Here is a 44,215-nt window from a genome sequence, read left to right as displayed (position 1 = left end):
AGATTACTCATGTTATACCCCTGAAACTCAAGGGTTTGAATCACGCAGCCGAGATGACGGCAACCAAATTAATGGGTCCAGAACCTAGGGTCGGGACCCATTGATTTTCGTGCAGCGGCATGATTCACGGTTCGAAAAACGAGCGGTGAGCATGTCTGATCTTTTCTGGCTGACGGACGCGCAGATGGGGGTCTGTTCCGGCTGGGGGCAGAATGACACCTTAAGGCCGTTTAGCTAGGGCTGCTCTGTTTCCTTGATCAATCTGTAAGCTGTTGATCTTGCGATGCCGAGCTGTTTTGCGGCTTGTCCGGCGGTCATTCCGGCTTGGACGAGGTTTTGCAATGCCAAGACGGTTTCGGCTTCGAGGGGTGGTCGCCCTGGTTTTCGGCCCTGCGCTCTAGCGGCTTCGATGCCGTCTTTTGTGCGTTCTGAGATGAGGCGGCGCTCAAAATGAGCGATGGCTCCGAATACGTGGAAGATCAGTTCCCCGGCGGCGGATGTGGTATCGATCCGCTCTTCGAGGCTGATCAGTCCGATATCTTGTTCTTTCAGGTTTTCGACGGTTTCCAAGAGCTCTTTGAGTGAGCGTCCGAGCCTGTCTAATCGGATGATAGCTAAGCTGTCGCCAGGACGGGCATGGTCCATCAAGGCCGACAAGCCCGGGCGGTCGAACTGCTTGCCGGAAATCACATCCTCGAACACGCGAATGGCCCCGGCATCTTTGAGACGGATGACCTGGCTAGTCAGGTCTTGATCGGCGGTCGAGACTCTCGCATAGCCGAGGATATCGCCCACCCTAGCCATTCATCTCAATTTTCAGACGCGGGTTTGGTTCCTTATCAACGAACTCAGCTTTCACAGCAGCCAAGGCCTTTTGCTGCCCAGGGAAGCTAAGCATAGTGTTCGCCTTCTCAAAGCTGACCCACTCATAGGCGTCATGTTCGTCGTTCAACGTGACGGTGGTATCTGTGGGCACCGTGCTGACAAAGACGGGCACCAAAGTGATGCATTCTTTGTCTGCCTCGTAGAATTGCTCAAGGATGTCGGCAGACCAGATTTCCGACAGCTCGATGCCTGTTTCTTCGCGAACCTCGCGTATCGCGGTTTGCCAAGCTTTTTCTCCGGCCTCGATACCGCCCGCGATCTGACACCACAGACCTGCCAAGTACCCTGTACGGCGGAGAAGCAGCACCTTGGCCTCACAGTCAACGAGTTTGAGAATGAAAATCGAAACGCTGAAGCTTTTGACCGGGAGCATAGATATGTCTTTTAACTGTTCGTTTTTGAGGCAGGTTTCCGGGCAATTCGGACAACCGGTGTTTTGCCAACCAAACCTGTCTCACTATTCGTCTTTATATTATGCGCTGTATATTATGCGCAGTCTCAAAATGATCAACACCCTTTTGAGGACAACCCCATGCCAAGACGATCCATCCTGACCGAGCGCCAGCGTTCGGCGCTTTTCGATTTGCCCATCGACGACGCGTCGATGCTGCACCACTACACCCTCGCCGATGATGACCTTGAGCATATCAACGACCGAAGGCGATCAGAAAACAGGATCGGCTTTGCGTCGCAGCTTTGTGCATTGCGATATCCCGGACGGCTATTAACCTCAGACGAAGTTATCCCCGAGAAAGCTTTGCGCTTCATCGCGGCGCAGCTTGGCCTGACCGGTGACGATATCTTACCTTATGCCGCGCGGCGTCAGACTCGTCAGCAACATTTGCACACCATTCGCCAGATTTACGGCTTCAGGATGTTCTCGGGCCAGGGCGCACGGTGTCTCAAGGCTTGGCTTGAGAAAGAGGCCGAAACGGCCCGGTCCAACGACGACCTGGCGCGCAGTTTTGTCGAAGAGTGCCGCCGAACGCAGACGATCCTGCCAGGCGTCACGGTCATCGAGCGTTTGTGCGCCGACGCGCTTGTCGCGGCGGAGCGCAGAATAGAAACCCGGATTGCCGCCAGGCTTGATGACCAAACGAAGGAACGGCTGGACGCACTTCTGACCGAGATCATCGATGGCAAGGTCAGCCGGTTCGTCTGGTTGCGCCAGTTCGAGGTGGGTAACAACTCGGCGGGGGCGTCCCGGCTATTGGATCGGCTGGAATTCCTTCAGCGATTGGAACTGCCACATGATGTCCTAGACGGCATTCCACCTCACCGGATCACACACCTGCGCCGCCAAGGTGAAAGGTACTTCGCAGATGGCCTGCGCGACATTACGAGCGACCGGCGTTTGGCGATCCTCGCGGTATGCGCAATCGAATGGGCCGCCTCTATCACTGATGCGGTGATCGAGACCCATGATAGAATCGTCGGCAAAACATGGCGGGATGCCAAGAAACTATGCGATGCGCGGATCGCGGATGCCAGATCATCGCTGCAGGAGACATTACGTTCCTTCAAAGACCTTGGAGCTGCCCTGCTGGAAGCCAAGGTGGACGGTGCATCTCTCGATGATGCAACCGAGACCGCCTGTGGATGGACGCGTCTCGAAAGTATGGTGTCAACAGCCGCTGAGTTGGCCGATACAATGGCCGCCGATGCCCTGGCACATGTCATTCATGGATATCACCGGTCCCGGCGGTACGCGCCGCGCATGCTGCGTGCGCTAGATATCCAGAATGCCCCCGTGGCCGCACCATTGATAAAAGCGGCCAAGATCATCGCCGAAGATCAGGCCAGTGCGCCCCGCCAGACTGCATTCCTGCGTCGAAATTCGAAATGGCATCGTCACCTCAATGCCCAGGAGCCCGATGACAACCGGCTTTGGGAGGTCGCTGTGCTGTTCCAAATCCGAGAAGCGTTCCGGTCTGGTGACATCTGGCTCCCGCATTCCCGGCGTTATGCCGACTTAAAACAGGCGCTCGAGCCGATGGAGGCTGCCCAAACAACACCTCGCCTGACCATGCCGTTTGAGCCGGAAACCTGGCTGACCGACCGAAAGGCATGGCTGCACGAAGGACTAGCGAGGTTAGCTAACGCCGCGAGAACAGGCGCTATCCCGGGTGGTTCAATTGAAAATGGCATCCTCAAAATAGACCGGCTGACCGGGGCCGTGCCTGACGAGGCTGATGCCCTGGTACTCGATCTCTATGGCCGCCTGCCTGCAGTTCGGATCACCGATCTGCTGCAGGAAGTGGATGACGATATCGGATTTACCGAAGCCTTCACCCATTTGCGTACCGGCGTTCCCTGCAGGGATCGCATCGGGCTGCCGAACGTGCAGTTGGCCGAGGGGCTGAATCTTGGCCTTAGCAAGATCGCCGAGGCGACAAGTTCGCACGACTATTTCCAGCTCTCGCGTCTGTCGCGTTGGCATATCGAAAGCGACGCCATCAACCGCGCTCTCGCCTTGGTGATCGCTGCACAGTCGGAATTGCCGGTGGCGCAGTACTGGGGCAGTGACATCACCGCATCCAGCGACGGGCAATTCTTCCCGACGGCACGTCACGGAGAGGCGATGAATCTCATCAACGCCAAATATGGTTCCGAGCCAGGGCTGAAAGCATATACCCATGTCTCCGATCAGTTTGGGCCGTTCGCCACCCAGAACATCCCGGCGACCGTGAACGAGGCTCCCTATATCTTGGATGGTTTACTGATGAACGAGGTCGGTCGGAAAATCAAAGAACAGTACGCTGACACTGGCGGGTTTACGGATCACGTCTTCGCCGTCACCGCACTACTGTCGTATCGGTTTATTCCCCGTATACGTGATCTGCCTTCGAAGCGGCTCTATCTCTTCGATCCAGCCAATGCGCCAAGGGAATTGCGTGGCCAAGTCGGCGGCAAGGTCAGAGAAAAACTGATCGCCGAGAATTGGCCCGACATCTTCCGCGCTCTCGCCACGATGGCGGCAGGCGTCATGCCGCCAAGCCAACTCTTGCGGAAGTTCGCATCATACCCGCGTCAGCACGAACTCGCCCTGGCGCTCCGGGAAATCGGGCGCATAGAGCGCACGCTGTTCATCATCGACTGGTTGCTCGATGCCGATATGCAGCGACGTGCCAATGTTGGTCTGAATAAGGGGGAGGCGCACCACGCCTTGAAAAATGCCCTGCGTATTGGTCGTCAGGGCGAAATCCGCGATAGAACTGCCGAGGGTCAACACTACCGCATGGCAGGTCTCAACCTGCTGGCCGCTATCATCATCTATTGAAACACCAAGCACCTCGGCCACGCAGTCACCGCCCGAAAATGCGCAGGTCTCGATGGTTCACCAGAGCTTCTCTCCCATATCTCGCCGCTTGGATGGGCACATATCCTGCTCACGGGCGAATACAGGTGGTAAAATCGATGACATCCGACCTTAAGGTGTCATTCTGCCCCCAGCCGGAACAGACCCCACTCGCACCGTTTTCATCACCAATCATTTGGAAGCGAATTAGAAGTGCGTCCTCGGCACGGGAGGAGATCGGTAAAACCGGTGTTTTTTCAAACTCCAGCTCCAAGATCGAACCTCAGATACGGCGGTTTCTGGCAGAGAACGCGAGCGTAGTATTGAAGTGAAACTGATCCATGACGCGAAGTCGAAGGTCTACCATGATAGCATATGTCAAAATCTAGGAACCACCGGAAAGCTTCCGCATTTTCTGCTCTGGGCTTTTAACAACTAAGGAAGTTGGGTTGGCGAATTACTTCTTAGCGAACCCAATCAACAAAGGAGCACCTACTATAACAAGCACCATCCGGAACACGTGATGCGTAACCACGAAGGCGACATCTGCTCCGACGATCAGCGCCAGCACGGCCATCTCCGCCTGCCCGCCCGGTGCGAAAGCCAGTAGGGCCTCGCGTCCCGGTGCAAGGTCAAGGATAATCGCGAACTCGACCAACGCGAAGGTCAACGCGATCAGAACCAGGCAGAAGCCCACCCCGGCCACAAGGTCGCGCTGAACTTCGGCGCGCGTCACGCCCGAGTATTTTGCACCTACGGTCAGCCCGATGAAGAACTGCGCCAGCCAAACCGCCTCGGCAGGCGGGCGAAAGTGCAGAAACCCGGTCAGAGCCGCAATCGCGGCTGCGACCATCGGGCCGAGAATTGACGCTCCGAACAACCCGACCCGTTCCGCGATGCACCAGCCTGCGATGGCACAAACCAGCATGATCAGTAATTCCTGCAGCGGGATCGATGCGGCAGGCGCTCCGGGGGGGTTGCTGAGTTCGACATCCCAAATGATCTCGAGAATGAACGGCAGAGCTGTCACGATCAGCAGCACACGTGTTGCATGGATCAGAGACAGTGTCCGTACGTTTCCACCTGCCTCTTCACCAAAAACCAGCATGTCCTGAAGCCCGCCGGGCATCGCCGCGTAATATGCTGTCGACATGTCATATCCCCAGACCCGCCGGAAATAGGGCACGCCGATTACGCCGATCAATACCACGCTGACCGGGATCATCGCCAGTGTCGGCCACATCGACGGGAAACTTGCCAAAACCGTAGGTGTCAAGGTCGCACCGACCGCGACGCCCAAGATGGTCCGCATGGATTTCTTCACGGCCGCAATTTCACGCAACGGCATCCCGAAAGCAGCCGCTATAAGGCAGGCGAAGATAGGGCCTAGCAACCAGGGCAAGGGTAGATCTAGCAAGTGAAACCCGGCCACGCCAGCAAGACCAACTGCTAAGGTCAAAACGACCGTCATCGCTGGAGTTTCGCGGGGGCTTTCATGAACTTTCCGCCTTTCAAAACTGTGAACTCAGGGACACGAGACTGGCTTTCGCTATTTGGCCCCGATCACCACTTAACATCTAGCCTGTCGCAGAATGAAGTGCTTGAAGATCAGGCGACGTCATCAAAAAAGAGGGGTGAGGTCGTCCAGCGACTTTAGCGTCGCAATACCTTGTAACAGTGCGTAGAGGTCATCCGCATTTTCATGACCACCTATACAATCGAGGAATTTCTCTCGTTTCTGCGTCTCGGAAAATGGCTCGGTGATGCTGCCTCTTGGATTACGCCTAACCCGCTCGGCTTTCGAACCATCCACGAGTGTCGCGGTCAGGATATGCGGCAAAAAGTCTTCGGCTGCTTCCTCTTCAGCCGTGTAGTGGGTCATCTTGATACGGTCCAGCAGCGGTTCGCCTGCATGGCTCGCCACGCCTTCCGGAGTGAAATCCATGACACTCAACCGGCCCGCCCGCACCGCGCGTGCGATGCTATAGGACATGGAAAACCGGGCTTCCATTTCGTTTTTCGGATGCGTAAACGGCATGTTCCGATAGTTCGCGATACGTACCTTGACCGAGATGTCCGCGATGTTCTCGGGGTTGATAACCCCTTCGTCGCGCAGATCCAGCGCCATGTCGATGGCCATATGGCTTGAGCCGCAACAGGCGAACCGCTTTGGCATGACACCGGCGGTCTCGATATAGTGGGGCATGTCTGGCGTCATCTTGAGTTCGGCATATCCGCGCGGTTCTTTGCCACCAAACAGCTCCAAGAAGCCCTGCCCGCGCTCAATGATATCGGCGTGCCCGGACAGACCCGCCCGCGCCAGACGGGCGGCCTCGATAGCATTCTTTGCACTCATTCCCGCGTGGAACGGTTTGACGGGCGCTCCGAACTGGGCTTTGCTGCCCGAGGCGAAGCTGACAGCCAGCGACATCGCGTGAACGATTTTCGCGCGATCAAACCCCATCATCGAAGCCACGCCAGCCGCTGTTCCGATGGTGCCGATTGTCGACGTGCTGTGCCAGCCAGCGGTGTAGTGAGAGGGGACGACACCCGCACCGATCAGACCTTGCACCTGTAACGCGACCAGATAAGCCTCAACGACCTGTACGCCGGATGCGTTCAGCTCATCGCCGATTGCCAGCAATGCCGGAACCGAAACAGCAGAAGCGTGGCTGAGGGCGGGTCGGAAATTATCGTCGAAATCCAGTGCGTGAGCTGCCGTACCGTTGATCGCTGCGGCAATTGCAGCGTCTGACCGCCCGCCGCCAATGAGCCGCGCGGGGCCGTCCTGATTCGACCCCGACAAGTAAGCCTGTCGAACGCTGCGGGTCGCCGGGTCATTGCGCCCCAGATACATACATGCGACCGTGTCCGTGATCGCATCGGCTGCAAGCGCGCGTTGACGTTCTGTCGATTGGTATGAGATGCACCAATCCGCCATACGTTCCAGAACTGTGCTCATGTCAGTTGGGCATGCTGGTCGGGGCCAGCACGTTCTCGACGACCTCGGCAAACCAGGCCGCGCCGACGGGCAGAACGTCATCATTGAAATCGTAACGCGGATTGTGCAGTGGTACGGCCGTTTCACCAGGTTTGGTGGTACCGATCCGCGCAAAGCAACCCGGGCGCGCTTGTGCCAAAAAGGCAAAGTCCTCGCCACCCATCGCCGGTGGTCGCTTCATCATTACATTGTCGCCACCAACAACAGCGATGGCGGCGTCCATGCCAAAATCAGTCGGCGCATCTGCGTTGATCACCGGCGGATAGCCGCGTCGGTAATCGACAGCGACCTCGGCTCCCATCGTTGCCGCCGCGTTGCGAGCAACCTCGGAAATCAGCCTTTCGAATTCGTCCTGAACCTCGGGTGTCAGGCTGCGGGCAGTGCCTTGCAGTTCGGCCACTTCGGGGATCACATTGCCTGTTGTTCCGGCATGAAACTGCGTCACCGAGATCACGCCGTTCTCCAGCGGATCGATGCGGCGCGAGAGGATCGTCTGCAGCGACAAAGCAACCTGCGCGCCCGCGATCAGCGGATCGACGGTATGATGCGGACGAGCGGCATGCCCGCCCTTGCCCGTGACTGTGATGTAAAACCGGTCGGACGCCGCCATTGTCGGGCCTTTGACCACGCTCATCACGCCTTCGGGCAATAATGGGTCGTTGTGTTGGCCGAACACCATGTCGGCTGGGAATTTTTCGAACAGGCCTGCATCAAGCAGGCTTTTGGCGCCAGCCAGCCCCTCCTCGGCGGGTTGAAAGATCGCATGAACGGTGCCGGTGAACCGGCGCGTCTGCGACAGGTATTTCATCGCGCCCAGCAGCGTAGCGGTATGCCCATCATGGCCGCAGCCATGCATGACCCCCGGCTCGGTCGAAGCCCAGGGCGCGTCTCCCTGATCTTCCATCGGCAGCGCGTCCATGTCGGCGCGCAGGGCAACCGCACGGTTGCCTTCGCCCGCGCGCAGAGTCGCGACGATGCCGGTCTCGGTCAAACGTTCAAACGGGATGCCCCATTCCGTCAGGTGGCGGGCGACAAAATCCGAGGTTTCGAATTCCTTGTACCCCAGTTCGGGGTGGGCATGGAGATGTCGACGCCAGCCGGTCATTTCGTCGGCAAAGTCGGTAATTTCAGCGGGAATGGCCATAAGAAAACCTCGAGCGTTTGAAAAGGCTCTGCCCTCTGCCTGCGTTTGGCAGAGGGCAAATGCCCGTGTTGGGATCAATCGTCCTGAATGGCGGCCAGCGCCTTGTTCATCCGGGCTTTTCTGATCCGCATGATGATCATGACAACTGTGAGGATCAGGATCGTCAGCGAAATCGGGCGCTGGAAGATGATCCAGAGGCCGTCATTGGCAAGCAGCTGGGTCTGACGCACCGCACGCTCCATGCCGCCGCCCAGAAGCAGGGCGATCATGAAGGCCGGGATGTTGTAGTGATAGCGCCGGAACAGATAGCCGAGGACACCGAACAGAACCATGATCCACACGTCGAACAACGACGAGTGCAGCACATACGCCGACGAGACCGAGATCATCAGGATCAGCGAATAGGTGATCCGCGCAGGCACCGCCAGAATGATCCGTCCGATCATCGGGCTGAACCAGAAGCCCACGACGAAGTAGGCGACAATACAGAACAGACCGGCGCTGAACAGCGCATAGATCAGGTTTGCATCCTCGGTGAAGACCTGCGGCCCGACGGTGATGCCATGGATCAACATCGCACCAGCCAGCAGCGCCGCCTGTGTCGAGCCAGGAATCCCCAGCGTCAGCAGCGGGATAAGGTTCGCGCCCGAGGTGGCGTTGTTGGCGGCCTCTGACGCTGCAACGCCTTTGACCTCGCCATCGCCCCATTCGTCATCGGGCTTGGCCTGCCGTCTGGCCTCGCCGAAGGACAGGAACGACGCGACCGAGGCTCCGATGCCGGGGAACATGCCGACCGAGGCTCCGATGAACATGGACCGTATGATCGTCGGCAGAACCCGCAGATAATCCGCAAGGCCGAAGGTATCATCCGGTTTGCTGACTTCGTTCTTTTGGTTCTTTTGATCCTTGTGCGAGGTCGCGCCAAAATCCCGAACGTCGAAACGGTGGAACACTTCGCCAACCACAAAGATGCCGATCAGAGCTGGCACCAGCGGCAAGCCATCCATCAGCGGCAACTGATCGAATGTCATACGCAGGTTGCCCGAGATCGGGTCGAACCCAACCAAAGCGAGCGTAATGCCGAATAAGGTGCTGATGATACCTTTGATCATCGATTCACCAATGATCGACGAGATCACCACAAAGGCCAGAATATAGATTGTCACCAGCTCGGGCGGCCCGATTTTCACGGCGTAAACTGCAAGATAGGCCGCGCCAAAGATCAGCAGGCATTCCGAGAAGAAGTCGCCCGTTGCCGACGCCGCCGTGGCCGCGCGCAGCGCTTTGACCGGGTAGCCCTTCCGCGCCAGCGGATGACCTTCGATCATGGTCGCAGCGGCGGAAGGGGTTCCGGGAGTGTTGAAGAGAATTCCGGGGATCGAGCCGCCGAAATCCGATGATTTAGAGATCGTATACATCAGGATTAACGCGATCAGCGGATCCAGATAGAACGAAAAGGGCAAAAGCAGGGCAACGGCGGTTGTACCGCTAAGCCCGGGCACGGCGCCGACGAGAATACCCGCAACCGAGCCAATGATGGCAACAATCACCGCGCTGGGGCTGGTGATGAACGCCGACATACCTTCCAGGAATGGAGACATATTCTAGGTCCTCTTGATCGGTCTTCAGATGCGTTCAAAACGCGGCAAAGAAGTCTCGGCGCCATGTGGGCACCTTGTCGTTCAACCCGGTCGAAATCAGCGCGCCGTCGCCTTCGGTGATGCCTAGGAAAAAGAAGAACAGAAGGTAGGAAAACAGGGTGAAACACACGGCAATCGTTGCCTGCTTGCGACCGAACTCTCCGGTAAACAGGCTGACCGCGACAAAGCCCACGATGGTAGTGGCGATGATGTATTCGGCGGCCCAGAAGAGGATCGGATAGGCACAGCCCACCAGCCCAATCAGAACACCGCGCCTTGTCATGAAAGGAAAATAGGCATCCGGGTCCTCGCGCTCTTCCAGACTGGCACGTGCAGCAGGCGACAGGATAACGACGACCAAAAGGATGACCGACAGGACGATGATGGCCAGTGCAAAGGCAACGCCGCTGTCCTGCGCGATTCCGGCCAAGCCACCAACGGACAGCAAATCATACGCGCCCGCCAGAAAAACAACGATCATGAAGATCCCGAACAGGATCTCGCCGTCAAGCCACTTAGGCATCTCTCTCTCCCTATTTCCGTTGACCAGAGGCAGCGCACCGCCTCTGGTCCTGATCAAGATGCTCTTACAGCGAGCCTGCGACCGCGTCGGTCGTCGGGCGCCATGCGTCCATGAGCGTTTTCATGTGCTCATGAGTTTGCGGACTGTCCATGAACACGACATTCAGATTCGCGTTCTTGACTTTTTCCTGCGTCGCCGGGTCTTCGATGGCGAATTTGAACGCAGCCGTCAGTTCCTCGATCACCTCGTCCGGCGTGTCCTTCGGTGCCAGAACAAGATAGGGCGCTGGCATCGCAACGAACTCGGTGTTCTGTTCGGCGAAGGACAGCATGTCGGGGGCCAGACCATCACGTTCTTCAGCCATAACACCAATGGCGCTCATGGTGTCGAGGTTGGCCAGATAGTGGTGCGTACCCACCACGCCGAAGGCCACCTGATCGCCGATGATTGCGGCACGGGCCGGGGCGCCGCCTGCAAACGGTACGTCCTGCACCTTGTCCTGCAAATCGTTGGCCAGCAGCCAGCTGGTCATGGCGACATCGGTGATCGACCCCTTGCCAGTATGGGCCCAGCGAAGCTGCTCGCCCGCTGCATCGGCCTCCAGAATGGCTTGTTTCAGATCGGCAACTGAGTTCAGGTTGCGCGCCTTGGGCGCAACAACAGCCAGGTTCGCTACTGCGACGTGAGCGACCGGTTTGAAGTCGTTCAGAACGTCAACGCCGGTTTCCTTCACCATCGTCGCGATCATGGCCGAGCCCGAGATCATCACGACGGTCTGGCCATCCGGCTTTGCAGGTTTGGTGAATTTCAGACCAATCAACTGGCCCGCACCCGGACGGTTCGCCACGACGATGGGCTGGTTGTCCAACGCTTCGGTCAGCGCCGGAGCAAAAATACGTGACAATGTATCAAGCCCGCCGCCGGGTTTTGCGCCCACGACGATCGTGACCGGCCCGTTCGGGAAGTTGTCGGCGGCAGTTGCCGCACCGGCCATAGCCGCCAGCGCGATTGTCGCGCTTGCAACTACGCTTTTAAGTGTTCTGTACATGGTGTTCTCCCTTGATTGGTATGCGCAGAATTGAAGTTGAAGTAAGCATCTACAAAGCGGGTGAGCTTATGCTGAATGTCATCGAAGAAGATCTTGCCCGCCTCGGCACTGAACGGCACGTTTTCACCGTTGATTTTTGCGTCTTCGCTGATGTCCTCAGCATAAACGGGTAGGTTAATGTCGAGATCTTCGAACTTGCCCTGATGCAGGGAAACGAGAGGGATGCCGTTCATCTCGCCCTTGCCCTCACGATACACGTCCTGCTGCTGCGGGCAGTCATCGGCGAACAGATAGCGGCTGAGCGAGCCCATCGGTTCGGTCCCGTGGCCTTTGGCGCGTATACCGAATTCGGGCTGCGCGCGGCTCCACACGTCGTCATCGAACTTGCCCCAGACATTAACCGACGGAATGATGATGCCGTGCTTGGCACGCGCCAACCGAAGCTGATTGGCGATGATCCCGGAATTGCCGCCATGCCCGTTCAGGACGAGGATATTCCGAACGCCGTCCCGAATAAGTCCCTCCACGATCTCTGAGAATACGGCGGCAAATGTCTCGGCCGACAGGGCGATGCCTGCAGGGGCGTTCCGAAAATAGGTGGCATGGCCAAAGGGCAGCGTCGGCACGGCAATGCAACCTGTCGCCTCGGCCAGACGTTTCGCCAACTCATCGACCAATCGGTAATCCCCCATAGGTGTAAAACACCCGTGCGGCTCGGTCGAACCGACCGGGATCAGAAAGGGCTTGTCAGCGGCGACGGCTGCGCGCGCGTTCAGAATGGTGGTTGCTGCAAGATCAGTCATTGCGCTGTCTCCACTGTCACGGCGTGTTGCGCCACCAGATCGTCGGCACCGGACAAGGCGCCAAGCGTGGCCCCGGCCTTCATGACGGCACGGCGTTGGGTGCTTGTGTCTTCTTTTGTCGCCGCTGCTTTGGCGAGCTCTGCGGCCTGGGCGCGGGGGATACAGATCACCCCGCTATCGTCGGCCATGATCAGATCGCCGGCATGAACCACAACGCCGCCGCAGTTTACGGGCAGGTTCAGGCTGCCAGCCGGACCGGTCCGACGCGTGGTGATGGGCGAAACACCATAGGACCAGACCGGAAAGTCATGTTCGCGGATTTCGTCGGGATCGCAGATCGGGCCATCAACAATCGCACCCGCCGCGCCCGCCTGCACCAGCCCATAGGCAACATTGCCGCCAAGACAGGCCAGACGGGTATCCCCTGCCCGATCAATCACGACGATGTCGCCGGGGCGCACCCGCCCCGAAGCGTAATGCAACAGAGTCGAATCCGGCGTGGGCAACCGCAGCGTCACGGCTGTTCCCATGATGCGTTTGTCGGACTGACGCGGCGTGATGCGGTGATGATCAAGAAAGCCGGTCCAGGTCAGATGACCGACCGTTGCAACCGAAACACCGGACAGCATCGACAAGATTTCACCGTCGATCTGGTCCGGCATGGGGGCTATGTCGTAGTGTCCAGTCATTTGTTCGAACATTTCTATTATTTCGATGATCTGTAGATTTGTATCAGAAACATAATTATCGGTCAATAATTTCAAATTCGACTATTTTCTAATGCCCGATCGCATGTTAAACACTAGGAATGCGCACAGATATTTTGCCCACCTCCGCGACCTCAACCGCCAAAGAACCGATAACGAACCGAATTTATGATTCGATTCTCGAGGACATCCGGTCGGGAAAGCTTGAACCGGGGCAAAAGCTGAAAGTGCGCGAACTGACATCCGAGTATGGTGGCTCCACCGGTTCCTGCCGCGAAGTCCTGAACCGGCTTGCGGGCGAGCGATTCGTGCAAACCAAAGGCATGACCGGTTTCAGCGTCCGCGATCTGTCCTCCGAGGATCTGGTCGAAGTGCTCGACCTACGGGACCAGCTGGAATCGAAGGCCTTCGTTCAGGCGATCCAGCATGGGGATACCGAGTGGGAAGAACGCATGGTTCTGGCGTTTCACAGGCTGGAACGCGAGCGCGCGCGGGAAGGAACCTCGTTGATCGAGCGGGAGTATTTCCACCGGGAATTCCATCTGGCCCTGATCGGAGCCCATACCTCGGAATGGCATCAGTTCTTTATCCGAACACTCAGCCTGCATTCCGAGCGGTACCGCCGGATTCTGCTGCCCAAGAGGATATTCGAACCCGAATACGTCCAATTGGTTGATGAAGAACACGCGCAGATCATGGGTCTGGCGATGGAACGTCGCGCCGAAGAAGCGGCGGATTTGCTAACGAAACATCGCTCAAGATCACGGACCGATCTGCTTATCGCACTGGAAGGTCGGTAGTCGCGGACCTGAGTTACCCATACCCCGCACAAGGTAAAGCTAAAGCCATGACCCTGCCCCGTATCGCCCTGATCCATTTCCATCTGGAAAGCAATCGTGCCGCGCCGATAACTACGCGCGCGGATTTTGCCGCGCAACGTCTGGCCATTGGCGCAGACTTCGCTCGCGACCTCGCGGAACGACCTGCCCTCGCCTCGGCCGGGATCAGAGGGTTCAGGGAGGATTTTGGGCCGTTTGACCCCGTGCCGGTCTTTGCGGCATTCGCAGGCGCTGGCGGAATGATGGACGGCCCGTTCTTCGATGAATTGTTGCAAGCGGTGCGTGACCAGCTTCCGCCTGATGTGGATGGCGTCTATCTGGACGCGCACGGGGCCTGCGTCGCAACCAATAACGAAGACCCTGACGGGACGCTGATCTCCCTGATCCGCGAGATCATCGGACCGAGTGTGCCGCTGGTGGTGACGCTGGATCTACACGCCCATGTCAGCCCGGCCATGATCGAAGGGGCGGATTTTATCGCCGCATATCGAACCAATCCTCACGTGGATCAGTTCGAACGGGGACAGGAAGCCGCCGCTTCCATGAAGCGGCTGTTGACTGGAGAACAAACAGGCCGTGCCTTGGTCCGCCTGCCCTTTATCCCGCCGTCGACCACGCAGGATACGACAGGTGGACCATATGGGCGGCTGATGACAGAGGCGGTGGCGCAGGCGGTCGACCCGATCTGGAACGTGTCGTTATGCGCAGGCTTTTCCGTCGGGGATTCGTCGAAGGCCGGAGTAAATGTCACGGTCACGGCGGACACCTCATCAGTCGCGCTGAAAACCGCGCGCGCAATCGGTCAGGCGTTTTGGGAAGCGCGTCATGAGTTCCGGATCAACCTGACCTCGATCGACGATTCCGTTCGCCTGATGTCGGATAGGGGTACCGCTCGTATTTATGCAGACGTGGCCGACAACCCGGGAGGCGGAGGTCGCGGCAACACGCTGGCCATACTGCAGGCCATGCTCGACGCAGAGGTGGAAAACGCTCTTGTCGGAATGCTCTTTGATCCCGATCTCGCCGCTGAAGCTGCGGAATATGGCGAGGGCACAAGATTTCGGGCCCGTTTCAATCGTTCTGAATCCGATACTCAATCCGGCAACTTAACGGCGGATGTCGACGTCGTGAAACTGGCCGATGGCCCGGTGAATTGCCGACGCGGCCTTTATGCCGGCGGCCAGCAAGACCTTGGCCGATGCGCGCTTCTTCGATGCAAGGGCGTCATGATCATCGTTTCGAGCATTCGTCGCCAGCTTTGCGAGCCGGCCTTCTTAGAGCGGTTTGGCTTAGGCATCGCAAACTTCAACACCATCGTCGTCAAATCCCGCGGCCATTTCAGGGCTGGGTTCGACGAGTTTTTCACACCTGACCGTGTCATAGAAATCGACGGTCCGGGCCTGACTTCTCCCGAGTTGTCTCGCATAGACTTTAAGAAAACGCCGCGCCCTATCCATCCGATCGACCCTAGCGTAGACTGGGCGGTTGATACCGAAGGCTTTGTAGCAGGTGTTCAATAGAGCGCTTTTGAGCCCTTTAAGCAAGCCCCATATGATCTGCTTTTAATGCCGATCTGGGCTACTCTGAGGCCAGCGCGATAGTGTCACATGGGCTGCCGCAGTCGCGGATCACATCGAACAGATCATCAAGCTCGGGTTCCACCGTTGTCTCAACCGATCCGTCTCGCATGTTGAGTGTCACAAGGCGGTTGTGTGTCTGAACCGCCGAGACCACCTCGCCACTGTTGATCAGGTCGACAGCCTGTTCCCACGACGCGGTTGTCGCAGCTTGACCTGGATTGTCCGCGCAGGCCACCACGAGATTAAGTGCAGATAACATAAGGGTATGTTTCAGCATCTTTGAACGCTCCAAAGGACTCTGACATTTTCGAGACCCCAAACGCGAGTCTCAAAACTGCCTATGCGTACTTATCGATAGCTTAACCGCTAGAGGAGTTTCAATGCCCAAAAAATCCTAGGCTTCAGCCTCATTGCGCGCAAAACTCTTTTATGCTCACTACTTTGAGTCCGCTTCCACTTTACTACAGTACTTCTTAATCTATCACTCTCGAGTGATACAAACACGACAGAAGGTCTTCCGGCGACTATCCTACCGACGAAGCGCCTTATCACCAAATTGGCCCCGGCTATCAGGACGAATTCGGATTAAGAACCTCGGACGTCGCGGTAGCGGAGTGTAGCGTTTGCATTAGACCTTCCTCTACCACCAGAGCCGCTCCGCCCTGAGAGCGCAGGCTGAGCCAGGCGTCGTATTGCGACAGGAACACTTTACCATTCAGGTGTTCCAGGAAATGCGCGCGGTTCAGACGGTCCATTACCGGGCCTTTGACCTCGGACAAGTGAAGGCCGACACCCATATCGGATAGACGGCGACTGATCGCCTCAAGACTTTCAAGCGCGGAATAATCCACCTCGTTCACTGCCGAAAACATCAGGACCACATGATACACCCTACAGCCTTCGGTTACTCGGCGCAGGATATCCATTGAGTTATTTGTATGCTCAATTGCGTTGTACTTTCTCTCGGCCCTATCAATATTTTGCTGCTCTTCTGGGGTGATCAAACCATCTTCATTTGCTTCTTCAATAGCTTTCTCTAACCTCAGTCTTGCAAATTCTTCTAGTACATCCTGCGCAGCGTGATGGGCATCTTCCAAAATCTCGTTCATCGATCATACCTGAATTTTGTTTCTCAAAGACTATTATTTCTCTAAATCCAGAAGATAGGCTGTATATCCAAGTTCGGATGTCAGAAGGCATTGAGGAAGTGCTTCTGGTGTGAGGCGTTCAGCACAATCGTCTTGAGTCATTTTTCGTTTTAATTGCCCCTGCGCCACGGTTCGGCTTCCATTGCTCAAGGTCATGGTCAACTTGCTTTCAAGTGTTCGGTTGAAGGCTCGTAGTTCACTTGCCAAATCGTCAAAACAACCCCATGTGTCATCTGACGAAATACATTGGGACATTGCTGGCGATGCGCATCGGATAACCGAGCTCGTAACGTCGTCAGATTCTGAACGTAGTGTTTCTACGCAATTAGAAAATTCATCCTTGAACTTGTTGAGTTCACCTTCCTCCGCCTGAACCTGTAGTACTCCAAACGCAACTAACGCAAATGAATACGAATTAATGATGCTTGCTCGACAAATTGTGGCTGCAGCCCGCTTGGACCCGGCAAGCCAAACATGAACAAAAGTGACAAAAAACCTGATCCCAGCTTCTTGCAAACGACTGTTCGAAGCTGCGGAGGCCAAGTAGAACGTTTGCCTCCGCAGCTTCGAACAGGTGTTGGCATCAACTTTGTGGTTGCTGGCCATGAGCTAATGAGATTTGATCAAATGCGATTGGGAAAAGTGAATAGTGTTTTGACCCTATATCGAACTGTCTCTTGTAGCGACATCTTTCAATTTAGGGTCAGGATGCATTGATTTCGGCTGCGCTGCGTGATTCACGAGTTGGAAAACGGAGCGGTGACATAAGCGACCTTTTCTGGCTGAACGACGAGCAGATGGCCAAGTTGGCGCCCTTTTTCCCTAAGTCGCACGGCAAGCCAAGGGTCGACGACAGGAGGGTTCTGAGCGGGATTATCTTCATCAATCGCAATGGCTTGCGTTGGCGCGAGAAAGGCATTTTCGCTCGGATGATGGCCGGTTTGGCTGCGGAACACGGCGAGAAGCAGACCGTGATGATTGACGCGACATACCTGAAGGCACATCGAACGGCGACCAGTATGGCCGCCAAAAAAGGGCGCGCGGTCGCCTGATCGGTCGCACCAAGGGCGGTATGAACACCAAACTACATGCCATGTGCGACAGCCTGGGACGACCGATCGACCTGTTCGTCACCGCCGGACAGGTGAGCGATTATGTCGGCGCACGGGCACTGCTCAGTGGCCTGCCAAACGTCAAATGGCTACTCGGGGATCGCGGTTATGACGCTGACTGGTTCAGAGAAGCCTTGCAAGACAAGGGGATACGAGCCTGTATCCCCGGGCGAAAGCAACGAAAGACGCCGGTCAAATACGACAAGCGCCGCTACAAGCGGCGAAACCGCATTGAAATCATGTTTGGCATGCTCAAAGATTGGAGGCGTGTGGCGACCCGCTATGACCGATGCCCAAAGGTCTTCCTATCGGCCATCGCTCTCGCCGCTGTCGTCATCTATTGGTTATGAATCCTGACCCTACAACCAACCGATCAGAATCGTGGTAGTATATTTGTGAAGCGGACACTGTTTTTTGGGGCCTTTTTGATACTCGTAGCTGTCGCGGCCTTCTCGTGGAATGTGAACAGGCCCGACGAATTTCAATCAACACTGGGCGAATATTTCTCTGTTGGGGAAAATATCGACGCCATTGTTCATGAGTTGGAAAAGCATCACTTCAACTATACACAGTATGAGTACCGCAACGACCGGTTTCGGGATACAAGTGGAAACCCTACTGTGTCGCTCTTTTTCTACTATCCCAATGCCCCCAAAAACATGACTGAAAACTGTGAAGAAGTGCGCTGCTCTTTTCTAATCTCGTCAAAGCACGAAGATCGGTATCTTTGGGGGTTTATCAAAATTATTCATTCATATAGATATCTTTGGATATTTCGAGATCGTGAACTGACGAACCACTTAGAGAACAATACGTATTGGGTCCTTATTCAATAAAAAAAGAAAGTTAGCAAAATGTCGGAATGGTCGCTTCGAGTTGAAACGGATGAAGTCGAATTTGCTGGCACGGCAACTGGTTTTAATCACACTTCCATTGGCGTTTATGGTCCTGGTGGGACGAGGGGTGCTACCGTCGAGCTCGTAAGAGGTGGTGAAATAGGTGTCACTTTCCAATCTGCTGAAGAACGACTCGTAGATGCGAACCCTCAGACATTTATTTCTGGATTGACCCAAGGGGAAGCAGAGCAAATTCTTGCACAGGCGTCAGAAGCCGCTCAAGAACAATGGGTCCGCGGTGGTGGGTATGAACTACCATCCACAGGAGGTATTTTAGCAGGCTCTTTGGTGGCTCACGAAATTTAGAGGTCGATCAATACATCCACAACAGCAACGCATTCGGACGCCTTGTACATGACAACGCTATTGCGATAGCGAATGCCCGAGGATACGGAGTAACTACTCCGATAGCTGATGATGTTTTTGGCCTTCCCGCTCCTGGCTGGGAATACAATGAGCGATTTGGGTACCATCCAAATATCCCAGATGTGGGGCCTGAGTGCTTCGGCCCTGAAACCCCCATCGACATGTGGCCGCTCGATCCCGAGTTCACGCCTGATCCGGCCAATCCCAACAAAATCTTCGATCAGGACGCCGTGCGCGCCAAGATTTGGAAGAAACCGATTGCGATGATCCGCAAGGGCGACGTTGTTGTGTCCTTCGACAAGAACGACAACCTCATGCCGGGACGAGTCACCCGGACTTTCGAGAATGAGTCCAAAATTCTGCTCGATTATTTCGGCACGCGCGTGACCCCCGGCCACGTCTATTTCCGCCCTGACAGCAAGAAAACTGACAAATTCGAATGCCTGCTCGATATCCTGCGCGACGATGGCATGATCCAGAACGTCGAAGGCAAGAACATCCGCGCCGCGACCAACGTGCCTGTTGGCGATCCGCGCGACGGTTTTGTCTGGGCGATCACACAAGAGCGCAAAGACGGCATTCTCGTTGAGAAGGAGCGTGGGCGCATTCGCTTGGGCACGCGCTTCATTGTCGATGGTAAAACCTCGCAATGCGTGGCCGATGTGATCGAGGCCAAGGGCGGCATTATCGGTGACGACGAGCTGATCCGCTTTGATGACGCTGCCCCCGCGCCCCTTGTCTGGGAGCATGGCGCAACCCTCCCCAAGCCGGAAGATTTCGTTCTTCAAGCGTCTGGAACAACCGTTGCAGATATTTACAAGGCTGGCGAATGGGAGAGCCGCCGCCCTCATATGCCTGCACCAATGGTGATGGATGGTAGCCCTGTACAGCCGTTGTCAGCAACAGCGCTTTCGGCCATGCCACGCAATCAACCGCTGAATCTGCAACCTGCTGCTGTACCAACTCTCAAGCGTCCCGCGCGACCACAGATGAACCGCAAGCAGCGTAAGGCCATGGAAGCCAAGCAACGCAAAGCGGCCAAGATGCGCAATAGAGCGGCGGGATAGGTCATGAGCAAGGATGACGACAAGATATTGTCCTAGGAAGAGACCTTCCGGCTCTTCGGCGAACAAATGAAGGCGGAGATGGAACCGTTCAAATGGGCAAAGACGCCGACACACATCCCGCCGAAACGCCCAGTGAAGGTTTACACCATCGAGCTGTCAGACCCGACACTGCGCATTCTCGCGCGACCTAAACCGTTTAAAGATGCATTGAACTGAAAGCCTATGTTCGGACGTAGGCAGCTTCAATTCTGACCTGACTCTTGAACATCGGATCGTTGGTTTATAGCCAACGTTCGTTATTGCCGAAAACACTTAACTGGTGTGCCGCAAGTCCAGCAAGCATCTCTTATGATACGATTCTGCCCCCTATCGGAATCGACCCGTTCTAAGCGGTCGCTAAACATCTTGCCGCCGGTCACATCTGTCGTAAGCGGGCGGCAATGGTATCCCGCGTGTTTTCAGAGAGTTCGAACTGAACAGGTCGCTTGGTTTTGCTCTGGATCACGGACACTCTTTCGCGAACGCGATCATCCCTCACTAGGTCGGCTATCTTTACCGAACTGTCGACAAGCACGGCAAGACGCTTGATTTCATGCTTTCGCAGCGTCGAAACAAATCCGCCGCCACCAAATTCTTCGCCCGGATGCCACCGGTCAACGGCCTTCCGAGAAAGATTGTCATCGACAATAGCGAAGCTAACACGGCTGGCATCAAGGCCTTGAACAAGATGCTGAAAGGCTTTGGCTGCCCGGTCCCCATCGAAGTGGTCAAGCGGAAATACTTGAACAACATTGTGGAACAGGATCACCGTTTCATCAAAAGACGAACCCGGCCGAGGCTCGGCTTCAAGTCTTTTGCTTCGGCTTCAGCGACTCTGGCCGGCATCGAGGTCGCGCACATGATCCGTAAAGGCCAATTCACGACCGGACTTTGCCCCATTTAACAATTCAGAGAGCTGCTCGCATAAGAAAGGAGATCGGATACATTTCTCTGAACTGCGGTAAACTTCGCAACAGAACCATGCTCGGGTTCTGATGGAATGGACATCCCCTGATCCAAAGCTTGCGGCGGAACCTGGTTGTTCTTTGCATCATCATGCCTTTTCATTTTATGCGCAATATTATCTACTTTTGAGCATTACGTTAACAACTACATAAGGTCCTATATTGTTCTTGATAAGTATCCCTTATCATGTCTGATTGATTTCAACGGGAAATGGACGCAGAATGTGCCTCATGAACCCCCCTGCCCCATATCTCCCCGCCGCCGCCCCTGCCCTCTCGGACACAGATCAGGAGGCGCTCACTGATCTTTATGTGCGCGGCACACCGGAAAACACGTTGCGGGCCTATGAGCGCGATCTGCTTTATGTCACCGCCTGGAAGTCCGCGCGGTTCACAACGTCGCTGGACTGGCCGGAATCCGAGGCCACGGCACTCGCGTTCCTGCTCGACCATGCCCGCGATCTTAGCGACGCGCCTGAGGAGGACGTGGCGCGCCAGACAGCGGAAGCGCTGATTGCTCAGGGGCTGCGCAAGTCCCTCGCCTGCCCTGCCCCTTCTACGCTGGACCGGCGCATCGCCTCCTGGCTGGCCTTTCATCGAATGAAGAACCTGACCAGCCCTTTCGGTGCGCCGCAGGTGAAGCAAGCCCGTGCCAAGGCGCGTCGGGCAGCAGCCCGGGCCCCGGCCCCAAAATCGCAGCACCCGATTACCCGCGATGTGCTCAAGCAGTTGCTGACCACCTGTCGGGGGTCCCGGCGGGATTGCCGCGACCGGGCGATCCTGATGCTGGGCTGGGCTTCTGGTGGTAGGCGGCGCTCGGAGATCACCGGGTTGATGTTTGAAGACGTCTCGCTGAAGGAATTCGACGAGAAAAGCCTGGTCTGGATCTCACTGCTGGAGACCAAGACGACAGCAAAAGGTGAAACGCCGCGGCTGGTGCTGAAAGGCCGCGCAGCCCAGGCGCTGGTGCATTGGATCGAGGTTGGACAGATTAAGAACGGGCCATTGTTCAGACCAGTCTCAAAAGCGGATCGTGTGCTGAAACGCCGGCTTTCGCCGGACGCCATCTATCAGATCGTCAAACATCGCCTCCAGTTGGCAGGGTTGCCGGAGGACTTCGCCTCGCCGCACGGTTTGCGTTCTGGGTTCCTGACCCAAGCTGCACTGGACGGCGCCCCAATCCAGGCTGCCATGCGCCTCTCGCTGCACCGCTCGGTCGTACAAGCCCAGAAATATTATGACGATGTCGACATCGCTGAAAACCCGGCGACAGATCTGCTAGGGTGAAATTACACTCATTTGCTTCAGGTAGCCCCCCTACCCTTTCCCACTACCTGTCTTGTAACTCAAGCCGCTACTTTTTTGTGCCAACCGCTCGCTATGAAAGCTCAACTCGAGGCGGAGCATTCAGAAGAGTTCTGTGCGCATGCCTACTTTTTGCACGGCAGTACTTCGTCCGCTATAAAGGCCCGAAAACTGCTTCAACAAGGTTTACAGCTGTAAACCACTTTGCTCTGATGCAAAGCGTATGTAGTTTGAAGCTTTGCAGAACCCACAATATAAGCGAAAATCCTTGACTTAGGGCAGTGAATCACGGCTGTTTGTCTCAAGTGGCGCGAAAATGACCACATTCTTTAATTTGAGGCAACTACATGATTCCCGTGACACCACTTACGGCAGATCGACCATCGGCACTCGCCACGGAAATTTCCGAAAGATTGAACTCGGCTATCCGAGAGCATCTTCTTGCTGCCTTTGCACCTGACAACACCAAATCACTACGCACATTCGCAGCACCAGAAGCGGCCGAACTTTTGGGCGTTTCAGGTCAATTCATGCGCAAAGTCCACTCAGAAGGTACAATTCCTGAACCAAAAGACGTGCGAAGCGGTCGGCGTTACTATACCGCCCAAGAGCTTTGGGAGGCGCGCGAAACACTTGAGAAAACGTCGCGCAGACAAGGACGCTACATCCCTCGCCGGACGGAAGGAGAAAAACTTCAAGTATGGCAGTTGATGAACTTCAAAGGTGGCAGCAGCAAAAGCACTACAACGATTCATCTGGCTCATTTTTTTGCGCTTCGCGGGTACCGTGTGCTGGCCGTTGACCTAGACCCCCAAGGCTCGCTTACATCCATGTGCGGCATCAGCCCTGAAATCGAGTTCGATGGGCTAACAATATACGATGCCATTCGCTATGAAGACCCGGTTAAAATGGCAAATGTCGTTCTTCCGACATACTTCCCCGGATTGTCTGTGGCACCGTCACGGCTTGTTCTTTCTGAATTTGAAACGGAATCCGCCGTCCACTCAAACCCCGACCATCCGTTTTTCACTAGAATACGGAATGCCTTGGCCCAAGTGGAAGACGATTTTGACCTTGTTCTGATTGATAGCCCACCTCAACTCGGATTCTTGACCATCGCGGGGATGGCTGCCGCCAGTTCGTTGCTCGTGCCACTAACACCTTCCATGTTGGACGTATCTTCGACAGCTCAATTTCTTGAACTTGCTGGTGCTTATATGGCTGTCATTGAAGACGCCGGCGCCACTCTCGAATACGACAGCTTCAAGTTCCTGATAACGCGTGACGAACCTACGGACGTTCCGTCACAACAGCTTGCCTCGTTTATGCGAGCACTATTCCAGGACCGCGTTATGTCAGCAACAGCTCTGAAGAGCACTGCAATTAGCGACGCCACAATGCTCAAGCAGTCGATCTACGAGGTTGTACGTTCGGAAATGACACGCGCTACCTATGACCGGGCAAAGAACTCAATGGATGCGATCGGCTCTGAGGTAGAGCAAATGATCCACCAAGCATGGGGACGTAGCTAATGGCTAGAAAATCGCTTCAAGAAATGTCTGGTATTGCGAGCACGATTGCGCGTTCTGGAGTTAAGACTGCAGATAAGCCGGTAAAGGCAAGCGCCCCTGCCCTCGGCGCGCTTCAAGGATCTCTTGCCGCAATCAGAGAAATTGACCCGGCTCTTATAGACGATTGGGGGCCAATTGATCGGCTTGGTGAGTTTACAGCTGTAAACCCTGATGAAGATGACGACAGCTTCGAGAGCTTGAAGTCGAGTATCCAAGACGGTGGCCAACAAGTTCCCATTCTTGTCAGAAAATCGAAATCCGACGGTCGATACGAGGCAATTTATGGGAGGAGGAGGCTCAAAGCCTGCCGTGAACTCGGTATTAAAGTCCGTGCTAATGTTCAGGATATCGACGATGCTTCAGCGCTTCTCGCCAAGGGGCTTGAGAATGCTGCGAGGCGCAATCTTTCCTTCTACGAGAAAGCACGTTTCGCCGAGGCGATCCTGACTTCCGGTCATGACACTGCAACGGTGCGGCAAGTATTGAACGTATCAAAATCAGGGCTGTCTCACCTGACAAAAGTTACGCAACATGTTCCTGCAAAGATTGGTGACATGATCGGCGCAGCCCCAAAATCTGGCCGCCCAAAATGGACGGTGCTTGCAGAAAACTTCGCTGCAGGCAAGCTGACGGAAGATGAAGCGGCAAACCTGCTTGCAGCCATTGAGCCAACGATGTCGTCAGATGATCGGCTGGAAACGCTCCTTAAAGCAGCTGCCAAACGTGGTGCGCGACAAAAAGAAGGTGCCGCCGAAGTCAGCCCAATCGTAGGCGTTACAATCAAATCCACCAACGGATCACTAACCGTGTCGGTCAAAAGGACCGGGGCTAACGCTGGCTTCGCTAACTGGTTGGACAAAAACATGGCTGAAATCATCAAGCGCTCACACGCTGAGTTTACAGCTGTAAACGCCGAGAAAAAGAACTGAGGACGAGCAGAAAGGAGGAAGGCAAACAAACAAAACCCCCGAAACCGGAGCTTCGAGGGCTGCTGCGCAAAGCGCAATTCTTAGATTAGACACCTAGAATCTAGCAGCACCCGAATCGCCATACAAGAAAAAACGCTCTTGAGCGAACGGGTAATTTTTGTCTGCCGATAGATAAACATGAAAACACTAAGAGCATTGGCTCCAAATGGAGCAACCTTGTCGGGAACGGCAGGGCAGGGTGGTAGTACGCCTAAAAAATGGATACTTCTTCGAGCCGTTGAGGAAGCCAGAGAACCGCTTGGACTTAAATCCACGTCTCTCAATGTCCTGAGAACTATGATTTCCTTTATGAGCGGAGATCAGATTTCTTCGGATCAGGATGACCGTCACATCTGCTTCGCTTCCAACGCGGCAATCGCCAAACGAACCCACGTTAGTGTTCAAACTGTTGAGCGCCATATCTCGGCGTTAGTTGAGCTTGGGCTTATCCGTCGCGTCATGAGCGCAAACGGCAAACGTTGGGCGCGCCGGGACCGGCAGGGCAGGGTAGTTAACGCAACTGGGTTGTCCCTGATGCCATTGTCAGAAAGGCATGCCGAGTTAATCCAAGAAGCCCAGAGGCACGCTGATCGCGTACTCGAGTTCACTGTTCTCCGCGACAAGGTATCGGCCGCTCTGGCTCGCTTGAGAGAACTCGTGGTAGACGACACCGCAATCTCAGATTTGATGGCCACCGTGCGCAATGCTCTGCGTCGCAAACCAGATGCAAATGTACTAGGCGAAGTCCTGGCGGAAATCTCTGTGGAAATCTCCCAGATAACACAGGCAGATACAGAGAATTTGAGGGACAATGACCATGAAATTGAGGGGCACAAAGATGACTCTTTGAATCCGATAGTTAAGAAAGAAAACCATTCTCAGATTCAAGTTTCTCCAGATCAAATGGAGCGCAGCTTTCCACGCTTGTGCTCGGAACTTCGCTTTGCCCGGGACCAAGCACATTGTGACCGCCTTATGGACGATATCGCCGAATACCTACGACTTGGTCAGGCTTGGTATGCTATGAAATCGACACATGGCCCAGCTCTCCGTTTCATGGTTTTGGGATATATTTTCCAACGAGCGGAGAACATAAGATCCCACCAAGCCTATTTGATTTCTCTGACCTCCAAAATCGATCGGGGAGACATGCAGCCATTCGCTTTGCTGAAGCAACATTCAAAGAAACCACAGAAGTGAGGGCCGTACCTATGAAATCTCATCTCGCTCATGAGTTCAGAGCAACAGATATCGTTCATGCCATCGTCTATTGAGAATAGAGTGCCAATGTATTACATTGTACTACATCCCGGAAACAGGTGATTGCGATGAGTACCAGCCCATATTCAATCCGTCTCGATGAAGACTTGAGAAAGTCCCTGGAAAGAGAAGCTGCGATCGAAGATCGGCCACCAGCACAACTCGCGGTACGGGCAATCAGAGTGATGCTGGAATCCAAGGCAGCAAAACGTGCAGCTATTGATGCGGCTGTTGAAAAAGCAGATCTAGGAAAGTTCATCGCGGCAGACGAGATGAATGCCTGGATAGACAGCTGGGATACCGAGAATGAGCTCTCTGCTCCGGTCGCAAGCGGGCAATCCAATAGCCAATGAAAATTGTATTTCTCGAAGATACGGCCCGGGACATTCAATGGTTCCGGTATTACTACACGTCAGTTTTTCCAGAAGGCAGCGAAAAGGCACGAGCTCAGCTCAAAGCCATTCAGCTTACTCTTGCAGCCCACCCATATGCAGGTCACCCAAGTGACACACGCCAAGAAATACGGGAGCTTTCAGTGCCGCGAACTCCTTTTACGCTAATCTATCGTGTAATGCCCACTCAGATAGAAATTCTGCGTCTCTGGGATACCCGGCAGGGCGCGGATTACTGAAAAACTAGGAGTTTAAATAGTTGGCGTCAGACGGCAGGGTAGGGGGCAAACAACCGAACCTATTTTGTTGTTCGACCTCTAGCTCCCCACAGAGGGCGGAAAGCGGAAGTTCGCTGCACCCAACGAGCCTGGAGTTCCGCGCTGCCAAAGCAGTTATTTTGAAATGGAGCCAAAGACCGCTGGCTTGTGTGCTTCTTCGCTATCAAATGCGATAGAAGCGTTTTGATGAGCCATGGAACACGTCTTCTTGGATTGAGCTCGGAATGAGTTCCTGGTGCCGGGAAACAACCTCCTTGTAAGTTGAAGCGAGGCTATCGACCGGGAAATTTGATCCGAACATGCAGCGATCGGCGCCAAACTGGGACAAGCAGTTTGAAACGATAGGCGCGACACTTTCAGCGCTCCAGTTGTGATCGAACATTCCGAGGCCGGAGAGTTTGCAATAAACCTGCGGCAGGCTCGACAATGCTGTTAATTCATCTGCCCACTTTCGTAAACCTTGTGGTGTACGGTCGTGTGGTGAACCTGCGTGGCATAGGGCTATCCGGGTTTCCGGAGCTTGCGCAAGAACATCTGCAGCTTGATCCATTAGTTCGGGCAGGAGTTGGAGGTCAAAGGAAAGGCTGCGGGTGCCCAGTTGCTTTAGACCGGCCAAAAACGCCGGGTCTTTTAGCAGCGCGTTTGTGCCAGTTGAAGCGTCTTCACCCGGAGCGCGGCCAATGATCTGACGGACGCCGCGTACCGAAGGCAGCGTTAGAAGACGGTCGAGTTGTACGGCCAGATCATCCGAAGTCAGATCGCAGAATGCCACTTGTACCAACGGCCAGTCAGGGAACTGATCCGCCACGGATTGCACCCATTGAGCCTCGGCCCAGGGATCGGCAGCACCGACTTGAATGTGTACCGAAGCGCCGACGCCCATGGCCTCGGCATCTGCGCGAAATTCCGGCAACAAATAGTCCCTTTGGATAGAAGAGGGGTCGCCAAAAAAACGGATGATGCCTTTCTCCATGAGCCAGGGGTAGGTCACTGCAGAGAGATCCCACAGGTGGTGATGTGCATCTATCTTCATGGTGTTTCGATCCCCGTGGTGCGTGCCAGAATATCAACTCCTTGCCCATTCCAGAAGTGGAGCAGGTCGATGAAGATCCAGTTTTCGGCCAGTTTGTCACCAGCGCGGCGATAGATGTCGATAACCCTAAATTCGCCGGGTTTTTCAGTGGCAGGCATACCCATGAACCCTCCCGACGGAGTGGCCGTGAAGTTGGGCCAGCCAAAGAAGCCGCCATAATGCCCTTCGGCCAGGCGGCAGACATGTTTGGTCTTTGATCGGTCTTTGAAAGCCGCGCGGAACGGTCCAGAGTGTTGCTTGGCATAGCGTTCTATCGTGTAGGTCGCGCCGATCCCCTCGGGTCCCCACCAGATCATGTCCTGGTGCCAGGTTCGGGCCAATTCATCTTCAAGTGACACTCCGCTGTCCCATTGCCCAAGGTCTGAGATCATCGCATTGATGACCGCAAGTGTCTTGTTGCCTTCTTCACCGGGTTGTTCGTTCAATAGCAGGCCATCATGGGGCATTGGTCCGGGTTGAACCAAATGCGCCGCTGTTTGTGGCGGAAACGGGTTCTGTCCGGCTTGGACCATCAGGTGTGGTATGTCGAAGTACATCGCCGTTTCGACAATCTTGTCACCGGCGACTTTGTGGAACGCGCAATATCGCAGAAATGCCAACTTACCGGTTGGGCGAATACCCAACCACGGACGGTCGAACAGCCCCATCAAATGCCCCATAGATACGACCCAGACATCAGCCTCGTCACGTAGCGAATTTTGCCCCGCAAACAGGATATCTACACGGTTCTGCATGTTGGTAAGGCTGTATTTTAGCGGCTGCCAGAATCGCAGGGCAACCTGTTCGGCGCCATTGGTTTCGTGGAATGGATGAAAGCCGCGCCACTTCAGTTCTGGGGCGCAGAATTGGCTCATCACCTTGGGGGATTCTTGCTCTGTCGCGGAATCCAGGGCGGTGTGAAACGCGGATACCAGTTTTTTTTCTGTCTGAAAGTTCACGGTGTTTACCATTATAATCAGGGTTTTACGAGAGGCGCGAGGCCAGAGTGAGTCGGATATCAACAGCATTTTTGCATACGTATGCAAAAAAGTCTTGCCTGATTTGATATATGCGAATTACAGTTTTGCAAACGTATGCAAAATGATTCCTTTCAGGGGGCACCATGGCGGAAATTCAATTGCGGAACGTCGGCAAACGATGGGGCTCTTTCGTTGGGGTTCACAATTTCGACCTGACAATCGCGGATCGCGAGTTTCTGGTGCTGCTCGGGCCCTCGGGCTGCGGCAAGACCACCACGATGCGCATGATTGCCGGTCTCGAGGACGTGACCGAGGGCGAAATCCTGGTCGACGGCAAGGTGGTCAACGACCTTGAGCCCAAGGACCGCGACGTGGCGATGGTGTTCCAGAGCTACGCGCTTTATCCCAACATGAACGTCTATGAAAACATCCGTTTTCCGCTGAAAGTACGCGGTATCGATCCCTCGACGCATGACGACAAGGTGCGCCGTGCCAGCGCGATGGTCGAACTGGACGATTTCCTGCACCGAAAGCCTGCCGAGTTGTCGGGCGGTCAGCGACAGCGAGTGGCACTGGCCCGTGCTATTGTACGCGAGCCGAACGTGTTCCTGATGGATGAGCCGCTATCGAACCTGGACGCCAAGCTGCGGGTTTCGACGCGGGCACAGATCAAAAACCTCAGCCACGAACTGGCGGTGACGACCATCTATGTGACCCATGACCAGATCGAAGCCATGACGCTGGCTGACCGTGTTGTGGTGATGAAGCAGGGTGTGGTGCAGCAGGTTGGCAGCCCGACCGAAATCTATGACCGGCCAGCGAATACTTTCGTGGCCAGCTTTATCGGCTCGCCCGCGATGAATTTGATGGATGGCGAAGTTTCGAGTGGAGTGTTCCGTGCCGAGCATGTCGAAATTCTGGTCGATGCGCCGGACGGCCCCATGACGCTGGGGTTCAGGGCTGAGGATGCCAGCCTTGCCGAAGGAAAAGGCCAGATTACCGCGCCGATCTACACGCTGGAACTGCTGGGTGACGCGACCATGATCTCGGTCCGGGTCGGTGGTGCTCTGGTCTCGGTCAAAGCGGACAAAGCCTTCCGCGCCGAAATTGGCGAGCCGGTCTCGTTCTCGGTGCCAACAGAAATCTGTCACCTCTTTGAAGCTGAAAGCGGTGCGCGGATCGGGGAGCAACAACCCCACGAACAGCCCAAACGGGCTTAACACCGGTCCGGACGTCGACGACGGACCGATCCTGACAGGGAGAAACGCATGAAACTCAAGACGATCCTCATGGCAGGTGCCATGTCCCTCGCCGCAGCTGGCGCGTGGGCTGATTGCGCCTATGAAAACGACGTACCGCTGAAATCGCTTTCGGCCGGGTTCGAAGCCTGGAAAGCGGTGACTGATGCGATGGCCGAATGCGGCAATTTCAGCGCCTCGCTGGACCAGGAATTCCGTGAGAAACAGCCAGAGGCTTTCGCAGCCAACCCTGCGCTCTATCAGATCGGCGGTGTTGCCAACGAAACCATGATCCCGCTTTTGAACGCCGGGTCGCTGCGTCCGCTGGATGATTTGGTCGAGAAGTATGGTCAGGACCTGCTGCCGAACCAGTTGATCAAGGTGGACGGCAAGATCATGGCGATTGCCATGATGGTGAACGCACAACACCTGATGTACCGCAGTGACGTTCTGGCCGATCTCGGCATCGAAGAACCCAAGACCTATGGTGACGTTTTGGCCGCCGCTGCCACGATCAAGGAAGCGGGTGTCATGGATTATCCGATTGGTGGCACTTTCAAGACCGGTTGGAATCTCGCTCAGGAATTCGTCAACATGTACATGGGCGAAGGTGGGCAGTTCTTTGGCGATGGCAATCAGCCCTCGATCAACAACGAACAGGGCGTCAAAGCTCTTGAGACCATGAAAGCCATGACCGAGTTTATGGACCCGGAATATTTGGTGTCTGACTCGACTTATGTTCAGCAGCAATTCCAGCAGGGCAAGATCGCCATGGCGAACCTGTGGGCCAGCCGTGCCGCTGCCATGAATGACGAAACTGAAAGCCAAGTTGTCGGCAAAGTGACCATGGCATCAGCCCCGATGGGCGCAGCTGCCCCGTCGACCACCATTTGGTGGGACGGTGTCGTTTTGGCCGCAAACATGAGTGATGAAGAAGCGGATGCTGCTTTCCGCCTCGTTATGGAAGGCATGGATGGAGAGATGGTCAGCGCCAACAACGATGTCGCTGTCTGGCTGAGCCCTGCCTACAAGCCGGGTGATCTGGCGGCTGGAGCCGCGGCTTCGGCAGAGAATGGTGCCAAGGCGTATCCCGCATCCGCAGCGATGGGCGTTCTGCACAGCGCGCTGGGGAACGGTCTGGCTGACTATCTGACCGGCGCAAAAGACGCGACGACTACTCTGGCTGATATCGAAGCTGAGTATCTGACAGCAGCCAAAGAAGCTGGTTTGATCAGCAACTGATCCTCCCGGGGGAGGGCTCCGGCCCTCCTATCCCCTCTTTCCCTTGAGAACCATGAGAAAGGCAGAGCCATGAATTTCCGGACATTTGCCGCCTTTGTTGGCCCCTCTGTCTTTATGATGCTTCTCTTCATCGCGTTCCCTCTGGTCAGCGTGTTCAAGCAGAGTTTCTATGTCACACAGCCGATTTACGAGACGGTTGAGGTTGAAACCTGCACCCCGGGGTTCCTGACACAGACCTGTGTGACTGAAACGGTCTCACAGCCAAAACTGGATGAGGAAGGCAAGGTCATCACCCAAACCCAGTATGTGGGGTGGGAAAGCTATCGCAACGTATTGGAGCCGGAACGGGCCTGGCGCGCGATCAGTGATGGCAACTGGAACGTGCTGTCCACCATCAACTTTTGGAAAGCGCTTCGGTTTACCCTGACCTTCACGCTGATCACCTTGCCTTTGGTCATCGTCTGCGGGCTGGGGATTGCGGTTATGATCAACAACGCAGCACAGGCGATCCGAGGGCCGGTGATATTCATCTCGTTGCTGCCCTTTATCATAACCCCTGTGATCGGGGTGCTGTCGGTCAACTGGCTGTTCCGTGGTGACGGTATCCTGACTGCGTTGTTGGAATGGTGGCTGAACCGGGATATCGCCCTGTTTGCGCAGGCCTGGACCATTGAAATCCTGATGATGCTGTACCGCGTCTGGCATGTCGCGCCCTTTGCCGCCATCGTGTTTTATGCTGGTCTGCAAACGGTCAATCAGGACAGTCTGGAAAGCGCGGTGATCGACGGCGCGACCCGCTGGCAACGGATGAAGTTCATTGTCATCCCGCATCTGATGCCGCTGATCATATTCGTGTCGATGATCCACCTGATGGACAGCTACCGGGTGTTCGAAGAGATCGTCGGGTTCGCCAGCCAAGGCTACGTCATATCGCTGCAATGGCTGACGTATGACTTCCTGGTGCCTGATCAGGCGGGCAATCGTTCGATCAGCCGGGCTTCGGCCAGCGCCATGCTGACCATGATCGGTATCGCCATCCTGCTTATCTTCCCGCTGCGCCGGACATGGCGCGATCACAAAGGAGGTCACTGACATGTCCTCGCGCGCGCTTCGCCAACCGTTCAGCCTGCGGCTGACCTCGAACGTCTTCCTGGCCTTCTGGTGCCTTGTTGCCATCTTCCCGATCTTCTGGATCACGGTGATGAGCTTCAAATCCCCGGTCGATGCTTTTGACAGCAATGCCCTCAACGTGATCTTCGGGCCAACGACGCTGTCCAACGGCAACGGACTGTCGCTGCTGGATATCATCCTCGGTATAGCGGTGATCTGGGGCACTATTGCTTTGGTGTTCAAGAAGATGCCGGAAATGATCAAAACCTATTCCAGGGAAGGGCAGGAATGGTTTGGCTGGGTGATCGGTATTCTGGCCGCGGCAGTGGGCTTTCTGGTCGTGTTTTTCATAATCCTGCCCGCCATTCTGAGCGTCTTGAATCCAATCTTTGGTCCGCTGGGGCGTGACATACTGGGTCTGACGACCGAACACTACAAAACAGTCTGGATCGACCGCGGCTTCTCGAACAACTTCAAGAACTCGCTGATCGTGACTACTGGCGTTGTCATCCTGTCGCTTTCGGTCGGGACATTGGCGGGCTATGGGCTGGCGCGGTCGGGGTCAAATCTGGCCTTCTGGCTGCTGATCGTTGCGCTGATCTTCCGCGCGCTGCCGCCGTCGGCGCTGGTCGCCAGCTATCTGCCGGTTTTCATCAGCTCGTCCGAATGGCTGGCCCCGATCCTGGGCGAAAACGCACCGACGCTCTATGGCAAGCCCTTTGCCGTGATCGCGGTGCTGGTGGCGATCAACCAACCGTTTACGATCTGGATGCTGCGCTCATTCTTCCAGAACATTCCGGCCGAGCTGGATGAGGCCGCGCGCGTCGATGGCTGCAACCACTTTCAGGCTTTCCGCCGTGTGATCATGCCGGTGATGTGGCCAGGGGTGATCACCACCGGGCTGTTCAGCTTCCTGCTGGCGTACAACGATATCCTTGTCACCTCGCTGCTGCTGGATGCGCAGAACCAGACCATGGTTCCGGCCATCGTTGGTATGTTTAACCGCGAGACTACGACAACCGACCAGGTGGTTGCCGTGGCCGCCGCCGTATCGATCACCGCGCCGCTGATCTTCCTTGTTCTGATCTTCCAGCGCCAGATCGTCAGCGGTCTGACTGCAGGGGCGGTGAAAGGCTGATGAGCAAAAATGCCCGACACAACGCCATGTCGCGCCACCCGGCGTTGAACAGGATGCCAAGGGATTTTCTGAGCATTGGGGGACCTGTCCCCAAACTCTTCCCCAAGCAATCTGAAAGGACATGAGACATGAAAGGTTCTCGCCCCGAACAAGCGGTTCTGACCCGCGACACGGATCTCAGAAAAACTGAAGAAACACGCCGTGTGATTGAAACCATGGTGGATGGTCTGAACGACCACCGCATCGATGATATTGGTGAGTTCTTTGCCCAAGGCTTCCGCTGGATGGGCAATCAGGGCTGCGGCACCAAGACCGGCCTGAAAGAGTTTCAGGACAACTGGCAGCGTCCGTTTCAAGCGGCGTTTTCGGACAAGACCTGCATAGACGAGGCGCGTCTTTACATGGGTGAATGGGCAGCAGCTTTTGGCCGTCAGGAAGCGACCCATTCGGGTGAGTTTCTGGGCATCGCGCCCACCGGTAAACGGGTCGAGATCCGCTACATGGATTTCTGGAAAGTGGTCGACGGCAAGATCGTCGACAACTGGGTGAATGTCGACTTCGCGCATGTCGCGGCTCAGCTGGGCGTTGATCTGTTCAATGGCGAAGGCTGGGAAGCATTTGACCGGGGTGAAAAACTTCCGCCCCGTCCCGAAAGTTGAGGATCGGAAACATGACAATCGAGTATCTTAAACGCGGTAAGTCTGACGCTGACCGAGCCGAAGATGACGCCAAAACCCGCGCCGTGGTTGAGGCGACCCTGAAAGACATAGAAACCCGTGGCAACGCCGCTGTACGAGAGTTGAGCGAAAAGTTCGACAACTACTCACCGCCTTCGTTCCGTCTGAGCCAGCAGGAAATTGATGACCTGATCGGACAACTGACCGACCGCGAACTGGCCGATATCAAGTTCGCGCAGGAACAGGTGCGCAACTTTGCACAGGCTCAGCGCGATTCCATGCTGGATATCGAAGTCGAAACCCTTCCGGGTGTCATCCTTGGCCACAAGAACATCCCCGTTCAATCGGTGGGCTGCTACGTGCCCGGCGGTAAGTTTCCGATGGTGGCTTCGGCGCATATGTCGGTGGCTACGGCTTCGGTCGCCGGTGTTCCGCGCATCATCGCCTGTACACCTCCGTTCAACGGCAAGCCGAATGCAGCCGTGATTGCCGCGATGCATTTGGGTGGTGCACATGAGATCTATGTCATGGGCGGGATTCAGGCGATCGGTGCGATGGCGCTGGGGACCGAGTCCATCGACCCCGTGCATATGCTGGTCGGCCCCGGTAACGCCTACGTGGCCGAGGCCAAGCGGCAACTGTTCGGCCGTGTCGGTATCGATCTTTTCGCCGGCCCGACTGAGACGATGGTTATCGCTGACGAGTCCGCCGCAGACGCAGAGCTTTGCGCCACTGACCTGCTGGGGCAGGCCGAGCACGGCTATAACAGCCCCTGCGTGCTGCTGACCAACTCGCGCAAATTGGCTGAGGACACCCTGGCCGAGGTGGACCGCCTACTGGGAATCCTACCGACCGCAGGAACCGCGAAAGTGTCGTGGGAAGAATATGGCGAGGTGATCGTCTGTGACACTTATGACGAGATGCTGCAGGTTGCCGATGACATCGCCTCGGAGCATGTTCAGGTGATGACAGATCGCGACGATTGGTTCCTCGAGAACATGACTTGCTACGGCGCGCTGTTCCTTGGTCCGCGAACAAATGTTTCGAATGGCGATAAGGTGATTGGTACCAACCACACACTGCCGACCAAGAAAGCCGGACGTTACACAGGTGGGCTCTGGGTAGGTAAATATCTGAAAACGCACAGCTATCAAAAAGTTCTGACTGATGAGGCTGCGACGCTGATCGGTGAATACGGCTCGCGCCTGTGCATGCTGGAAGGCTTCGTTGGTCATGCCGAACAATGCAACGTCCGTGTGCGTCGATATGGCGGCATCAATGTGCCCTATGGCGAACCCGCACCGTATCGGGATGCTGCTGAATGAGTGACCCGCACACCCGGCACAAGGCCCTGATAGCTCCGCTCAGGGCCGCGATGTATGACTTTTCCGAGGCCGGTGTCCGCAAGGCGCTGGCCGAGGCTACGTCTCCAGACACGGTGTTCCACATGTGCCATCCCTTTGGCGATAGCATCGGCAGCGATGCTTTCTATGATTGTGCCCTCAAAGACCTGTTGGCCGCCTGGCCCGATCTGGAGCGCCGCGATTACATCGTCATGGCCGGGCCAGACGAAGACGGTGCGGACTGGGTCGGATGCGGGGGCTATTACACGGGTACCTTCACAGGTCCGTGGCTCGATATCCCGCCTACCGGGCATCAGGTTACCATGAGGTTCCACGAATTCTATCGCTTCGAGGACGGCAAGGTCGTTGAAATGCAGGCGCTTTGGGATATCCCCGAGGTGATGATGCAGGCGGGTGCCTGGCCGATGGCCCCCAGCTTGGGGCGCGAATGGCATGTGCCCGGACCGGCCACGCAGGACGGTTTCGTGCCCGGCCCCTATGACTCGGTCAAGGGAAAGGCGACCTGTCAGCACATCATCGACATGCTGGAGCACCTCAAGAAACACCCGTCGCAAGGCGGCCCCGAGGTGATGGAGATGGAGCAGTTCTGGCATCCCCGGATGAACTGGTACGGTCCTTCGGGCATCGGTACCGGGCGCGGGTATGCGGGCTTTCGCAACTGGCACCAGATTCCATTCCTGAACGGGATGCCGGACCGGGGGCAATACGTGGACGAGATCACCTATCACTTCTTTGGTGATGGCGAATACGCGGCCGTAACTGGCTGGCCCAACATGATCCAGACCGTGACCCATGACGGTTGGCTGGGGATTGCCCCTTCAGGCAAGAAGATTACCATGCGCAGCCTCGATTTCTGGCGGCTGGAAAACGGGCGCATCCGTGAAAACTGGGTGCTGGTCGATTTGCTGGACGCCTACCGGCAGCTTGGCGTTGACGTCTTTGCCCGTCTGCGAGAATTCAACAAGGCCCGTAACATGGGCCGCATTGAAATACCGAATGGAATGAACTGATGACCGACCTGCCGCGCACCCCTTCGTTTTCTCTGAGCGGAAAAACCGCCCTCGTTACCGGAGCCTCCTCAGGCATCGGACAGGGGTGTGCGGTGGCCTTGGCCGAGGCGGGTGCGCATGTGGTCTGCGCGGCCAGAGGCGCGGATCGGCTGAACGACACCGTCGCAGCTCTGCAGGGACAAGGCTGGTCAGCCGAGGCCCTTGTGCTGGATCAGGGCGATCTGGGCGCGTTAGAACAGCTTTTCTTAACGCGCAGCTTCGACATCGTGGTGAATTCGGCCGGGGTCGCTCGGCACAGCGCTGCTATTGAGACAACGCCAGAGGATTTTGATGTTGTCACCAGCGTCAATTTGCGCTCGGCCTATTTCCTCTCGGCCTATGCGGCACGCGCTTTGATCGAGGCTAGTAAGCCCGGTTCGATCATCCATATCTCCAGCCAGATGGGACATGTTGGAGGTGTCGACCGAGCACTCTATTGTGCGACGAAACACGGGTTGGAGGGCATGGTCAAATCAATGGCCATCGAATGGGGCAAACGGGGCATCCGGATCAATACGGTCTGCCCGACGTTCATAAGAACGCCTCTGACCCAATCCACCTTTGACAATCCCGAACGCGCCGCATGGATCATGGAAAAGATCAAGCTGGACCGGGTGGGAGAGGTCGAGGACATTATGGGCGCGGTCCGTTACCTCGCCTCGGACGCCTCTGCGCTGGTCACGGGCACATCGATGTTGATTGACGGAGGTTGGACTGCAGACTGATGGCCGAGAAAGTAACATCACTCCAGGTCGCCCAGCTTGCAGGGGTCAGCCAATCTGCGGTTAGCCGAGTCTTCACGCCCGGGGCTTCGGTCAGCAAGAAGACCGAAGAGAAAGTGCGAAAGGCAGCTACTGAATTGGGCTATCGCCCCAATGTGTTGGCGCGTGCGATGGTGTCCGGCAAAAGTCGCATCATCGGTTTGGTGGTGGCCTATCTGGACAACTATTTCTATCCCGAAGCACTCGAGAAGTTGTCGAACGAGTTGCAGGAGCAGGGTTATCACGTCCTGATCTTCATGGCCTCCAGAACAGCCGGGAACATTGACGACGTGATGGAGGAAATCCTCGATTACCAGGTTGATGGCGTCATTCTGGCCTCGGTCGCGATGTCGTCCGATATCGCAACGCGGTGCCAACAGGCCGGTGTACCGGTGGTGCTTTTCAACCGTAGTCAGGACATAGACGGGATCACATCGGTCACGTCTGATAACTATGCGGGCGGTCGCAAAGTGGCCGAGTTCCTTATCGCGGCAGGTCACAGCCGCATCGCTTACATCGCCGGGTGGCAAGGCGCATCAACCCAGCGAGACCGCGAAGCTGGCTTCCGGGCAGCTCTGAGCGATGCGGGCCAGGACCTGTACGCTCATGAAATCGGAGAGTTTCACACCGAGAACGCGCGCTTGGCGGCACGTCGTATGTTCGATGTCGAGCCGCAGAAACGGCCCGACGCGGTTTTCGTCGCCAATGACCACATGGCTCTTGCCGTCATGGACGTTATCCGGTTCGAGCTGGGATTGCGTGTACCCGAAGACGTATCAGTCGTTGGATATGATGACGTCCCACAGGCAGCTTGGCTTGCCTACAACCTCACCACCATTCGTCAGCGGGCCAACCTGATGGTTGCCGAGACCGTTGACGCCCTTTTGGACCATATTGAAAACCCGACAGCCGCCACGGCACGCAAGGTCGCGATTGACGGGCCGCTGATCGTGCGCACATCGGCACGGCTGCCCAAAGGCTGGACGCCGCAAAGGATGGAAACATGAAAGGCTTTGATCCCAAGTTCCGGGACTTCCCAGACTATATCATCGGTATCACCAAAGAGATTTGGGAAGACCGGGGTATCGCGACCCTTCACGACTATTACAGCGAAGATATCGTCGTGCGCTCGCCCGGTTCGGTGGTGCTGGGAAATCAGAATGTGATCGGCGCGACCATGGCGACGCTGGCCGAGTTTCCGGATCGGCAATTGCTGGGCGAGGATGTGATCTGGTCCGGTACACCTGAAGAAGGGATGCTGAGTTCGCATCGTATCCTGTCAACGGCTACGCATTTGGCCGAGGGCGTTTACGGCAAGCCAACGGGAACCAAGCTGCGCTATCGGATTCTGGCCGATTGCCACGCCATCGACAATCAGATCAACGACGAATGGCTGATCCGCGATCAGGGCGCCATCGTTCGCCAGATGGGATGGGATCCAAAGGAATATGCCGCCGATCTGATAACCCGCGAGGGTGGCCCGGACAACTGCGTCAATCCCCTTACCCCCGAAATCGATCAGCCTGGGCCGTACAAGGGCCGCGGAAACGATAATGAGTGGGGCCAACGCTACGCCGATATTCTGACCCGGATCATGAATGCCGATATGGGTGCGATCGAGTCCGAGTATGACCGGGCCGTCCAGTCGGAATATGTGGGCGGCGTGACCGGACATGGCTGGGATGCCGTCGACCGTTTCTGGATGGGTCTGCGGGCGAGTTTCCCGAATGCCGAATTTAAGATTGAGCACCAGATCGGGCGAGTCGATCCGGATATGCCACCCCGCGCCGCGATCCGCTGGAGCCTGTGGGGCAAACATGACGGCTGGGGAGTTTTTGGTGCACCGACGGGTGCGCAAGTATATGTCCTCGGCATCAGCCACGCCGAGTTTGGCGCCCTGATTAGCGGACAGCCGCAGTTGCGCCGCGAATATACCCTGTTCGATGAAACCTCGGTCTGGAAGCAGATCCTGTTGCAGAGCGGAGAGGTCTGAGTGGTGCGCCCGGTCGCATATCGCATCCTTGTGGATGGTCTGAGTGAGACCGGGACCCCTCGGCGTTACCATATGCACCGCCAAAGCCTGCGTGCACGGCGTTTGAACCTGCGTCCGCCAGGAGAGTGAGAAAGTGTGCCGTACACGCACGCAAACCACCATTCCTGAAAACGTAGCATCGGAACTTACAAAATGTCGAAATCAAACATCTCTTCCCGCATTGTTCGCTATGGTGAACTCCAGCCGTGCAAAACCGCATTTATCGACGCCCATACCCCGGGCAGCGATCAAAAAGAGAACTTTACAATTATCGGCGGTGGTGTCTCGGAATCCCCGGATCAACACGTGCACATCACTGACAAGGTCGGATTCAACATCGGTGCTGCGGGCCAACCCCCGAAGTGCCGGAACTCTCTGCACAGCCACACGACGGCCGAGGTCTTCTTTGTCGCCAAAGGACGTTGGCGGTTTTTCTGGGGACGTTATGGCACCGCTGGCGAGTTCATTGCCGAGGAGGGCGATATCTTCAACATCCCGACTGGTATCTTCCGCGGTTTCGAAAACGTCGGTCAGGATTATGGGATGATCATGTCGATCTTGGGCGGTGACGACGCGGGCGGCGGCGTGACATGGGCACCTCAAGTCATCGAAGATGCGCAGGCCCATGGGCTGATGCTGGGCGACAATGGCGTGCTTTACGACTCCAAAAAGGGGCAAGAACTACCTCACAACGTCCGACCAATGCAATTGCTGACCGAAGAGCAGTTGAAAGGCTACCCCGAGGTTCCGGTTGAGGATGTCGTTGGTAACTACGTCGCGCGGTATTGGGACCTGATGGCGTTGTCGGCCAACAAGCCCGCGCAGGTGATTGGCGAAAACGGAATGATCAAGGATAAACCCGGTTTCGAGGTTGATTTCCTTGGGCGAGGGTCCGCTGTGACCGAGTCGATCGCGGCAGAAAAACCTGTGGTTCTTATGCCGGCCAGCGGCCACTGGCGTGTTTCGATCGACGATCATGAAACCACTTTGTCGACCGGCGACACGGCTTTGGTTCTGACTGGTGAATCCTATACCGTGCAACCTTCGATGACCGGGCAGGCGGGCCTGTACCGTATCACCGCAACCGATGACCCGGCAGGAGCGACCTGGACAGGATGAGCGTAGATCCAAACGACACCCATGCCGTTTATGAGCGGCAAGCGACGGAATATGACAAGCGTCGCTCAAAGGCCCTATTCGAAGCGCGCTGGCTGGCGCGCTTCACCGGCAGTCTCAAGCCGGGGGATCATGTGCTGGATCTGGGCTGTGGGGCCGGTGATCCGATTGCGCGCTGGTTCAAGGCCGAAGGCTTTGACGTCACGGGTGTCGACTTTTCCGAAGCGATGCTTGCCATTGCCCGCGACCGTTGGCCCGATGGTGATTGGCGGCTGGCCGATATGCGGGATTTCGAATTGGGTCAGAAATTCAACGGAATCATTGCCTGGAACAGCTTCTTCCACCTGACAGCGGAAGAACAAAAGGCCTGTATTGCGCGTATGTCCGACCATTTGCGATCTGGTGGCATGCTGATGCTGACCGTCGGTCCGCGCGCGGGTGAAGTCAGCGGCACGGTAGGTGAAGAGCTTGTCTATCACGCCTCTTTGTCGCCAGCTGACTATGCCGTGTGTCTGGAAAAAAACGGGCTGCTGATGACCGGGTTTCTGGCCGAGGATCCCGAAACCCAAAGCCATACTGTTCTGATGGCGCGAAAAATCTGAGGAGGCTCTGATGACCGTCAAAATCACACATGTTGGGTCACTGCCACGTACGCAGGAAGTGGTGGATTTCATTTTTGCCCGCGAAAACGAAAAGCCTTACGGCACTGGCGCTTTTGATGCCTGCATGACCGAAGCGGTCTCGGAAACCGTGCGCAAACAGGTCGAAGCCGGGGTCGACATCGTCAGTGATGGCGAGACCTCGAAGATCTCGTATGCGACGTATGTGAAGGATCGCTATACAGGCTTCTCGGGTGACAGCCCGCGCAACGCTCCGGCAGATCTGAAAATGTTCCCCAGCTTTTTGCAACGGTTGGCCAATGATGGCGGTACACCGCAATACGCGCGGCCGATGTGTACTGGAGAGGTGCGCTCGAAAGGGCAGGGCGAGCTTGAAAAGGACATCGCCAATCTGAAGGCGGCGATGGCGCAGCATGGTGCTGAGCGCGGGTTCATGAACGCTGCGTCGCCGGGCGTAATTTCGTTGTTCTTGCAGAACGATTTTTATCCCACGCGCGAGGCCTATCTGGCGGCGCTGGCCGATGCCATGAAAGAGGAATACGAAACCATCGTGGCCGCCGGTTTGGATCTGCAATTGGATTGCCCCGATCTGGCCTTGTCGCGCCATATGCTGTTCACCGATCTTTCGGACGACGAGTTCGTCAAGATTGCTAACATGCATGTGGAGGCCCTGAATCACGCGCTTCAGAATGTCCCTCAAGAACGCGTGCGGGTGCATATCTGCTGGGGCAACTACGAAGGCCCGCATTGCTGTGACATCGCAATGGACAAGGTGTTCAACACCCTGATGGCGACCAAATCGCGTTATGTCCTGTTCGAGACCTCGAACCCGCGACACGCCCACGAGTGGACGGTGTTCCGCGACCGCAGCGCGGAGATACCCGATGACAAGATTTTGGTGCCCGGCGTGGTCGATACCACCACCAATTTCGTAGAGCATCCCGAACTTGTGGCCCAGCGGATTGAGCGCTTTACCGGGATTGTCGGTGCAGATCGGGTGATAGCAGGCAGCGATTGCGGCTTTGGAACCTTTGCGGGGTTTGGCGCGGTCGACCCTCAGATTGCCTACGCCAAATTGTCCGCGCTGTCTGATGGGGCAAAGTTGGCCTTGGCATGACACCCTTGATTTTCTTGCCGGGTATGATGTGCGATGCCCGACTCTTTGGCCCGCAAATCAATGCTCTGTCGAGCAGCAGGCCCGTGATGACATTCCCTTTGTCCCGGCGCGACAGCGTGCAGGCCATGGCGCATGATATCTTGCAATATGCGCCGCCCGATTTCGCGCTGGCAGGTTTGTCGATGGGAGGGATCGTGGCAATGGAAGTATTGCGTCAGGCCCCTGAACGTGTCTCGCGACTGGCTTTGCTCGACACTAACCCGCTGGTCGAAAAACCAGAGGTAAAAGCCCGTCGCGGACCTCAGATGGCCGCCGTTCGTAACGGCAAACTGAAGACGGTGATGCGGGACGAGATGAAGCCCAGTTACTTGGCGGACGGGCCAAACCAGGGGGCTATCCTGGATATGTGCATGGCAATGGCCACCGAATTAGGCCCAGACGTTTTCTTGCGCCAATCGCAGGCACTGATGGACCGCCCGGACCAAAGCGCGACTCTCAAGGCTTTTACCGGAAACGCTCTGGTCCTGTGTGGGCGCGAAGACAAGTTGTGCCCTGTTGAGCGCCACCAGATGATGCATGATCTACTGCCACATAGCGCGTTGGAGATCATTGAAGGTGCAGGCCATCTCCCGACATTGGAACAACCACAAAAAACCACAGCGGCGTTGATCCGCTGGTTGGAGGACACATGACGCCATCCCTTTTGTCCCTGCTGCGCAAGGTCGACACTCCCACCGTCTGCAATGCCATCGAAGTAGCGCAGGGTAAGCGCGGGTTCGACGGTTTTACGCGCGGCACCATGCTGTGTTCAGCGCCTGAAGAACCCTCGATCGTCGGCTATGCGCGCACGGCCAAAATCGCAGCAGTGAACCCACCGAACGAGCCGCCTGACGTCATCAAAACCCGGCGCATGGCCTATTACAAATACATGGCCGAAGCGCCCAGCCCCAGTGTCGCTGTGATTGAGGATCTGGATTATCCGGATTGCATCGGCGCCTATTGGGGCGAGATCAATACATCTGTCCACAAGGGGTTCGGTATTTTCGGTGTCGTGACCAATGGTGTCATGCGCGACCTCGGGGACTTACCCGAGGGCTTCCCGGTTGTTGCCGGCTCCATCGGGCCGAGCCACGGTTTCGTCCACGTCCGGGAGATTGATACGCCGGTTTCTGTTTTTGGCTTGACGGTCAAACCGGGCGCGTTGATCCACGCTGACCGTCATGGTGCGCTGGTCGTGCCGGAGGATGTCGTCGATCGGTTAGAAGCTGCAGTACAAAAGCTATTGTCGACAGAACGTATTGTCTTGGACGCAGCCCGCCATCCGGAGTTTAATTTCGAAGCATTCGAAACCGCTTGGACAGCCTTTGAAAAAGCCAGGATCTGATTGCAGGAAGCAATCAATATGAATGCCGGTTGAGTGGATAGAAAATGTACACCTAAGGTGTGACTGTCTGCTTTTTGTGCAACAATGAGAAACTCTGAAAATGGCAGATCGGAACAAGCCGCGTTGCAGAAACAAACTCAACTTCGAAAGTCCGGTTTGGGCCGCCCGTGAAAGCGACCCAACTGCACTAGATTTCAATGGCTTCGGCAATAGCTAGAGCGTCTTCAAGTTCAACGCCCAGATATCTAACTGTGCTGTCCATCTTCGTATGTCCAAGATGCAGCTGCACGGCGCGCAGGTTGCCAGTCTTCTTGTAGATCTGGGTTACTTTGGTACGCCGCATTGAATGCGTTCCGTATGCGCTTGCCTCAAGGCCAATGGATGTGACCCCTGTCTGACGTCAGCACCAATGGGACAGTTTAGGTTGATTTGATAAGAGAGGGTTTCTGGCTCATCGTAACCGCCAAGGAGTGGAGATGA

Annotated in this window: 41 protein-coding genes and 5 pseudogenes; 28 read left to right on the top strand and 18 right to left on the bottom strand. The window is 56.0% G+C overall.

Annotated features, from left to right (window positions below; all coding sequences use genetic code 11):
- Nucleotides 1-234: 234 nt before the first annotated feature.
- Entirely contained in the window at nucleotides 235-804 is a 570-nt protein-coding gene (locus tag ACR0K5_RS23375) for a recombinase family protein (protein WP_480631939.1), read from the bottom strand.
- On the bottom strand, nucleotides 797-1,258 hold the full coding sequence (locus ACR0K5_RS23370) for an NUDIX hydrolase (protein WP_480631938.1): 462 nt from the start codon (nucleotides 1,256-1,258) through the stop codon (nucleotides 797-799). The genes ACR0K5_RS23375 and ACR0K5_RS23370 overlap by 8 nt, the downstream gene beginning before the upstream one ends.
- Nucleotides 1,259-1,417: 159 nt before the next feature.
- Here ACR0K5_RS23370 and ACR0K5_RS23365 point away from each other — a divergent pair.
- Nucleotides 1,418-4,297, top strand: a pseudogene (locus ACR0K5_RS23365) (Tn3 family transposase).
- On the opposite strand, the gene ACR0K5_RS23360 reads toward ACR0K5_RS23365, so the two are convergent.
- The 9 genes from ACR0K5_RS23360 to ACR0K5_RS23320 form a co-directional block, all read right to left on the bottom strand.
- Complete coding sequence (locus ACR0K5_RS23360; RefSeq protein WP_480631941.1) at nucleotides 4,275-4,457, bottom strand: hypothetical protein; 183 nt, start codon at nucleotides 4,455-4,457, stop codon at nucleotides 4,275-4,277. The pseudogene ACR0K5_RS23365 and the gene ACR0K5_RS23360 overlap by 23 nt on opposite strands.
- A 183-nt stretch (nucleotides 4,458-4,640) precedes the next feature.
- Entirely contained in the window at nucleotides 4,641-5,654 is a 1,014-nt protein-coding gene (locus ACR0K5_RS23355; protein ID WP_480631937.1) for an AbrB family transcriptional regulator, read from the bottom strand.
- Nucleotides 5,655-5,804: 150 nt separating this feature from the next.
- Nucleotides 5,805-7,145, bottom strand: a complete 1,341-nt coding sequence (locus tag ACR0K5_RS23350; protein WP_480631936.1) for an MmgE/PrpD family protein — start codon at nucleotides 7,143-7,145, stop codon at nucleotides 5,805-5,807.
- 1 nt (nucleotide 7,146) lies between these two features.
- On the bottom strand, nucleotides 7,147-8,328 hold the full coding sequence (locus ACR0K5_RS23345; RefSeq protein WP_480631935.1) for a M20 aminoacylase family protein: 1,182 nt from the start codon (nucleotides 8,326-8,328) through the stop codon (nucleotides 7,147-7,149).
- Nucleotides 8,329-8,402: 74 nt separating this feature from the next.
- Nucleotides 8,403-9,929 carry a tripartite tricarboxylate transporter permease gene (locus ACR0K5_RS23340; protein WP_480631934.1) on the bottom strand — a complete coding sequence of 509 codons (1,527 nt, stop codon included), beginning with the start codon at nucleotides 9,927-9,929 and terminating at the stop codon, nucleotides 8,403-8,405.
- Nucleotides 9,930-9,963: 34 nt separating this feature from the next.
- Complete coding sequence (locus ACR0K5_RS23335; protein WP_480631933.1) at nucleotides 9,964-10,491, bottom strand: hypothetical protein; 528 nt, start codon at nucleotides 10,489-10,491, stop codon at nucleotides 9,964-9,966.
- 64 nt (nucleotides 10,492-10,555) lie between these two features.
- Entirely contained in the window at nucleotides 10,556-11,539 is a 984-nt protein-coding gene (locus tag ACR0K5_RS23330) for a Bug family tripartite tricarboxylate transporter substrate binding protein (protein ID WP_480631932.1), read from the bottom strand.
- On the bottom strand, nucleotides 11,515-12,342 hold the full coding sequence (locus tag ACR0K5_RS23325; protein WP_480631931.1) for a creatininase family protein: 828 nt from the start codon (nucleotides 12,340-12,342) through the stop codon (nucleotides 11,515-11,517). The genes ACR0K5_RS23330 and ACR0K5_RS23325 overlap by 25 nt, the downstream gene beginning before the upstream one ends.
- The gene (locus ACR0K5_RS23320; protein WP_480631930.1) at nucleotides 12,339-13,043 is read right to left on the bottom strand and encodes an RraA family protein; all 705 of its coding nucleotides are present in this window, start codon (nucleotides 13,041-13,043) and stop codon (nucleotides 12,339-12,341) included. Before ACR0K5_RS23320 ends, ACR0K5_RS23325 begins: the two co-directional genes overlap by 4 nt.
- A gap of 107 nt (nucleotides 13,044-13,150) precedes the next feature.
- Here ACR0K5_RS23320 and ACR0K5_RS23315 point away from each other — a divergent pair, with 107 nt between their 5' ends.
- Both ACR0K5_RS23315 and ACR0K5_RS23310 read left to right on the top strand, forming a co-directional pair.
- Complete coding sequence (locus ACR0K5_RS23315) at nucleotides 13,151-13,849, top strand: GntR family transcriptional regulator (protein WP_480631929.1); 699 nt, start codon at nucleotides 13,151-13,153, stop codon at nucleotides 13,847-13,849.
- Nucleotides 13,850-13,896: 47 nt separating this feature from the next.
- Complete coding sequence (locus ACR0K5_RS23310; protein WP_480631928.1) at nucleotides 13,897-15,408, top strand: M81 family metallopeptidase; 1,512 nt, start codon at nucleotides 13,897-13,899, stop codon at nucleotides 15,406-15,408.
- A gap of 58 nt (nucleotides 15,409-15,466) precedes the next feature.
- On the opposite strand, the gene ACR0K5_RS23305 is transcribed toward ACR0K5_RS23310, so the two are convergent.
- The 3 genes and pseudogenes from ACR0K5_RS23305 to ACR0K5_RS23295 form a co-directional block, all read right to left on the bottom strand.
- Complete coding sequence (locus ACR0K5_RS23305) at nucleotides 15,467-15,745, bottom strand: hypothetical protein (protein WP_480631927.1); 279 nt, start codon at nucleotides 15,743-15,745, stop codon at nucleotides 15,467-15,469.
- A 292-nt stretch (nucleotides 15,746-16,037) separates the two neighbouring features.
- Nucleotides 16,038-16,388, bottom strand: a pseudogene (locus ACR0K5_RS23300) (STAS domain-containing protein); the annotation flags it as partial.
- 222 nt (nucleotides 16,389-16,610) lie between these two features.
- Nucleotides 16,611-17,222, bottom strand: coding sequence for a hypothetical protein (locus ACR0K5_RS23295; RefSeq protein WP_480631926.1), 612 nt, complete (start codon nucleotides 17,220-17,222; stop codon nucleotides 16,611-16,613).
- 158 nt (nucleotides 17,223-17,380) lie between these two features.
- On the opposite strand from ACR0K5_RS23295, the gene ACR0K5_RS23290 reads away from it, so the two are divergent.
- The 3 genes from ACR0K5_RS23290 to ACR0K5_RS23280 all read left to right on the top strand — a co-directional run bounded on the left by ACR0K5_RS23290 (nucleotide 17,381) and on the right by ACR0K5_RS23280 (nucleotide 20,057).
- Nucleotides 17,381-18,078, top strand: a protein-coding gene (locus ACR0K5_RS23290; RefSeq protein ID WP_480631940.1) for an IS5 family transposase whose coding sequence is annotated in 2 segments (ribosomal slippage) — nucleotides 17,381-17,654 and nucleotides 17,654-18,078 — 699 coding nt in all. Because the reading frame shifts where the segments join, the coding sequence is not laid out codon by codon here.
- A gap of 504 nt (nucleotides 18,079-18,582) precedes the next feature.
- Nucleotides 18,583-18,930 carry a hypothetical protein gene (locus tag ACR0K5_RS23285; protein WP_480631925.1) on the top strand — a complete coding sequence of 116 codons (348 nt, stop codon included), beginning with the start codon at nucleotides 18,583-18,585 and terminating at the stop codon, nucleotides 18,928-18,930.
- Between the two features lie 221 nt (nucleotides 18,931-19,151).
- Entirely contained in the window at nucleotides 19,152-20,057 is a 906-nt protein-coding gene (locus tag ACR0K5_RS23280; RefSeq protein ID WP_480631924.1) for a hypothetical protein, read from the top strand.
- Nucleotides 20,058-20,490: 433 nt separating this feature from the next.
- Here ACR0K5_RS23280 and ACR0K5_RS23275 read toward each other — a convergent pair.
- Nucleotides 20,491-20,616 (bottom strand): annotated as a pseudogene (locus tag ACR0K5_RS23275) (integrase); the annotation flags it as partial.
- Here ACR0K5_RS23275 and ACR0K5_RS23270 point away from each other — a divergent pair.
- The 7 genes and pseudogenes from ACR0K5_RS23270 to ACR0K5_RS23240 all read left to right on the top strand — a co-directional run.
- Nucleotides 20,605-21,000, top strand: a pseudogene (locus ACR0K5_RS23270) (IS6 family transposase); the annotation flags it as partial. The pseudogenes ACR0K5_RS23275 and ACR0K5_RS23270 overlap by 12 nt on opposite strands.
- Before the next feature lie 292 nt (nucleotides 21,001-21,292).
- On the top strand, nucleotides 21,293-22,348 hold the full coding sequence (locus tag ACR0K5_RS23265; protein WP_480631923.1) for a tyrosine-type recombinase/integrase: 1,056 nt from the start codon (nucleotides 21,293-21,295) through the stop codon (nucleotides 22,346-22,348).
- A 365-nt stretch (nucleotides 22,349-22,713) separates the two neighbouring features.
- Nucleotides 22,714-23,898: a plasmid partitioning protein RepA gene (gene repA, locus ACR0K5_RS23260; protein WP_480631922.1), complete on the top strand. Its 1,185-nt coding sequence runs from the start codon at nucleotides 22,714-22,716 to the stop codon at nucleotides 23,896-23,898.
- A complete protein-coding gene (gene repB / locus ACR0K5_RS23255) occupies nucleotides 23,898-24,866 on the top strand; it encodes a plasmid partitioning protein RepB (protein ID WP_480631921.1) in 969 nt (322 codons plus the stop codon). The genes repA and repB overlap by 1 nt, the downstream gene beginning before the upstream one ends.
- A 177-nt stretch (nucleotides 24,867-25,043) precedes the next feature.
- Nucleotides 25,044-26,105 carry a helix-turn-helix domain-containing protein gene (locus ACR0K5_RS23250; protein WP_480631920.1) on the top strand — a complete coding sequence of 354 codons (1,062 nt, stop codon included), beginning with the start codon at nucleotides 25,044-25,046 and terminating at the stop codon, nucleotides 26,103-26,105.
- A gap of 128 nt (nucleotides 26,106-26,233) precedes the next feature.
- Nucleotides 26,234-26,518 carry a CopG family ribbon-helix-helix protein gene (locus tag ACR0K5_RS23245; protein ID WP_480631919.1) on the top strand — a complete coding sequence of 95 codons (285 nt, stop codon included), beginning with the start codon at nucleotides 26,234-26,236 and terminating at the stop codon, nucleotides 26,516-26,518.
- Entirely contained in the window at nucleotides 26,515-26,796 is a 282-nt protein-coding gene (locus ACR0K5_RS23240; protein WP_480631918.1) for a type II toxin-antitoxin system RelE/ParE family toxin, read from the top strand. The genes ACR0K5_RS23245 and ACR0K5_RS23240 overlap by 4 nt, the downstream gene beginning before the upstream one ends.
- Before the next feature lie 202 nt (nucleotides 26,797-26,998).
- Here ACR0K5_RS23240 and ACR0K5_RS23235 read toward each other — a convergent pair whose 3' ends face one another.
- Together ACR0K5_RS23235 and ACR0K5_RS23230 are read right to left on the bottom strand one after the other, a co-directional pair.
- The gene (locus ACR0K5_RS23235; RefSeq protein ID WP_480631917.1) at nucleotides 26,999-27,868 is read right to left on the bottom strand and encodes an amidohydrolase family protein; all 870 of its coding nucleotides are present in this window, start codon (nucleotides 27,866-27,868) and stop codon (nucleotides 26,999-27,001) included.
- Nucleotides 27,865-28,878, bottom strand: a complete 1,014-nt coding sequence (locus ACR0K5_RS23230; protein ID WP_480631916.1) for an ester cyclase — start codon at nucleotides 28,876-28,878, stop codon at nucleotides 27,865-27,867. The genes ACR0K5_RS23235 and ACR0K5_RS23230 overlap by 4 nt, the downstream gene beginning before the upstream one ends.
- A gap of 152 nt (nucleotides 28,879-29,030) precedes the next feature.
- Here ACR0K5_RS23230 and ACR0K5_RS23225 point away from each other — a divergent pair, with 152 nt between their 5' ends.
- The 15 genes from ACR0K5_RS23225 to ACR0K5_RS23155 all read left to right on the top strand — a co-directional run bounded on the left by ACR0K5_RS23225 (nucleotide 29,031) and on the right by ACR0K5_RS23155 (nucleotide 43,735).
- Nucleotides 29,031-30,107 (top strand): ABC transporter ATP-binding protein, encoded by a 1,077-nt coding sequence (locus ACR0K5_RS23225; RefSeq protein ID WP_480631915.1) that lies wholly within the window; start codon nucleotides 29,031-29,033, stop codon nucleotides 30,105-30,107.
- Between the two features lie 48 nt (nucleotides 30,108-30,155).
- Nucleotides 30,156-31,367, top strand: coding sequence for an ABC transporter substrate-binding protein (locus tag ACR0K5_RS23220; protein ID WP_480631914.1), 1,212 nt, complete (start codon nucleotides 30,156-30,158; stop codon nucleotides 31,365-31,367).
- 69 nt (nucleotides 31,368-31,436) lie between these two features.
- The gene (locus ACR0K5_RS23215) at nucleotides 31,437-32,459 is read left to right on the top strand and encodes a carbohydrate ABC transporter permease (RefSeq protein WP_480631913.1); all 1,023 of its coding nucleotides are present in this window, start codon (nucleotides 31,437-31,439) and stop codon (nucleotides 32,457-32,459) included.
- 1 nt (nucleotide 32,460) lies between these two features.
- Nucleotides 32,461-33,615, top strand: a complete 1,155-nt coding sequence (locus ACR0K5_RS23210; RefSeq protein ID WP_480631912.1) for a carbohydrate ABC transporter permease — start codon at nucleotides 32,461-32,463, stop codon at nucleotides 33,613-33,615.
- 128 nt (nucleotides 33,616-33,743) lie between these two features.
- The gene (locus tag ACR0K5_RS23205; RefSeq protein WP_480631911.1) at nucleotides 33,744-34,274 is read left to right on the top strand and encodes an ester cyclase; all 531 of its coding nucleotides are present in this window, start codon (nucleotides 33,744-33,746) and stop codon (nucleotides 34,272-34,274) included.
- A gap of 11 nt (nucleotides 34,275-34,285) precedes the next feature.
- The gene (hisD, locus tag ACR0K5_RS23200; RefSeq protein ID WP_480631910.1) at nucleotides 34,286-35,617 is read left to right on the top strand and encodes a histidinol dehydrogenase; all 1,332 of its coding nucleotides are present in this window, start codon (nucleotides 34,286-34,288) and stop codon (nucleotides 35,615-35,617) included.
- The gene (locus ACR0K5_RS23195) at nucleotides 35,614-36,666 is read left to right on the top strand and encodes an ester cyclase (RefSeq protein ID WP_480631909.1); all 1,053 of its coding nucleotides are present in this window, start codon (nucleotides 35,614-35,616) and stop codon (nucleotides 36,664-36,666) included. The genes hisD and ACR0K5_RS23195 overlap by 4 nt, the downstream gene beginning before the upstream one ends.
- Nucleotides 36,666-37,430 carry an SDR family NAD(P)-dependent oxidoreductase gene (locus ACR0K5_RS23190; protein WP_480631908.1) on the top strand — a complete coding sequence of 255 codons (765 nt, stop codon included), beginning with the start codon at nucleotides 36,666-36,668 and terminating at the stop codon, nucleotides 37,428-37,430. The genes ACR0K5_RS23195 and ACR0K5_RS23190 overlap by 1 nt, the downstream gene beginning before the upstream one ends.
- Nucleotides 37,430-38,473 (top strand): LacI family DNA-binding transcriptional regulator, encoded by a 1,044-nt coding sequence (locus ACR0K5_RS23185; RefSeq protein WP_480631907.1) that lies wholly within the window; start codon nucleotides 37,430-37,432, stop codon nucleotides 38,471-38,473. Before ACR0K5_RS23190 ends, ACR0K5_RS23185 begins: the two co-directional genes overlap by 1 nt.
- Nucleotides 38,470-39,459, top strand: coding sequence for a nuclear transport factor 2 family protein (locus ACR0K5_RS23180; protein WP_480631906.1), 990 nt, complete (start codon nucleotides 38,470-38,472; stop codon nucleotides 39,457-39,459). The genes ACR0K5_RS23185 and ACR0K5_RS23180 overlap by 4 nt, the downstream gene beginning before the upstream one ends.
- Before the next feature lie 192 nt (nucleotides 39,460-39,651).
- Nucleotides 39,652-40,617, top strand: coding sequence for a cupin domain-containing protein (locus ACR0K5_RS23175; protein ID WP_480631905.1), 966 nt, complete (start codon nucleotides 39,652-39,654; stop codon nucleotides 40,615-40,617).
- Complete coding sequence (locus tag ACR0K5_RS23170; RefSeq protein WP_480631904.1) at nucleotides 40,614-41,216, top strand: class I SAM-dependent methyltransferase; 603 nt, start codon at nucleotides 40,614-40,616, stop codon at nucleotides 41,214-41,216. Before ACR0K5_RS23175 ends, ACR0K5_RS23170 begins: the two co-directional genes overlap by 4 nt.
- A 10-nt stretch (nucleotides 41,217-41,226) precedes the next feature.
- Nucleotides 41,227-42,351 carry a cobalamin-independent methionine synthase II family protein gene (locus ACR0K5_RS23165; RefSeq protein ID WP_480631903.1) on the top strand — a complete coding sequence of 375 codons (1,125 nt, stop codon included), beginning with the start codon at nucleotides 41,227-41,229 and terminating at the stop codon, nucleotides 42,349-42,351.
- Nucleotides 42,348-43,043: an alpha/beta fold hydrolase gene (locus tag ACR0K5_RS23160; protein ID WP_480631902.1), complete on the top strand. Its 696-nt coding sequence runs from the start codon at nucleotides 42,348-42,350 to the stop codon at nucleotides 43,041-43,043. Before ACR0K5_RS23165 ends, ACR0K5_RS23160 begins: the two co-directional genes overlap by 4 nt.
- Entirely contained in the window at nucleotides 43,040-43,735 is a 696-nt protein-coding gene (locus tag ACR0K5_RS23155; protein WP_480631901.1) for an RraA family protein, read from the top strand. The genes ACR0K5_RS23160 and ACR0K5_RS23155 overlap by 4 nt, the downstream gene beginning before the upstream one ends.
- Before the next feature lie 187 nt (nucleotides 43,736-43,922).
- Here ACR0K5_RS23155 and ACR0K5_RS23150 read toward each other — a convergent pair.
- Nucleotides 43,923-44,123 (bottom strand): annotated as a pseudogene (locus tag ACR0K5_RS23150) (integrase); the annotation flags it as partial.
- Between the last annotated feature and the right edge of the window lie 92 nt (nucleotides 44,124-44,215).

This window comes from Ruegeria sp. AB9 (genome assembly GCF_056542585.1).
The sequence above is the reverse complement of the archived record's forward strand: the minus strand, read 5'-3'. Positions and strand labels throughout refer to the sequence as shown.

Excerpts from the sequence above, each read along its gene's own strand:
- ACR0K5_RS23250 (WP_480631920.1), top strand. The coding sequence starts at position 25,044 with ATGAAAACACTAAGAGCATTGGCTCCAAATGGAGCAACCTTGTCGGGA.
- ACR0K5_RS23225 (WP_480631915.1), top strand. The coding sequence starts at position 29,031 with ATGGCGGAAATTCAATTGCGGAACGTCGGCAAACGATGGGGCTCTTTC.
- ACR0K5_RS23160 (WP_480631902.1), top strand. The coding sequence starts at position 42,348 with ATGACACCCTTGATTTTCTTGCCGGGTATGATGTGCGATGCCCGACTC.
- ACR0K5_RS23165 (WP_480631903.1), top strand. The coding sequence starts at position 41,227 with ATGACCGTCAAAATCACACATGTTGGGTCACTGCCACGTACGCAGGAA.
- ACR0K5_RS23205 (WP_480631911.1), top strand. The coding sequence starts at position 33,744 with ATGAAAGGTTCTCGCCCCGAACAAGCGGTTCTGACCCGCGACACGGAT.
- ACR0K5_RS23350 (WP_480631936.1), bottom strand. The coding sequence starts at position 7,145 with ATGAGCACAGTTCTGGAACGTATGGCGGATTGGTGCATCTCATACCAA.
- ACR0K5_RS23240 (WP_480631918.1), top strand. The coding sequence starts at position 26,515 with ATGAAAATTGTATTTCTCGAAGATACGGCCCGGGACATTCAATGGTTC.
- repB (WP_480631921.1), top strand. The coding sequence starts at position 23,898 with ATGGCTAGAAAATCGCTTCAAGAAATGTCTGGTATTGCGAGCACGATT.
- ACR0K5_RS23185 (WP_480631907.1), top strand. The coding sequence starts at position 37,430 with ATGGCCGAGAAAGTAACATCACTCCAGGTCGCCCAGCTTGCAGGGGTC.
- ACR0K5_RS23155 (WP_480631901.1), top strand. The coding sequence starts at position 43,040 with ATGACGCCATCCCTTTTGTCCCTGCTGCGCAAGGTCGACACTCCCACC.
- ACR0K5_RS23245 (WP_480631919.1), top strand. The coding sequence starts at position 26,234 with ATGAGTACCAGCCCATATTCAATCCGTCTCGATGAAGACTTGAGAAAG.
- ACR0K5_RS23175 (WP_480631905.1), top strand. The coding sequence starts at position 39,652 with ATGTCGAAATCAAACATCTCTTCCCGCATTGTTCGCTATGGTGAACTC.
- ACR0K5_RS23285 (WP_480631925.1), top strand. The coding sequence starts at position 18,583 with ATGTCGGAATGGTCGCTTCGAGTTGAAACGGATGAAGTCGAATTTGCT.
- ACR0K5_RS23220 (WP_480631914.1), top strand. The coding sequence starts at position 30,156 with ATGAAACTCAAGACGATCCTCATGGCAGGTGCCATGTCCCTCGCCGCA.
- hisD (WP_480631910.1), top strand. The coding sequence starts at position 34,286 with ATGACAATCGAGTATCTTAAACGCGGTAAGTCTGACGCTGACCGAGCC.
- ACR0K5_RS23335 (WP_480631933.1), bottom strand. The coding sequence starts at position 10,491 with ATGCCTAAGTGGCTTGACGGCGAGATCCTGTTCGGGATCTTCATGATC.
- ACR0K5_RS23315 (WP_480631929.1), top strand. The coding sequence starts at position 13,151 with ATGCGCACAGATATTTTGCCCACCTCCGCGACCTCAACCGCCAAAGAA.
- ACR0K5_RS23170 (WP_480631904.1), top strand. The coding sequence starts at position 40,614 with ATGAGCGTAGATCCAAACGACACCCATGCCGTTTATGAGCGGCAAGCG.
- ACR0K5_RS23295 (WP_480631926.1), bottom strand. The coding sequence starts at position 17,222 with ATGGCCAGCAACCACAAAGTTGATGCCAACACCTGTTCGAAGCTGCGG.
- ACR0K5_RS23180 (WP_480631906.1), top strand. The coding sequence starts at position 38,470 with ATGAAAGGCTTTGATCCCAAGTTCCGGGACTTCCCAGACTATATCATC.
- ACR0K5_RS23355 (WP_480631937.1), bottom strand. The coding sequence starts at position 5,654 with ATGACGGTCGTTTTGACCTTAGCAGTTGGTCTTGCTGGCGTGGCCGGG.
- ACR0K5_RS23320 (WP_480631930.1), bottom strand. The coding sequence starts at position 13,043 with ATGTTCGAACAAATGACTGGACACTACGACATAGCCCCCATGCCGGAC.
- ACR0K5_RS23230 (WP_480631916.1), bottom strand. The coding sequence starts at position 28,878 with ATGGTAAACACCGTGAACTTTCAGACAGAAAAAAAACTGGTATCCGCG.
- ACR0K5_RS23215 (WP_480631913.1), top strand. The coding sequence starts at position 31,437 with ATGAATTTCCGGACATTTGCCGCCTTTGTTGGCCCCTCTGTCTTTATG.
- repA (WP_480631922.1), top strand. The coding sequence starts at position 22,714 with ATGATTCCCGTGACACCACTTACGGCAGATCGACCATCGGCACTCGCC.
- ACR0K5_RS23210 (WP_480631912.1), top strand. The coding sequence starts at position 32,461 with ATGTCCTCGCGCGCGCTTCGCCAACCGTTCAGCCTGCGGCTGACCTCG.
- ACR0K5_RS23235 (WP_480631917.1), bottom strand. The coding sequence starts at position 27,868 with ATGAAGATAGATGCACATCACCACCTGTGGGATCTCTCTGCAGTGACC.
- ACR0K5_RS23305 (WP_480631927.1), bottom strand. The coding sequence starts at position 15,745 with ATGCTGAAACATACCCTTATGTTATCTGCACTTAATCTCGTGGTGGCC.
- ACR0K5_RS23280 (WP_480631924.1), top strand. The coding sequence starts at position 19,152 with ATGTGGCCGCTCGATCCCGAGTTCACGCCTGATCCGGCCAATCCCAAC.
- ACR0K5_RS23310 (WP_480631928.1), top strand. The coding sequence starts at position 13,897 with ATGACCCTGCCCCGTATCGCCCTGATCCATTTCCATCTGGAAAGCAAT.
- ACR0K5_RS23375 (WP_480631939.1), bottom strand. The coding sequence starts at position 804 with ATGGCTAGGGTGGGCGATATCCTCGGCTATGCGAGAGTCTCGACCGCC.
- ACR0K5_RS23190 (WP_480631908.1), top strand. The coding sequence starts at position 36,666 with ATGACCGACCTGCCGCGCACCCCTTCGTTTTCTCTGAGCGGAAAAACC.
- ACR0K5_RS23195 (WP_480631909.1), top strand. The coding sequence starts at position 35,614 with ATGAGTGACCCGCACACCCGGCACAAGGCCCTGATAGCTCCGCTCAGG.
- ACR0K5_RS23370 (WP_480631938.1), bottom strand. The coding sequence starts at position 1,258 with ATGCTCCCGGTCAAAAGCTTCAGCGTTTCGATTTTCATTCTCAAACTC.
- ACR0K5_RS23330 (WP_480631932.1), bottom strand. The coding sequence starts at position 11,539 with ATGTACAGAACACTTAAAAGCGTAGTTGCAAGCGCGACAATCGCGCTG.
- ACR0K5_RS23325 (WP_480631931.1), bottom strand. The coding sequence starts at position 12,342 with ATGACTGATCTTGCAGCAACCACCATTCTGAACGCGCGCGCAGCCGTC.
- ACR0K5_RS23340 (WP_480631934.1), bottom strand. The coding sequence starts at position 9,929 with ATGTCTCCATTCCTGGAAGGTATGTCGGCGTTCATCACCAGCCCCAGC.
- ACR0K5_RS23265 (WP_480631923.1), top strand. The coding sequence starts at position 21,293 with ATGAACCCCCCTGCCCCATATCTCCCCGCCGCCGCCCCTGCCCTCTCG.
- ACR0K5_RS23345 (WP_480631935.1), bottom strand. The coding sequence starts at position 8,328 with ATGGCCATTCCCGCTGAAATTACCGACTTTGCCGACGAAATGACCGGC.